Source organism: Nonomuraea sp. NPDC048901 (assembly GCF_040649695.1).
Classification (GTDB): Bacteria; Actinomycetota; Actinomycetes; order Streptosporangiales; family Streptosporangiaceae; genus Nonomuraea.
Map to the genome: position 1 here is coordinate 797,875 of NZ_JBEZFW010000003.1, position 57,372 is coordinate 855,246.

Consider the following 57,372-nt stretch of genomic DNA (forward strand, 5'->3'; position numbering starts at 1 on the left):
AGGTCGCCGCGGACCGAGGTGCCGTCGGCGAACCTCGCCAGCACCCCGTCGCCGGTGCTCTCGGCGTCGACGAGCCGCTTGCCGTACTCGATGTGTACGCCGGACCGGACGACCCGTTCGCGGAAGGCGCGGTAGAGGTCGGCCCGCTTGACGGTCCGGCTGACCATGCCGTCCAGCAGGGTGGTGCCGTACGGCAGCTCGCCGAGCCGCCTTCCGGAGCCGTTGGTGAACACGATGAGCGGCGTGTCGAAGCCGACGTCGCCGAGGTCGAAGTCGAGGGCGCGCAAGGCGTCGAGCGCGTTCACCGCGAGCGTCAGGAAGGCGCCTGTGTGGTCCGCGGTCCGGTCGTACGCCTCATAGACGACCGGCGTGATCCCCACCTTGCGCAGGGCGACCGCGCATAACGAGCCCGCTATCCCACCGCCGATGATCAATGCTGTGTATGTCATACACTGAGTGTATGGCATACACTTGGCGGGAGCGCAAGCGTGCGGCCCAGCTCGTCGGCGTCGGCGTCGGTGCCGGACGGACGTCGCGAAAGGCGAGGGCGATGCGCGAAGGTGAGGACCATGAACGACAAGCTGCCGCCGGGGCTCGACCTGCTCTGGGGAAGACTCGACGAGCCGGCGCCTGAACCCAGGCAGGGGCTCAGCCCGCCGCGCATCGCCCGCGCGGCGGTCGAGCTGGCCGACGCCGGCGGCCTTGACGCCGTGTCGATGGCCAGGGTCGCCGAGCGGCTGGGCTTCACCACGATGTCGCTCTACCGGCACGTCAAGAGCAAGAATGAGCTGCTGCTGCTGATGCTGGACACGGTCGCGGCCGTGCCCGCCGAGCTCGACGAGCCCTGCGACGACTGGCGGGTCGGCCTGGAGCGCTGGTGCGCGGCGCAGTGGGTGATGCTGCGCGCCCATACCTGGATCGTGGATCTGCCCGTCACAGGACCGCCGATCACGCCCAACCAGCTGGCGTGGACCGATCGCGCCCTGAGCGCGCTGCGCGACACCGGGCTCCCCGAAAGCGACAAAGCGGGCGTGGTCCTGCTGATCGCCAACTACATGCTCACCACCGCGCGGATGAGCGCGCATCTCGGCCCCGCCGCCTCGGGGGAGTCGATCGCCGCCTACAGCGCGCTGCTCGGCGACCTCGTCGACGCGCGGCGCTTTCCGGCCCTGCGTACGGCGGTCGACGCGGGCGCCTTCGACTATCCGGCGGACACCGCCGAGCCGGAGCGGCGCTTCGACTACTCCTTCGGCCTCGCCCGGATCCTGGACGGCATGGACACGCTCATCCGGCAGCGCGGCGGCGCCGGGGCGAGCTAGAGCGTGGCGGCCCCGAGGCGAGCCAGAGCGTCGGCGGCCCTGGGGCGAGCCAGGGTGCGGTGGTCCTTGGGGCGGGCTAGAGCGCGATGGCCGAGCGGAGGGCCAGGCCCGCGCCCAGCAGCATCACCATGCCGGCCGTGCCCAGCGGTGCCAGGGTGGACAGCCGGGCGGCGAGGCCCCGCCCCCGTGAGGCGCGCCGTTCGAGGCGGTCGACGAGCTTGACCAGCAGCAGGCCCGTCACGGTGAGCGTCGCCGCCATGCCGAGGCCGTACGCCGTGACCAGGGCCACCCCGAACCAGGTACGACCCAGCGCGATCGCCCCCAGCAGCACGATGAGCGCCGACGGGCTCGGCACCAGGCCGCCCGCCACCCCCATCCCCAGCAGCCCGGCCCGCGTCGAGCCCTCGTGCCCATGCCCATGCCCATGCCCATGCCCATGGCCGTGCTCGTGCGCATGGCCGTGACCGTGACCGTGCCCATGGCCGTGCCCGTGACCAGTGGCACGGCGGGTGGACAGGAGCAGGCGCAGGCCGATGAAGGCGATCAGCACGCCGCTGGCCACCCCCAGCCACCCCAGCACCGCCTCCCCGGCCAGCGCCGTGAACGCGCTCAGCAGCAGGCCCACCACCAGCACCCCGACCGTGTGCGTGGCCGTCACCGTGGCCCCCACGACCAGTGCGTCACGCGGTCGTCCGCGCCGCCCGGCCAGGTACGCGGCCATGATCGTCTTGCCGTGTCCGGGGATCAGCGCGTGCCCGGCCCCGAGGAGCATCGCCAGCGCCACGGCCAGCAGCCCGAGCGGCACGGTGAGCGAGTCGGCGCCGACCAGGCCGGTGAACGTCCGGTCCAGCGCCGCCAGCGCGTCCCCGATCGGTCCACCGACGCTGATCGTGCCGAGCCCGGAAGGCGTACCGCCGGAGCCGGGGGAGCCGCCGCCGGACAGGGCGGAGGCGGCGCCGCCGACGGTGACGGCGGCGGTGCGCTGGTCGAGCGGGTCGGTCAGCAGGTCCTCCGGGTATTTGCGCAGCTCGTTACTCACGCTGACCGCCGGCACGGACGACTGGGTCAGCCGTACCCCATCGCCGACGGCGGTGATCTCGCGCCAGCCGATCCGTTCCTGCTCGAACGCGTCGGTGAAGGACACCGCGCCCGACACCCGGGCCTCGGCGACCAGCCCGCAGGTCAGGCGGCTGGTCTGCAGACCGCCCTGCCCCGGCGCGTAGGCGAACGCCGAACGCGACACTCGCCACGGCACCGCCGTACCCCGGACGGTGAGTCGCTGGGCGGCGGCCAGCGTGGCGCAGGTCCTGGCCGCGTACGAGCCGTCCACGCCCGGTTTCGCCTGGAGTGTCGGCAGTTCCGCCGCGTCCACGACCGCCTCGTTCTCCACCCGGTCGGGCCGCAGGCGCAGCCCGTTGTAGTGGTTGACGGTGAAGTTCCCGAGCGGATGCCGGGCCACCGTCTCCGCCCGCGCCGCCGCCACGAACAGCGCCGAGGCGCACGTCGACAACACCAGGCCCGCGACGACGGACAGCAGGCCGAGCCGGAGCACCCTCATGAGAACCTCGCCAGTGCGGGCAGGGACGGATCGAAGCCCGGAGGCACGCGCGCGGGCTTGCCGAGCGCGCGCTCGATCCGGGCGCGGTGGTAGCCGAGCAGCGGGTTGCGCCAGCCGGTCGAGGTGGCCTTCTTCGCGTACGGCAGGGCCTCGCGCGGCTTGCCCGCCTTGAACAGGGCCCAGCCGAGCGCGTCGGCGGCGACGAGGTTGGGATTGCGCGCGTACTCGGTCCTGGCATGCCGTACGGCCAGCGCCGGGTCGCCGTGATCGGCCTCGAACTCGGCCCAGGTGAGGTCGTCCCGCACCCCCGCGGCCCGCAACAGCTTCCGCTGGGCCTCCAGCAGGGTCCAGTCCGGTTTCAGGCCCGCCTTGATCCGGGTCTCGCCCTGCTCGATCAGGTACTGCGACAGCGGCAGCCGCTCGACCACCCGCTGGTAGAGATCGAGGGCCTCGGCCGTCCGCCCGCCGAGCGCCGCGACCCTGGCCTGTCCGGCGAGCGCGGGGGTGTAGGCGGGGTAAGCCTGGAGCGCCTTCGCGTACCAGCCGCCGGCCGCGGCCAGGTCGCCCGAATGCAGGGCCAGTTCGCCCAGGTAGTAACGGGTGTAGGCGACGTCCGCCGGGGCGTAGGCGTCGTTCTGGGCGTACTCCAGGAACTTGCGCGCCCCCGTCCGGTCGCCCCGCAGCTCGGCCGCGTAGGAGGCGCGGGCGAACGACGCCACGCCGGGACGCAGCCCCATCATCCTGTCCACGGCCTTCGAGGCCCCGTTCAGGTCGCCGAGCTGCGTCTTCGCGTCGGCCAGCACCCCGTGCGCCACCGCGCTGTAGGGGTTGACGCCGATGGCCCGCTGCGCCAGACGTACCGCGTCGGAGAACTCGTGGCGGCCGGCGGCGAGCGCCGCCTGGCCGGTCAGGACCGCGTCATCGGCCGGGTTCAGCCGGGCGGCGGTGGCCAGGGCGCCTTGGGCCTTGGTGTAGTACGACGGATCGCCGGTGACCCTGGCCTGGTCGACGTACTCCAGGCCGAGCTGGGCCCAGCCGCGGTAGTCGCCGGGCAGGCGCTTCAGGCGGGCCTGCAGCGTCTCCGTGAAGGTCACGGCCTGCGTGGTTCCAGTAGAGGTCGCCGGCGGGGCGTAGACGGCGTAGGCCGTGACGGCCAGCGCGCCGGCCACGACGAGGCCACCGGCAAGGGCGAGGGATCGCATCCAAGGCTCCGGAGATCGGAAGGGGTCGGCGCGGACGGGTCGAGGGCCGGCCGGCCCTGACGGGGGACAAGGCCGGCCGGCCGGGGGCGCGGCGGGAGTTTGGGAGACGGGCCCGCCGCGGAGGGACCGGCCGGCCCGGAGAGGAGGCCGACCGGTCGGGGCTCACCGCTGGTTCACCGCCACGTTGCTGGGCAGCGGGATGTACGGGAACGAGTCCAGGATGGGCTTGTCGTTCTTGTCGACCTTGTCCGTCAGACCCGGGACGAGCTTGCCGGACAGCGCGGCGCCCGCCACGGCCTGCAGCGAGATGTCCACGACGTCGTCGGACAGGCGGCGGCCGTTCGGGAAGCCCGCCAGGTCACCGGCCAGCACGCCGAGCCGGTTGGGGTCCTTGGACGGCGGGACCGCCATGTTGAGCCGCAGCATCTCGGCGGGCCGCAGCCGGCCGGCGTCCTTGTTGAGGGTCTGCGAGTTCAGGTCGGCCTTGATCGGCCCGTTGCCCTTGGCGATGCCGGTCAGGAAGATCTCGACCAGGTCGCCACGCGGGGTCGCCGGCGCCTTGATGCCGTAGATGCCCTCCAGCAGCCTGGCCACCTCGGGGTCGGTGACGCGCTTGACCACGGCCGGGATTCCGGCGTCCTTGACCGGGGGCAGCGAGTTGAACGCGTCCTTCAGACCGGCCGGCATCACGACCTCGTTGACCAGCGGGTTGCCCAGGCGGGAGACCTGGACGTAGCCGTTCGGGCGCCACTTGTCCGTGGTGGACCAGATGCCGACCACCGGGTTGCGCCGGGCGTCGCCCCGGAGAGCCAGGTCGTGGGCGGGCACCTGGACGGCCAGGGTGCTCACGTTGTAGCCCTTGGTGGTGTCCTGGCCGACCTCGGACAGGTTGCCGCCGTAGAGCAGGTCGAAGACGCGCAGGTCCAGGAAGAACGCCTCGTCGGACTGGCCGGCGTAGGCCTTGCCGCCGTTCGGGAGGCTCTTCAGTGACTGGGCGCGCAGCGTGCCGTAGTCGGGCATCGAGGCGGGGCCGACGTTGCTCGGCGCGACGATGCCGTCCGAGATGAGCGTCCTGGTGCCGCCCTCGGTGATCCGCCTGAGCGTGTAGTGCTGGCGGAAGAGCAGGTTCTCGTCGTGGAGCGAGGTGACGGGCCCGTTGTTGTACAGGAACGTGGCGTTGCCGCGCCGGTCCTCATCGCGGAAGGTCCACTGGTAGACGATGTCGGGCTTGGCGTCGCCGTCGTTGTCGATCTTGATGTTGTAGCGGGACTTGGTGTCGAACGTGTAGAAGTTCGGGCCGCCCTGCGGCTCCTGGAACGGGATCCAGTTGGCCAGCAGCGTCACCGTGTCGGCCTTGTCGGGGCTGACGAACGCGTACACGTCGGTGTTGTCGTTACGCGGGTCCCCCGCGATCATCGGCGCCTCGCGGTGCGAGGAAGCATCGCCGGAGTCGGTACGGAGCAGGGCGAACGAGGAGGCGGTCAACGCCGCCGCGACGCCCAGTCCGACTAGAGCGCGCCGGTTGATCCGGAGCTCCATGTTCGGTCCTTTCGAGAGTGCTGATCGAGATCGAGAGGTTCCGGCCGGGTTCCTCGACGGCGTATTCGTCGCAACTCCGCGAACGGATGTGTCTTCTCCTCCTCGAGAATGAGACGTCAACGAAGGTTGACATACTTTGGTCGTCAATTTAGGTTGACGGGTGCGGATCGCGATCCGCCGTTCGTTGGGTTTTCGGGATATGTCGCGAGAGGAGACACGGTGATCAGAGAGCTGCTCGCCTACATGCGCCCGCACAGGAAGATCCTGGTGCTCGGGGGGTTACTCGGCCTGGTCGGCTCGGTGGCGGGCCTGGCGATGCCGTTGCTGGCCAAGTACGTGGTGGACGCCTTCGGCCAGGACCGGTCGATGGCCGGGCCGTTGCTCGGGCTGACCGTGGCGGTGCTGGTCGGAGCGGTGGTGTCGGCTCTGGGCACGTACCTGATGGAGCGCACCGGCGAGGGCATCGTGCTGGGCGCGCGGCGCCGGCTCATCGACCGGATGTTCCGGCTCAAGGTCGCCGACGTGGACCGGCTCAAGCCCGGCGACCTGCTGTCGCGGGTGACCGGTGACACGACGCTGTTGCGGGCCGTACTGACCAACGGGGTCGTGAACTCGATCGGCGCGGTGTTCATGCTGGCCGGCGCGATCATCATGATGGCGACCATGGACGGCGTGCTGCTGCTGGTCACTCTGCTTGTGGTGGTGGTGATCGGCGGGCTGACCGGGCTGGTGATGCCCAGGATCCAGCGGGCGCAGAAGCAGGCCCAGGAGGCCGTCGGCGAGATGGGCGCCGTGCTCGACCGGGCGCTGCAGGCGTACCGGACGGTCAAGGCCAGCGGCGCGGAGGAGCGCGAGATCGCGGTCGTCGGCGGCGCCGCCACGCGCGCTCGCGACCGGGGGCTGCAGGTGGCCGGGTGGACCTCGCTGGCCGGCGTGGCGACCTGGATGACGGTGCAGATCGCCTTCCTGTGCGTGCTGGCCGTCGGCGGGGCGCGGGTCGCCTCGGGCGTGCTGGAGGTCTCGTCGCTGATCGCGTTCCTGCTCTACCTGTTCTACCTGGTCGCGCCGATCGGGCAGATCGTCGAGGGCATGGTGCAGCTGCAGCAGGGCCTGGCGGCGATGAAGCGGATCAAGGAGATCGAGGACCTGCCCGCCGAGCCCGTCGGCGCCACGGTTCCGGCACTCCTCGCGGCGCGGCCGGCCGGGGTGCGGTTCGAGGACGTGGTGTTCCGGTACGGGGACGACCGGCCGATCGTGCACGACGGGGTCAGCTTCGAGGTGCCGCCCGGCGGGCTGACCGCGCTCGTCGGGCCGTCGGGCGCGGGCAAGTCGACGGTGTTCGCCCTGCTGGAGCGGTTCTACGAGCACCAGGACGGATTGATCACGGTCGACGGCCGGGACATCCGCGACTGGCCGCTCGCCGAGCTGCGGGCCACGCTGGGCTATGTCGAGCAGGACGCGCCCGTACTGGCGGGCACTCTCAAGGAGAACCTGCTCTTCGCCGCCCAGGACGCCACCGAGGAGGAGCTGCGACGCGCGATCAGTCGCACCCGCCTGGACGACCTGGTCGCCAGGCTGCCCGAGGGACTCGACACGGCCGTCGGACACCGGGGCGTGCTGCTGTCGGGCGGCGAGCGGCAGCGGGTGGCCATCGCCAGGGCGCTGCTGCGCAAGCCCAGGCTGCTCCTGCTCGACGAGGCCACCTCGCAGCTGGACGCGGTCAACGAGCTCCGGCTGCGCGAGGTCATCGCCGAGGTGGCCGCCGAGACGACCGTCCTCGTCATCGCGCACCGGCTGTCGACGGTGACCAACGCGGACCGCATCGTGGTCATGGAGGCGGGCGGGGTGCGCGCGGTGGGCACCCACGACGAGCTGGTGGGCCAGGACGACCTCTACCGCGAACTGGCCGCGACCCAGTTCCTGGTGAGCTAGTCCCGTCTTCCGAACGTGCCGTCCCTTGGCGGGCCCAGCCCTGTCTGGGTGAACCGGGCTAGTACTGCGAGTGACATAGGTGAATATGCTCATTCAGGGCTCGCGCCGGGCGAGCGCCGCAAGGCCCGACAACCGGGCCATCCTGGAGCTGTTCCCCGGCAACGAGCCGCCGGCCGGGTGGATCCACCTGGCGCGGGAGGGATGAGAAGTCGGACAGATAGTGTTGGAGCTGCTGTGACAGGTGGATACCACAGTGGTCTGGCCGGGCTTCTCGACGGGCGGCGACTTTCTCCGGTGCAGCGGCGGATCGCCCACTACCTGTCCGAGCATCTCGACGAGGCGATCTTCCTGTCCAGCGTCGAGCTGGCCGAGCGGTCAGGGGTGAGCCAACCGTCTGTGACGAGGTTCGCCATGGTGCTCGGCTTCGCCGGCTATCCGGAGCTGCGGCAGGCGCTGCGCCCGCTGGTGCTGGGCGGGCCGCCGGAGGAGAGCCTGCTCCAGGGCGCCATCGACAGTGAGATCCGTAACCTGGCCGCAGTCAGGGAGCGGCTGGCGGGCCTGCCCCTGAAGGAGCTGGGGGAGTCGCTGGCCGCCACTGAGCCGCTCCCGGTGCTGGGACTGCGGGTCTCCTGCGGGCTGGCCACCACCTTCGCCTACTACGCGCGGCGGATCCATCCGGAAGTGCGGCTGCTGACGCACGGCGGCTCCGAGCTGATCGAGGGGCTGCACGCCGCGCGGCGGGCGGGCGCCGAATGGCTGCTCGCCGTGGTGCTGCCGCGCTATCCGGCCGAGGTGATGCACGCCCTGGAGTACGCCGAGAAGCTGGGGCTGCGGATCGCCGTCATCTGCGACAAAGCCGACTTCCCCGCCGAGGTGGTGCTCGACGCGCCGGTGGGGGATCGGCTGGTGTTCGACTCCCACGCGGCGCCGCTCACGCTGGCCATGGCCCTGGTCGATGCCATGGCCGACGCCGCGCCGCTGCGTACCCAGGCCCGGCTGGAGGAGTACGAGCGGATGACCGACGAGACCGGCACATTCGTCACCGGCGATCTCCCCTGACCGGTTCCGGGCCGCCCGCCTCCGGTCTGACCGGTTCCGGTTCCGGCCCGACCGGCTTGGGGCTAACCGGCGATCCGGCGCAGTGAGCGCACCGACCAGGTCACGGTCAGCGCGGCCAGCACCAGCATGACCGCGAACGCGATCGGGATCGACACGTCGGTCAGATTCCCCGCGAACAGCGCCCGCCCCGCCACCACCGGGTGGTACATCGGATTGAACACGGCCACCTTCTGCATCCACTCCGGCGCCAGCGTCATCGGCAGCAAGGCCCCCGACAGCAGCATGACGGGCAGGGCGAAGAACTGCATGATCTGCGCCATGCCGTTCTCGTCCCGCAGCGACAGCGCCAGACCGTACGCGATGCCGGAGGAGAACAGGCCGGTCACCGCGATGAGCAGCACCATGACGACGAGCCCGGGCAGGCTGGCGCGCATGCCCATGACCAGCGCGATCACGATCACCACGACCGACTGGAGCATGAGCACGACCCCGTCGCGGAGTGTGCGGCCGAGCACGATCGACGGGCGCCAGGCGGGGCTGACCGCGATGCGCTCCAGGACGCCGCTGCGCAGCTCGTAGATCATGCCGTAGCCGACGCCGATCGCCCCGAACAGCGCGGTGATCACCAGCATGCCCGGCGCGAAGCTCGTGAGCTGCGCGGAGATGGGCTGCCCGGCGGCACCCGCCACCAGCGGGCCGAACAGCAGCAGGTACACCACCGGCTGGACGATGCCGAACAGCGGCCAGATCGGGTTCCTGAACGTGTTGCGCAGCTCGTACACCAGAAAAAGCAGCGTGTGGCGGATCATGCGGCGGCTCCGGTGTCGCGCAGGGATCGGCCGGTCTTGGCCAGGAAGACGTCGTCGAGGGTGGCGCGGTCGAGCGCGATCGAGGACAGGGCCAGGCGCTGCTCCTCCAGCGCCCGCAGCAGTGTGGGCAGGGCGTGCTCGCCGTCGTCAACGTACACGCGCAGCACGTCGTCGTCGACGCGCGTCTCGCGGGCGTACGGCTTGAGCGTCGCGGCGGCCCGCTCCGTCTCGTCCAGCCTGAGCGTGACGACGTCGTCGGCGACCTCGCGCTTGAGCTCGCCCGGTGTACCCTCGGCCACCACCAGGCCGTGGTCGACGATCACCAGCCGGTCGCACAGCGCGTCGGCCTCGTCGAGGTAGTGGGTGCTGAGCAGCACGCTGGTGCCGAGCTCGCGCAGCTGCCTGATGCGGTCCCAGAGATTGGCGCGGTTCTGGGGGTCGAGCCCGGTGGTGGGCTCGTCGAGGAAGAGCAGCGGCGGGCTGTGCACCAGCCCGAGCGCGATGGCCACGCGCCGTTTCTGGCCGCCGGAGAGTGTACGGCCGGGCCGGTCGGCGATCTCCGTCAGGTCGAACCTGGCGAGCACGTCGGCCGTGGCCCCGGCCGGGTCGGGCACACTGTGGATCTTCGCGGCCATGATGATCTGCGCTCGTGGCGTGGTGCTCTCCTCAACCCCGCCGGCCTGGCTGACGTAGCCCAGGTTGCGCCGGACGGCGCCGGGTGCCTTGAGCAGGTCGTGCCCGGCGACGGTGGCCGTGCCGGCGTCGGGCGTGATCAGCGTGGCGAGCATTCTGATCGTGGTCGTCTTGCCGGCGCCGTTCGGGCCGAGGACGCCGAAGATCTCGCCCTTGCCCACTTCGAGGTCGACACCACGGACCGCCTCCACGGTCTGGGTGCCCCTTCTGCCTCTGGTGATGAATGTCTTGCGTAAGCCGTGCGCCTCAATGATCATTTGCGGCTCCTTACGGTAGTTCGTCGTTCTCGACTCTGGTGACCGCCTTCTCCGCCCAGTCGAGGTGCGCGGCGAGCATGGCGACGGTCAGGCGGAGGTTCTCGTCGACGTGCCGGGGGGCGCCGTAGCGCTGCTTGACGCCGTAGATGCTCTCCATCGTCTCGATCGACATCCTGAGCTGCCGGATCCTGCCGTCGAGCGCGTCGAGGATCTCCTGCTTGGGCAGGCGGTCCATGAACGTGAGCGCCACCTGGAAGGGATCGATGATCGGCCTGATGTCGTACCAGGTCTCGAGCAGTTGCCGGTGGAAGTCCCTGCGGCCCGCCTCGGTGATCTCGTAGACCGTCTTGCCGCCCTTGCCGCTCTCGACCACCTCAAGCAGGCCCTCTTCGGCCATCTTGCTCAGCCCGTGATAGATCGAGCCGAACGCCACGTTGGCCCAGTGCTCCGCGCCCATCACCTCCAGATGCCGGCGGACCTGATATCCGTTGAGCGGCTTGTCGAGGAGGCAACCGAGGATGAGCACACGGGTTGAAGAAGACATGTACAAGTTTGTAGTCAAATTTGAACTCATGTCAAGGTCATAAACTGAGCCGCATGACTGAACGACCGATCGCGCTGGTCACCGGCGCCTCCCGTGGTGTCGGCGAAGCGATTGCCAGAGCGCTGGGGCCCACGCACCACGTCATCCTCGGCGGCCGCGACCGCGACACGCTGGCCGCCCTGGCGGCCGAACTGCCCGATGCCAGGGTGTGGCCGGTCGAGCTGACCGAGGTCACCGAGGCCGACGTGGCGGGCGTCGAGCGGCTCGACCTGCTGGTGCACAGCGCCGGGATCGGCCTGCTCGGCAAGGTCGCGGAACTGAAGACCGACGTGTGGCGCAGGACGATGGAGCTCAACGTGATCGCCGTCGCCGAGCTGACCCGGCTGCTGCTGCCCGCGCTCAGAGGGGCCGGCGGTCATGTGATCTGCGTCAACTCCGGCGCCGGGCTCCGGGCGAACCCCGGCTGGGGCGCCTACGCGGCGAGCAAGTTCGCGCTGCGGGCCTTCGCCGACGCGCTGCGCCAGGAGGAGACCGAGCTCAGGGTGACCACCATTTACCCGGGCCGGGTGGACACCGACATGCAGCGCGGCGTCCGTGAGCAAGAGGGCGGCGACTACGAGCCCGACAAATACCTCAAGCCCGAGTCCGTGGCCCGCGCGGTGCTGGCCATCGTCAACGCCGGGCCCGACGCGCACCTGACCGAGCTCACGCTGCGGCCCAGCGCGGGCCCGGTCAACTGAATGGATTCATTCACTACCGCGTCCTCGCCCCCGCCGGGGGTCGTACGCGATCCCACCGGCGTGTCCCAATCCCCGGACGAGCATGCCGAGCAGGCAGACTGCGAGGCGGGGGTCGTCGCTCTCGCGAACGTTCTGGAGGACCTGTGTCGGTGACCTACTGGTGCGAGCACGCCTGGCTGCCCGACGGCGTCCACGAAAGCGTGCTCATCAGGGTGGACGGGACCCGAATCGCCGACGTGACGCAGGGCGACCCTGACGGCGCCGAACGCCTGGTGGGCCTGACGATGCCCGGCCTGGCCAACGCCCACTCCCACGCCTTCCACCGGGCGCTGCGCGGCATCACGCAGGCGGGCGCGGGCGACTTCTGGACGTGGCGCGAGCGGATGTACGAGGTGGCCGCGGCGCTCGACCCGGACCGTTATCTCGCCCTGGCCAGGGCCGCGTACGCGGAGATGGCGCTGGCGGGGGTCACCTGCGTGGGCGAGTTCCACTACCTGCACCACGCGCCGGACGGCCGGCCGTACGACGACGCGAACGCGATGGGCCACGCGCTCATCCAGGCCGCCCGAGACGCGGGCCTGCGCATCGCGCTGCTCGACACCTGCTACCTGACGGGCGGCATCGGCACAGGCGCGGCGGCCGGTGGCGGCACGGGACTGGTGGGGGCGCAGGTGCGCTTCGGGGACGGGGACGCCGACCGGTGGGCGAGCCGGGCCGACGAGCTGGCCGCCGCCTACGAGGGGCAGCCCGACGTGGAGATCGGCGCGGCCGTCCACTCGGTGCGGGCGGTGCCGGCGGAGCAGATGCCGGTGGTCGCCGAGTTCTCCCGCCACCACGCGGCGCCGCTGCACGCGCACGTCTCCGAGCAGCGGGCCGAGAACGCCGCGTGCGTGGAGATGTACGCGGCCAGCCCGGTGCAGGTGCTGCACGAGCGGGGCGTGCTCGGACCGCGCTCCACCGCCGTCCACGCCACCCACCTGAGCGACGTCGACATCGAGCTGCTCGCCCAGTCGGGCACGCACATCTGCATGTGCCCCACCACCGAACGCGACCTGGCCGACGGCATCGGGCCCGCCAGGACGCTGTTCGACCGCGGCGCGCCCATCACGCTCGGCTCCGACAGCCATGCCGTCGTCGACCTGTTCGAGGAGGCCAGGGCGGTCGAGCTGGACGAACGGCTGGCCACCGGCGAGCGCGGCCACTGGCGCGCCGAGGAGCTCCTGACCGCCGCCACGGCCGCGGGCCACACCTCGCTGGGCTTCCCCGACGCCGGGCTGCTGGTGCCGGGCGCCTGGGCGGACCTGGTCTCCGTACGCCTCGACTCGGTCCGTACGGCGGGTGCCGGCGGGGTGGAGGCGCTGGTGTTCGCGGCGACGGCGGCCGACGTGCACTCGGTGATCTCAGGTGGCCGGCGCGTCGTGTCGGACGGGCGGCACACGCTGGGCGACGTGGGCGCCATGCTGACCGAGGCGATTGGATGGGTTCGATGACCTCTGTGCTGTTCGACGGGATCAAGCTGCTCTACACCGGGGATCCGGAGCGGGAGGAGATCGAGGACGCGGCGCTGGTCGCCGAGGACGGCCTGGTCACCTGGGTGGGCCCGGCGGAGCGGGCGCCGGACGCCGACGAGCGGGTGGACGCCGGGGGCCGGGCGGTCATCCCGGGGTTCGTGGACAGCCACGCGCACCTGGTGTTCGCCGGTGACCGGACGCACGAGTTCCAGGCGCGCATGTCCGGCGTGCCCTATACCGGGGGCGGCATCAGGACCACGGTCGCCGCCACGCGCGCGGCCTCCGACGCGGAGCTGGCGACGAGGGCCGCCGCCCTGGTCGGCGAGATGCGGGCGCAGGGCACCACGACTGTGGAGATCAAGAGCGGTTACGGGCTGACCGTCGAGGACGAACGGCGCTCGCTGGAGATCGCCACCGGGCTGACCGACGAGACCACCTACCTCGGGGCGCACGTGGTGCCGTCGGGCATCGCGGCCGACGACTACGTGCGGCTGGTCACCGGCGAGATGCTGCGGGCGTGCGCGCCGTACGCCAAGTGGGTGGACGCCTTCTGCGAGCGCGGCGCCTTCGACGGCGACCAGACCAGAGCGGTGCTGGAGGCCGGGATCAAGGCGGGGCTGCAGGCCAGGGTGCACGCCAACCAGCTCGGCGAGGGGCCCGGCGTGCGGATCGCCTGCGAGCTGGGCGCCGCCTCGGCCGACCACTGCACCCACCTGAGCGCCGCCGACGTCGACGCGCTGGCCGCCTGCGCCCCGAAGGACGCCCCTGGCACCGTGGCGACGCTGCTGCCCGGCGCCGAGTTCTCCACCCGCTCGCCCTACCCCGACGCCAGGAGGCTGCTCGACGCGGGGGCGGTCGTCGCGCTGGCCACCGACTGCAATCCCGGCTCCTCATACACCTCGTCGATGGCGTTCTGCGTGGCGCTGGCCGTGCGGGAGATGGGCATGACGCCGCTGGAGGCGATCAGGGCCGCGACCCGTGGCGGGGCCCGCGCGCTGCGGCGTACGGACGTAGGCTGGTTGCTACCGGGAGCCCGCGCGGACCTCGTCGTGCTCGACGCTCCGTCCTACGTCCATCTCGCCTATCGGCCGGGTGTTCCCCTCGTTCACCAGGTGTTTCTCGGTGGTCTCCTCCTTTAGGAGGACATCCAGAACCGTCCCCTGGTCGTAGCCCTTTAGGGAATCTTTGCATCTGGCCGGACGTTGGCCGGATAAGAACGTAGCTGCGGAACGAGGTGCCTGGGGATGGCAAGGCCTACGGGGAGTCGCACGCAGGAGCAGCACGTCGCTGATCGCGATCTGCTGGGGACCTACCTGGCGGAGATCGGGCGGGTCCCGCTGCTCACGGCGGAGGAAGAGGTGGAGCTCGCCAAGCGCATCGAGGCGGGCCTCTTCGCCGAGCAGCTGCTCGACAGCGGGGGTGCGGAGCCGCGCATCGGTGACGCGGCCGATGAGGAGCTGGAGCGCGTCGCGGTCTCCGGCCGGCGGGCGAAAGACGAGTTCATCCAGGCGAACCTTCGCCTGGTGGTGGCGGTGGCCCGCAAATACTCCGGCCGCGGGATGCCGCTGATCGACCTGGTCCAGGAGGGGAACCTGGGGCTGGTCCGGGCGGTGGAGAAGTTCGACTACAAGCGGGGTTACAAGTTCTCGACGTACGCCACGTGGTGGATCAGGCAGTCCGTGGGCCGGGCCATCCACGAGCAGGCGCGGCCGGTGCGGCTGCCCACCCACGCGGGTGAGCAGATGACCAGGCTGATGCGGGTGCGCCGGGACATGCTGGCGGAGTTCGACGTCGAGCCGACCGACGAGGACCTCGCCGGGATCCTGGAGCTGCCGATCGAGCGGGTCCGGGAGCTGCGCCGCTGGGCGTCGGACCCGGTGTCGCTGCAGCTCGGGGTGGGCGACGAGGACGAGACCGAGCTGGGCGACATGATCGCCGACGAGACCTGGGCCGATCCGGAGCAGCAGGCGATCGACATCCTGGAGCGCGAGCGGCTCGACCAGTGGCTCACCGATCTCGAGGGTGACACCCGCGACATGCTGCGCTGGCGCTATGGGCTGGTGGACGGTCGCGAGCACACCCTGACCGAGGTGGGCGAACGCTACGGCATCGGTCGCGACCGCGCCCGCCGCATCGAGCGCGACGCGCTGGCCCGGCTGCGGAAGATGGCCACCGCGGCGGCATAACAACCAATTTTCTTTTACGGCAGAGCACGGTGGGCCCCACCCGCCGTGCTCGGTTGCCGTCTGTCCAGGGGCACGCTCCTCCGGTGGCGCGGGCTGGGCGCCGTGACGTGCGCATTCTTGGCCCCGGTCCGTGGATCCCAGCCGTCTTCAGGGGTGGTGCAGGATGCGCCGGAGGAACTCCTCTACCGCCGCCTCCGCCGTTTCGCGCTCGCCGCCCCTGGCGACCAGCAGGGCGCTCTCGTTGATGGCGGCCAGCAGCATGTGGGCGTGCAGGTCCAGGAAGCCGTCGGGGATGGCGTCCGTGGCGCGTAGCGCGCCCTTCAGCATGCCGAAGGAGTAGCGCTCCTCCATCGCCCGCCACCGCTCCCACCCCAGCACCGACGGCGCGTCGATCAGCACGATGCGCTGGATCACCGGATCGCCCGCGAGCCTGATCCAGGCCAGAACGCCGGCCCGCAGCGCCTCGGCGGGGTCGGTGATGCCCGCGACCGCCTCGACGATCTTGACGCCGATCCCCGCCTCCGTCGCCTCCAGCACCGCCTCGAACAGCGCGTCCTTGCCCGCGTAGTGGTGGTAGAGGGCGCCTCGGCTCAGCCCCGACTCCTGGAGGACCGCCTCGATCGAGGTGCCCTCGTAGCCGTGCTCGGCGAACAGCCGCGTGGCGATCGCGAGGAGCTGGTCGCGGGTGGCCGCGCCGCGTTCCGCCTTGAGGTTCATGGAACCACTGTAGAAGCGGACCTCTGCCCGCAGGCCATAGACAAACCGACAGTCGGTCTGTAATTTCATATACCGACAGTCGGTTTGTAATCTAGGCATGAGGACACAAGACATGAACGACATCAGTTACGTGGACGTCGGCGACGGACCGGTCGCCCTGTTCGTGCACGGCGTAGGCACCAGCTCCTACCTCTGGCGCAACGTCATCGCCGAGCTGCGCGACGAGCGCCGGTGCGTGGCGATCGACCTGCCCCTGCACGGCGGCAGCGCGCCGCGCGACGACCTCTCCATCCCCGCGATGGCCGAGGCGGTGGAGGAGCTCTGCGCCGAGCTCGGGCTGGACCAGGTCGACCTGGTGGCCAACGACACGGGCGGCGCGGTGGCGCAGGTCTTCGCCGTACGCCACCCGGAGCGGCTGCGCTCACTCACGCTCACCAACTGCGACGTCCACACCAACACACCGCCGGAGACCTTCCAGCCCACGGTCGACCTGGCCGCCCGGGGCGAGCTCGCGCCGCTGACCGCCGCGCTGCTGGACCAGCCGGAGCTGCTGGCCCGGACGGCGCTCGGCGACGGCTATGAGCGCATCGACGATCCGGCGGACCTGGTCGACCACTACCTGCGGCCGATCTTCGACAAGCCCGACGGCGGGCGGGCCTTCGAGCGGCTGCTGACCTCGATCGACGCCAAGGACATGATCGCGATCGAGCCGCTGCTCACCGTGCTGGCCGTGCCGACCCTGGTGGTGTGGGGGACCGGCGACGTCTTCTTCGACGTGAGCTGGGCCCGCTGGCTGCGCGACACGATCCCGGGCGTGAAGGAGATCGTGGAGATCGAGGGCGGGCGGCTGTTCTTCCCCGACGAGCGGGCCGGCGAGCTGGTGCCGCACCTGCGCCGGTTCTGGGGCTGATCAGGCGAGCGGGGCCAGGTACTTGTCCAGGTCGTCGAGGATCCCGCCGGCGGCCGTGACGCCGATGCCGAGCATCCAGACCTCGTCGTCCACGTTGTGGGCGTTGCCCGACTTGACCGCCCCGAGGTTCTTCCAGAGCGGGCCGCCGGTCACCGACGCCTGGCTCTTGGCCGCCGCCTGGCCGTAGGCGGTGTAGAAGACGGCGTCGGCGTCGGCCTGGGCGATGTTCTCCTGGCTCAGCTTGCCGAAGCGCTTGTCCTGCTGCGTGGCCAGCATCTGCGTCTCCGGGCGGGGGATGCCGGCGTCGCCGACGACGATGCCGCTGAAGGACTCGGGGCCGTACATCCGGATCTCCGTCGGCATGAAGCGGACGATGCTCACCTTCAGCTTCGCGTACTTGGCGCCGACCTGCTTGGCCCGCGTCTCGTAGGCCGACAGCAGCCCGGCCGCCTGGTCCTTCTTGCCCAGGGCCTCGGCGTCGAGCAGGAAGTTCTGCTTCCAGGTGACGCCGACCTTCTCCGTGAACACGGTCGGGGCGATCTTGCTGAGCTTGTCGTAGAAGGCCGCCTGCCGGAACTTGGTGCCGAGGATGAGGTCCGGCTTGAGCGCCATGATGGCCTCGATGTTCGGCTGCTGGAGGGTGCCGACCGCCTTGGTCGCCGACAGCGCCGAGCCGAGGTACTTCGGCCACGCCTGGCTCTCGGTGGCCTGGGCCGCGCCCACGGGGGCCAGGCCCAGCGAGACCATCGTGTCGAGTTTGTCGGTGTCGAGAACCACGACCCGCTTCGGCTCCATCGGCACCTTCGTCTGGCCCATGGCGTGGGTGACCGTCCTGGTCGGCCCCGCCTGCTGGGCGGTGGTGGAGGTGCCGCAGGCGGCGAGCACGAGAAGGGGCAGCAGGAACGCCAGACGCATTGGGGGATCCCTTGATCGATTAGGTTAGGCAAGCCTAAGTCTATGCCCGAATATTCGGAACGCGCGGTCCGAAACATGGACGAAACACCAGTGGGACGAGATTCACGAATGTGAAACACACCCGGTCGAGCCACGAAACTCCGGGCGAACACGCTGTGGCCACACGTCACATGTAAGGAGGGTCGCGTCGTGAAGATCGACAGCGGCACGACGGCCTGGATGCTAGCGGCCACCGCGCTGGTGCTGCTCATGACACCAGGGCTCGCGTTTTTCTACGGGGGCATGACCAGGGCCAAGAGTGTCCTGAACATGATGATGATGTCGTTCGTCAGCATCATCACCGTCACCATCGCCTGGGTGCTCTACGGACACTCGCTGGCGTTCACCGACAACAGCATGTCGTGGCTGAACAACTTCGTCGGTGGTCTCGACGCCCTCGGGCTGCAGAGCCTGGTCGAGACGGCCACCAAGCCCGACGGCACCGGCATGCCCAGCCTGGTCTTCTCGGCCTTCCAGCTGACGTTCGCCATCATCACCGTCGCCCTGATCAGCGGCGCCATCGCCGACCGGGCCAAGTTCGGCGCCTGGGTGCTGTTCAGCTTCATCTGGGCGAGCATCGTCTACTTCCCCATCGCCCACTGGGTGTGGGGCACCGGCTGGCTGAACGCCCTGGGCATCGAGGACTTCGCCGGCGGCACGGTGGTCCACATCAACGCCGGTGCCGCGGCGCTGGCGCTGGCCCTGGTGCTGGGCAAGCGCAAGGGCTGGCGCAAGGAGCCGATGCGGCCGCACAACCTGACCCTGGTGCTGCTCGGTGTGGGCCTCCTGTGGTTCGGCTGGTTCGGTTTCAACGCGGGCTCCGAGCTGGCGGTCGACGGCACGGCCGGCCTGGCGTTCATGAACACCCAGATCGCCACCGCCGTCGCGGCCGGCGCCTGGATCGTGGTGGAGAAGCTGCGCGACGGCCACGCCACCAGCCTCGGCGTCGCCTCCGGCGCGGTCGCCGGTCTGGTCGCCATCACCCCCGCCTGTGGGTTCATCGACCCCTGGGCCGCGATGCTGCTCGGCCTGATCGCCGGCGCGGTGTGCGCCTACGCGGTCGGCCTGAAGTACCGCTTCAACTTCGACGACTCGCTCGACGTGGTCGGCGTGCACCTGGTCGGCGGCGTGATCGGCGCCGTCTCGCTCGGCTTCCTGGCCGTGTACCCCTTCCTGGACCAGCAGAACAAGGGCCTCTTCTACGGCGGCGGCTTCACCCAGCTCGGTCTCCAGGTGCTCGGCCCGATCGCGGTCGGCGGTTACTCCTTCATCGTGACCTGGGTCATCGGTAAGATCATCGACAAGACGATGGGCTTCCGCATCCCGGTCGAGGACGAGGTCACCGGTATCGACGTCACCACCCACGCCGAGACGGGATACGACCTCGGCACGGTCCACGCCTCGGGCGTGAGCTCCCCGAACGGCCCTCTGGCCCCGGTAACCAAGAAGGTGGAAGCATGAGGCTCATCACCGCCGTCATCAAGCCGTTCAAGCTGGACGACGTGAAGGCCGCCCTCGAACAGTTCGGCGTCAAGGGCATGACGGTCAGCGAGGCCAGCGGCTACGGCCGCCAGCGCGGCCACACCGAGGTCTACCGCGGCGCCGAATACCAGGTGGACCTGGTCCCCAAGGTGCGCCTCGAGGTGCTGACCGAGGAGGAGGACGCCGAGGACGTGATCGACGTCATCGTCAAGGCGGCTCAGACAGGCAAGATCGGTGACGGCAAGGTGTGGTCCGTCCCGGTCGACACGGTGATCCGGGTCCGCACCGGAGAACGGGGTCCAGAGGCCCTGTGAGGGGTGAGGCTCGTACCTACGCCGCGGCCCGCAAGGAGCGGGCCGCGGACACTGACCGCTGGCTCAAAGACCTCTTCCGTACGGCGAGTGACGGCGAGCACGTCGCACTGGTCGCCGTAGGGAGCCTGGGGCGCGGCGAACTGGCCCCCGGCAGCGACCTCGACCTCGTCCTCCTGCACAACGGCAGGGACGACGTGGCGCGGATCGCCGACCGCGTCTGGTATCCGATCTGGGACTCCGCCGTCGGCCTCGACCACTCGGTGCGAACCGTGGACGAGGCCGTGGCGGTCGCCCGCGACGATCTCAAAGCCGTGCTTGGCCTCATCCAGGCCAGGCACATAGCGGGCGATCCCGAGCTGACGAAGAAGGCCAGGGAGTCCGTGCTCGCCGAGTGGCGCGCCGACTCCCGCCGCCGGCTCGGCGAGCTGCGTGAGGCGGCGGACCGGCGCGCACAGGCCAGCGGCGAGCTGGCCTTCCTTCTCGAACCCGACCTCAAGGACGGCCGCGGCGGCCTTCGCGACGTCCAAGCCATGCAGGCCGTGGCAGCGGCCTGGGTCGCCTCCGCGCCCGGTCCCCGGGCGCGTGAGGCCTATGAGTTCATCCTCGACGTACGCCACGCCCTGCACACCGTCACCGCGCGAGGCACCGACAGACTGGTGCTCCAGGAGCAGGAAGCCGTCGCCGGGCTGCTCGGCTTGCTCGACGCCGAGGCCCTGATGCGCAGGCTCGCCGAGGCGGGCCGGACGATCTCCCACGCCTTCGACGCCACCTGGCGCACGGTTGACAGGCTGGTGTCGGGACCGGCTCCACGGGGCCGCCGGCCGCTGGCCGACGGCGTGGTCGAGCACGGTGGTGAAGTGGTCCTCGCGCGTGGCGTCGACCCGCGCAAGGACCCGGTCCTGGTGCTGCGCGCCGCCGCCGCGGCGGCCGACTCGGGGCTGCCGCTCGCCCCCGCCACCATGTCCGTCCTGGCTGCTCAGTCGCCCCCCATGCCCGTGCCGTGGCCCGAGGAGGCCCGTGACGCGCTGGTGTCCATCCTGGGCGCGGGCCGTGCCGCCGTGCCCGTCTGGGAGGAGCTTGACCAAGCGGGCATTCTTGTCAGGCTGCTTCCTGACTGGGAGCGCGTACGACACCGCCCGCAGCGCAACCCGATCCACCGGTTCACCGTCGACCGGCACCTGATCGAGGCCGCCGCCAACGCCGCCAGCCACACCCGCGAGGTCTCCCGCCCCGACCTGCTGCTGATCTCGGCGCTGCTGCACGACATCGGCAAGGGCTGGCCCGGTGACCACTCGGCGACCGGCGAGGTCGTGGTCCGCGACATCGGGACCCGCATCGGCCTGCCCGCCGCTGACGTCGAGACGCTGGCCACCGTCGTACGCCACCATCTGCTGCTGCCCGAGACCGCCACCCGCAGGGACCTCGACGACCCCGTCACGATCGAGAAGGTCGCCGGCACGGTCGGCTCGCGCGAGGTGCTGGACCTGCTCGCCGCGCTGGCCGTCTCCGACGGGCACGCCACCGGCCCGGCCGCCTGGAACGCCTGGAAGGCCGGGCTCGTCGCCGACCTCGTGCGCCGCGTCCGCTCCGTGCTGTCCGGCGCGCCGCCGCCCAAGGCGCCCAGCCTGTCGGCCGAGCAGGCCGCGCTTGCCCGTCACGGCGGCGCCGCCATCCGCGTTCATGGGGGAGCCGTCACGGTCGTCGCCCCCGACCGGGCCGGGCTTCTGTGGAGCGCCGCCGGCGTGCTGGCCGCGCATCGCTTGATCGTCCGCTCCGCCTCGTCCGCCGCCGCCGGCTCCACCGCGGTGATCGAGTTCTCCGTCATCCCCGAATACGGCACCCCGCCGGACCCCGCCACGCTGGAGGCCGATCTCCGTCTGGTCCTTGCTGGGCGCCTTGACATCGAGCAGCGTCTTGCCCGCCGTACCAGGTCTATGAGACCCCCTCGTGTTCCTGTCGCTCCACCCCGTGTCACCTTGGTAGACGACGCCTCGGCGACCGCTACCGTCGTTGAAGTCAGGGCCCATGACAGACCGGGACTCCTGTGGCGCATTGGACGGGCTTTCGGCGAATGTGGTCTTGACGTGAGGGCCGCTCGCGTGGAGACTCTCGGCGCGGAGGCGGTGGACGTCTTCTACGTGGTCGATCGTGCCGGACGGCCCCTCAGCGACGGCGCCCAGCGGACCCTGGTCCGCGATCAGGTGCTTGCGGCACTTCGATAACCAACAGCACACACGAGTTACGGGTATGTTTTGCAGCGACGTGCCCGTTTTGCCGGGAAAGTCGGGTGCTTTACCTAGTGGACGGGCTCAACCCGCCGACGGAACGGGATGATTGAGGGGTAGCGGAAGCAGTGACTACGGGGAACTCCGAAGGCGGCCAAACCGCCAGGCAGGCCCGCGGAAAGCGGCTGCTGCCCCGGCTGGGGCTGCGTAACTGGCGCGTGAGATGGCGTCTCACCGCGCTGGTCCTCGTTCCCACCATGGCGGGAGTCGTGCTCGGGGGAGCGCGCGTGGTGGGCTCGGTCCAGAGCATCGGCGACTACGACCGCACGGCACTCGCCGCGGAGCAGGCAGGTCACATCCGCGACCTGGTACAAGCGCTCGGGCTGGAGCGTGACACCGGCGGCTGGCTGGCCGCCTCCAGCAGGGTGCGCAAGAAGCTCACCGAGCCGTACAAAGAGCGCAAGGCGAAGGTCGACGCGCTGGTCAGGACCGTGCAGGCCGACATGGCGGTCATGGACGAGTCCTACGGCGACCGCGTGCTCAACGCGGTCAAGCGGGCCCGCTACGACTTCAACGTCCTGAACAGGACCCGCAGCGAGGGCCAGAAGGACACCACCCGCTACGACTCGCTGCTCGACACGCTGCTCAAGCTGCACGACGAGCTGAGCCTGCTCAGCGACGACTCGCAGATCATCGGCCAGTTCCGCGCCCTGAGCGCGCTGGCGCGCGCGAAGGAGGAGGTGTCCAAGCAGCGCGTCCAGCTGCTCAAGGGCTACTACAACTCCGCGAGCGTGGACGCCAAGGAGGTCGAGCGGTTCATCGCCTCCAACGCCAGGCAGCGCGCGGAGATCGCCTCCGTCGGCCAGGAGGCCGGACCGGTCGTCGGCCTCGCGCTGTCGAAGGCGCTGACGGCGCCCGAGTACTACAACACCGAGCTGACCAAGGCCCGCGCCATCACGCTCGCCGCCGGCAAGGCGCCGGGCGTCAGGATCAGGGACGACCTGCTCGCCCAGACCGACCTCAAGAAGTCGGCACCGGACCAGTGGTTCGACGACAACGCCACCGCCATCGACATCCTGCACTCCGTCGAGGGCGACCTGAGCCAGAAGGTGGCGCTGCGCAGCCAGGAGCTACGCGACTCCGAGACCCGCAACGCGATCATCGCCGGTGTGCTCATCGTGGCGCTGCTGCTGCTCGTCCTGCTGTTCACCGTCGCGATCGCCCGCTCGATGGTCACGCCGCTGCGCCGCCTGCGCACCGAGGCCCTGGAGATCGCCGGATTCCGGCTGCCCGACGTGGTGCGCAAGCTCCGCGTCACCGGTGACGCCCCCGCCGACGTCCGCCCGATCGAGATCGAGGGCGACGACGAGATCGGCGACGTGGCCAGGGCCTTCGACCAGGTGCACCGCCAGGCCGTACGGCTGGCGGGCGAGGAGGCCGACCTCCGCAGCAACATCAGCTCGATGTTCGTCAACCTCTCGCGCCGCACCCAGACGCTGGTCGAGCGGCAGATCTCACTGATCGACGGCCTGGAGAAGGGCGAGCAGGACGGCGCCCGCCTGGCCGACCTGTTCAAGCTCGACCACCTGGCCACCCGCATGCGGCGCAACTCGGAGAACCTCCTGGTCCTGGCCGGGCACGAGGCCACTCGGAGGCGCAGTCAGCCGGCCAAGCTGGTCGACGTGGTCCGCGCGGCGCTGTCGGAGGTCGAGGGCTACGAGCGCGTCCAGGTCAAGGTGCACCGAGCCACCTCGGTGCTCGGCAGCGCGGCCAACGACCTCGTCCACCTGGTGGCCGAACTGGTCGAGAACGCCATCCAGTTCTCCCCGAACAACTCCAACGTCGTGGTGTCGAGCAGCCTCATCGAAGGCGGCGGCGCGCTGCTGTCGGTGAACGACGTCGGCATCAGCATGACCGACGACGAGCTCGCCGAGGCCAACCGGCGCCTGGCCGAGCCGCCGGTCGTGGACGTGTCGGTGTCGCGGCGGATGGGCCTGTTCGTGGTCGGCCGGCTGGCGCTGCGCCACGGCATCCGGGTCCAGCTGCGCAAGGGCGAAGGCACCGGGCTGATCGCCATGGTGCTGCTGCCGCCGTCGCTGATCCCCGACGGCTCCCGGCCGCCGCTGCCCCAGCGGCCCGGGTTCGGCGCCGGTACACCTCCGAACGGCATGCCCGCGAACGGCGTGCCGTCGGCCACACCGTCCAACGGCGTGCCCGCGCCCAACGGCACGTTCCGGTCGTTCGCCAGCTTCGACTCCTTCGACACCGGCTCGGGGCCGTCGCGTCCCTTCACCGCCGACACGGACGGCGGGGCGCACCGGCCGTCCTTCGACTCGGGCGGCTTCCCGTCGTACCCGAGCCAGTCGCCGTCGTACCCCAGCCCGAGCCAGCCGCAGTCGTATCCCACACCGGACCAGGGGTCGCGGTCGCCCGGCCGCGCGTATCCGGTGCAGCCGCCGGCCGCCGGGCCGCAGTATCCGGCCCAGCCCCCGTCGTACCCCAGCCAGGAACGTACCGGTTCCTTCCCCTCCTACCCTGGTCCCGGCTCTGATGGCGCGTTCCAGACGCCCTACAGCACCGGTGAGCCGCGTAGGCAGGACGCGCCGCCGTCGGTGGACGTCTCGCCCATGGAGCCCGGTCAGGAGGAGTTCCTGCCGATCTTCGCCGCCGTGGAATCCGCCTGGTTCCGCCGGCCGTCGGAAGAGCGGGCACCGGATTCGCCGGGCCGGGATGAGTCGACCCCCGCACAAGCCATACTCTCTGTGGAGGATTCGTGGCGAAACCCCGCTGACGCCGGTTGGCAGGCGGCGGCCGCCGCGAGCGATCCCAGCCTTGGGGGCACCACGTCCTCGGGGCTACCCAAGCGCACTCCGAAGGCGAACCTGGTTCCTGGTACGGCCGGCCAACCGCAGCAGTCGCAGCGGCAGGTCCCGATGCCACCAGTCTCCGCCGAGCGGTCGCGCAGCAGGTTGGCGAGCTTCCAGCAGGGAGTACGCCGGGGTCGTGCGGAAGTACGTGGACAGGAGGAACAACAGTGATGGAGCGTCCTGCCGGGGAGGGCGAGTGACCACCCTTAGCCATGAGGCCCACAGGTTCGACTGGCTGATCACCGACTTCGTGCGGAACACGCCCGGAGTCGCGCATGCCGTCGTCGTCTCGGCCGACGGCCTCTGCCTGGCCAGCTCCGAGGGCTTCCCGCCGGACCGCGCCGACCAGCTCGCCGCGGTGTCCGCGGGCCTGCTGAGCCTGACCGTGGGCGCGTCCCGGGTGTTCGAGGGCGGCTCCGTGTCGCAGACCGTCGTCGAGATGCAGCGCGGGCTGCTCGTCGTGATGGCGATCAGCGACGGCTCCGTCCTCACTGTGCTGGCGGGGATCGACTGCGACATGGGACTGGTGGCGTACCAGATGACGCTGCTCGTCGACAGGGCGGGCCAGGCGCTGACGCCGGCCCTGCGGGCGGAGCTTCAGGCGGCCAGGACGCGGTGATGCAATGGAACTGATGGGGGAGGGCCGTGTACGGCATTGACGGAACCGGGGACGATGAGCCCCTGTTCCGTCCGTACGCGGTGACCGGCGGCCGCTCAGAGCCGCGCTACCACCTGGCGATGGAGACGCTGATCTCGTCGATGTCCATACCGGATGACGAGATGTCCATGCTCACTCCCGAGCAGGAGGCCATTATGCAGCTCTGCCGCTCGTTCCGGTCGGTCGCCGAGATCTCGGCCCTGCTCCGCGTCCCGCTGGGCGTGGCTCGAGTGCTCGTGGCGGACATGTCCGACGAAGGACTTGTCCGCCTGCACCAGCCACGTCTCAGCGAGGGACAGCCAGACCTCAACATGCTCGAAAGGGTGCTCAGTGGACTTCGCAGGCTCTAGCCCCGGCCTCACGTCGACGAAGATCGTCGTCGCGGGCGGGTTCGGCGTCGGCAAGACGACGTTCGTGGGGGCGGTGTCCGAGATCCTGCCGCTCACCACGGAAGCGGTGATGACCGACGCGTCCGCGGGCATCGACGACCTCGGCATGACGCCGAACAAGCAGACGACGACCGTCGCCATGGACTTCGGGCGCGTGTCGCTGGACCGTGACCTGATCCTTTACCTGTTCGGCACACCGGGACAGCACCGGTTCTGGTTCATGTGGGACGACCTCGTGCGCGGCGCGATCGGCGCCGTGGTGCTGCTCGACACGCGGCGCCTGGCCGACAGCTTCCCGGCGATCGACTACTTCGAAGAGGCCAAGCTGCCGTTCGTGGTCGGCGTCAACGGCTGGGAGGGTCAGTTCCCGCACTCGGAGGAAGAGGTGCGCGAGGCGCTGGCGCTGTCGTCGAACGTGCCGATCGTGCGTACGGACGCGCGGCACCGCGAGTCGGTGAAGGGGACGCTGATCTCCCTCGTCGAGCACGTCGTTCGCCTGCGCGCGGCGCCCGTCTCCTAGCGGGCATCATGTGGATCGCGCTCGCGGCCGCCGCCGCCGTGGTGCTCGGCGTGGCCGTCTGGTGGTCCCGCCGTGTCGCCGTATCGGGATCATCCGGCGCGCCTGAGGCTGGGCCCAGGGCGGGGTGGGAGACGCGGCTGGACGAAGAGGCCGCGACCGCGCTGCTGGAAGGTCTGAGGGCCTACGCCGACGCGGGGAACGCGGTGGACATCGGCGGGGAGTGCGGTGTCCTGACGGTGTTCGAGCCGCCGCGGCTCATCTCGCTCGACCTGCTCGCCTGTCGCTTCGCCGCGCGGGGGCAGGAGGCCATGCACGACCCGCAGACCACGGTCGGCGCGCTGCTGAGCGGCTTCCTGGTCACCGAGGAGCCGGGGGTGCTGCACCTGCGCCCAGGCTGGACGGATGGCGACGGCTTTGCCGCCAGGGTGCGCGCGATCATCCGCTCTGAGGCCGCCGTACCTGGTTGGAGCGCTCTGGGCGTGCTGGGAGTCGCCGTACCGGGTGGGGACGGCCTTAGCCCGCAGGGGGTCGCCGTGCCGGATGACGACGGGCGGCCCGGCACCACGCTGCTGCTCGACCTGGCCCGAATCCGTGACCAGTATGACGAGTCGCGGGCCCGGCAGCCGGGGGCACCCGACGAGGTGGTGCTCCGGAGCGTGCTGACGAGCGCGATCGCCAACGGCGGACCCGGCCTGACCTGGACCGTACCGCCTACGGACCGGCAACTCGGCAACGCGCTCGCCACCGCGGGCCTGCCTGATCGCCGCCCCGCACCCACCGTCAAGCAGGCGGCCGACCACTAGCGGAACCGGCGGAACGGGGATCGCCAGGCCGATCCGACCCGCTGGGTGACCCTTCCGGGCTAGGCCGATCCGGCGCGCCGGGTGATCAGGGCGTCGATGCCGTCGAGGACGCGTTCGAGGCCGAACTCGAAGGCGTGTTCCGCGCTGTAGGCGCCGCCCAGGGCCTCCGCCGCGGCCTGTCCGACGCGGGAGGCCGTGGGCCAGCGCGCCGGGTCGGTGATTCGGCTGAGGAACGGGGCGTGCGCCGCCCACCACTGCTCGTCCGTCAGCCCGGTCTGGCTCTCCGCCTGCGCGGCCTCCACCGCCCCCCGGGCCGTGCCGTGCACGAACCCGGTCACCAAGGTGATCACCGAGTCCATCTCCACGTCCGTCAGCCCGATGCCGTCGACGGCGCGCAGCTCGTAGTCGTATTTGGCCGTGGTGTTCGGTCCCAGCACCGGCCGGTTGGTCGCCACCTGCAGGAGCCAGGGGTGGCGCTGGTAGAGCGCCCAGTTCTCCTTGGCGATGAGCGTCAGCCTGGCTCGCCAGTCGCTGCCGGGCGATTCCTCCGGCCTGGCAGTCTCGCCGTACACGGTGTCGAGCATGACGTCGAGTAGTTCCGGCTTGCCCGGCACGTACGTGTACAGCGACATCGTCCCGACGCCCAGCCGCTCGGCGACGCGGCGCATCGACAGCGCCTGGAGGCCCTCGGCGTCGGCCACCTCGATGGCTGCGCGGACGATCCGGTCGACGCTCAGGTCGGGCTTGCCCTTGCGGCTGGTCCGCTCGCTGGTGCGCCAGAGCAGGGCCAGGCTGCGTGCCGGGTCGCCCTTGCCGGAGTACTCGATGGTCACCTTCGTACGGTACACCGTACGGTTGCCGGGCTGGATCGTATGTTGTACGGTACGGCGTACGGAATTCAAGGAGGCGTTATGGCGGCGGTGCTCGCACAGGGCCTGCACAAGGCGTACGGCAAGAAGACGGCCCTTGACGGCTTCGACCTGGAGGTGGCCGAGGGCACGGTCTGCGGGCTGCTCGGCCCGAACGGCGCGGGCAAGACCACGGCCGTCAGGATCCTCACCACGCTCCTGCGCCCGGACGGCGGCCGCGCGGAGGTGGCCGGGTTCGACGTGGCGGCCCGTCCCCAGCTGGTACGGCGGAGCATCGGCCTCGTCGGCCAGCACGCGGCGGTGGACGAGGTGCTGACCGGCAGGCAGAACCTGGAGCTGTTCGGCCGCCTCTACCACCTGGACGCCGGTGCGGCCAGGAGGCGGGCCGCCGAGCTGCTGGACGCGTTCGGCCTGGACCATCCGGGCCCCGTCAAGGAGTATTCCGGCGGTATGCGGCGCCGGCTCGACCTGGCGGCCGGCATGATCCTCTCCCCGCCCGTGCTCTTCCTCGACGAGCCCACCACGGGGCTCGATCCGCGCAGCCGCGGCGAGGTGTGGAAGGCGGTGCGCGCCCTCGTCGCCACCGGCACCACGGTGCTGCTCACCACCCAATACCTGGAGGAGGCCGACCAGCTCGCGGACCGCGTCTCGGTCATCGACACCGGAGGGGTCGTCGCCGAGGGCACGCCGGGCGAGCTCAAGTCCAAGCTCGGCGGCGACCGGCTCGACGTGGTCGTCAGGGACGCGGCGCGGCTGGCCGAGGCCGCCGGCATCGTCGGCCGGGTGGCCGCCGGGGCCGCCGAGATCGACGAGGACACCCGTCACGTGAGCGCCCCGGTAAGCGAGCGGGTTCAGGCGCTCACGGCGGTCCTGGCGGCGTTCTCGGCCGCGGGCATCGAGGCCGAGGACGTCGCGCTGCGCAGGCCGACACTCGACGAGGTCTTCCTGAGCCTCACCGCCGCCTGAAAGCCCTCCTGTTGCGAGACCCCCACAGACCGCAGCGCCGAGTGAACTCCTCGGACCTCAACCGACCTTAGGAGCTCCGACATGACCGCAGTAGCTTCCGACCTGACCGCGACCGCCGTGGACGGGCCGCTCACCCGGCTGCGCTGGGCGCTGGCCGACGGGTGGTCGGTCGCGCGGCGTGACCTGATCCACTGGATCGCCCAGCCCATGACGATCGTGTTCGGGGTCGCGTTCCCCGTGGTGATCACCCTCGCGTTCGGCTACCTGTTCGGCGGCGCGGTGGACGTGCCGGAGGGAGCCGACTACTTCGCCTTCCTCATGCCCGGCATGTACGGCATGACGATGCTGTTCGGACTCGGTGCCACCATGGTCGCGATCACCACGGACCTCTCCCGTGGCGTGACCGACCGGTTCCGGTCCATGCCGATGGCCCCCTCGGCCGTCCTCATCGGCCGGGCCGTCGCCGACCTGCTCAACTCGGTGCTGGTCCTGGCGGGCCTGCTGGCCTGCGGCTTCGCGGTGGGCTGGCGCCCGGCGAGCCTCGGCGGGGCGCTCGGGGCCGTGGGACTGCTCCTGCTGTTGCGCTTCGCCCTGCTGTGGGTGGGGATGTACCTCGGTCTGGTGACCAAGGACCCGGGGGCGGTGACGGTCATCCAGACGCTGGAGTTTCCGATCGGGTTTCTCTCGAACGCCTTCGTCGCCCCGGCCACCATGCCGGGCTGGCTGGGCGCCGTCTCCGAGTGGAACCCGCTGTCGTCGACCGTCGCGGCGGCCAGGGAACTGTTCGGCAATCCCGGCTGGGGCGGCGACTCGTGGGTCGCCCAGCACGCGGTGACGATGGCGATCGTCTGGCCGCTGGCGATCACCGCCGTCTTCTTCGTCCTGTCGGTCCGCCTCTACCAGCGCCTGGACCGGTAGCGCGGTAGCCACCATGGTTTCCCGGGTGTTTCGTCACGCGGGTGACGGTCCGTCGGGGCGGGGGTCCCTTCGGGGGGATCACGGAGTGTGGCGGTAGAACTCGACGGGTTCGGGTGGCAGGGGGGTGTTGCCGAGCACGAGGTCGGCCGCCTTCTCGGCCAGCATCATCACCGGCGCGTAGATGTTGCCGTTCGTGACGTACGGCATGGCCGAGGCGTCCACCACCCGCAGCCCGTCCAGGCCGTGGACGCGCATGGTCGCGGGGTCCACGACGGCCAGCTCGCCGGTGCCCATCGTGCAGGTGCACGACGGGTGCAGCGCGGTCTCGCCGTCCCTGGCCACCCAGTCCAGGATCTCCTCGTCAGTCTGTACGGCGGGCCCCGGCGAGAGCTCACCGGCGTCCAGACCGGCCCAGGCGGGCTGGGACAGGATGGCGCGGGCATGCCTGATGGCCTCCACCCACTCGCGCCGGTCCTGGTCGGTGGACAGGTAGTTGAACCGCAGCGCGGGCTTCCGCCGGGGATCGGCCGACCTGATCCGCACCGAGCCGCGGGCGTCGGAGTACATCGGCCCGATGTGCACCTGGTAGCCGTGGCCGCCCGCCGGGGCCGAGCCGTCGTAGCGGATCGCGATCGGCAGGAAGTGGAACATCAGGTTCGGGTAGCGGACCTGGTCGTTGGAGCGGATGAAGCCGCCGGCCTCGAAATGGTTGGTGGCGCCGGGGCCGCCGCGCAGGAAGAGCCAGTTCGCGCCGATGAAGGGCCGGCGCCACATGGCCAGCGACGGCTGCTGCGACACCGGCTCGGCGCAGGCGTGCTGGACGTACACCTCCAGGTGGTCCTGCAGGTTCTCGCCCACGCCCGGCAGGTCGTGGACCACGTCGATGCCCAGCGGTTCGAGCAGCGCCCGGGGGCCGACGCCCGACAGCTGCAGCAGCTGCGGGGAGTTGATGGCGCCGCCGCACAGGATGACCTCGCCCGCCGGGATGCGGCGGCCGTCGCAGATCACGCCGACCGCCCGGGTGCCCTCGAAGACCACCTTCTCCACGAAGGCCCGCGTCCTGACCGTGAGGTTGCGGCGATGCCGTACGGGATGCAGGTACGCGCGGGCGGCGCTCAGCCGGCGGCCCCGGAAGACATTGCGGTCGAAGGCGGCGAAGCCCTCCTGCCGGAAGCCGTTCACGTCGTCGGTGAGCGGGTGCCCGGCCTGCTGGACGGCCTCGAAGAACGCATCGAAGAGCGGCCCCTTCGCGGGACCGCGCTCCAGCATCAGCGGCCCGTCGTCGCCGCGGAACTCCGAGCCGGGGTCGGCCAGGCAGTGCTCCATCCGCTTGAAGTACGGCAGGCAGTGCGCGTAGTCCCAGCTCTCCATGCCCGGATCGGCGGCCCAGCGCTCGTAGTCCAGCGGGTTACCGCGCTGGAAGATCATGCCGTTGATGCTGCTGGAGCCACCGAGCACCTTGCCGCGCGCGTGGTAGACGCGCCGGTCGTTCATGTACGGCTCGGGCTCCGACTCGTACTTCCAGTCGTAGAACCGGCTGCCGATGGGGAACATCAGCGCGGCCGGCATGTGGATGAACACATCCCAGGAGTAGTCGGGCCGGCCCGCCTCCAGCACCAGCACCGACACAGAGGGATCGGCGCTGAGCCGGTTGGCCAGGGCGCACCCCGCCGACCCGCCGCCCACGATGACGTAGTCGAACCTCAACGGGGGATCCAGTCCTTCCACACGATCTTGTTCTCGTCGACCCACTTCTTGGCCGCCTCGTCGGCGGTCATCTTGCCGTTGATCATGTCACTGGCGACCGCGTTCTGGTTGTCGTTGCTCCAGGTGAAATTGCGGACCAGCTCGTACGCCGGGCCGCCGGTCTCGGCGAACTTCTTGCTCACGATCTTGTCGAGCAGGTACGGCGGATAGTCGCAGGCGACCTTGGTGGCGGCGGCGTCGCAGCCTATGGAGTAGGCGGGCAGGTTGATCTTGACGAGTTTGACCTTGGTGAACAGCCACTGGGGTTCGTAGAAATACATCAGCACCGGCGTACGATTCTTGGTCGCCACCTGTGCCGCCTTGATCAGAGCGTCCTCACTGCCGGAGTAGACGACCCGGTAATCGAGGCCGAGGTTCTTCACGAGCGCCTCGTCATTGGTGACGAACGACTGATCGCCGTCGAGCACCTGACCGAAATTTCCGGATTTAGCGGTCCGAAATAGGCTCGAATACTTGTTCAGGCTCCGCCAGTTCGTGATGTCCGGATATTTCTTGACCATCCACTCGGGGACGTACCATCCGATCACGCCTTTGTTTCCGGTGAGACCAGCGGAGAGTGCGACCTTCTTGTCCTCGATGTACTCCTTCTTGAGATTGTTATGCCCCCAGTTCTCGACGATCACGTCGACCTGGCCGGTCTCGAAGCCCTTCCAGGAGTCCTCCTCCTTCATCTTGCGCTTCTGGACCTTGTACCCCAGCTCGTGTTCGAGCAGGTAGGTCAGTACGGCGGCCTGGGCCTCGTAGCCCACCCAGCCGTGCACGTCGATGTGCACCGTGCCCTTCGCCGCGGCGGCGGGCGACGGCGCCCCGCTGGAACAGGCCGTCAGCAGCAGGGCCGCCACCAGCGGCCCGGCGATCGTCTTGCCTTGCGTGAGAGAAATGAGAGGCATGAGAGGCTCCACGACCGCGGCCCGCCGGGGGCCGCGGTCAAGAGGGGTTAAGACGGTTACTTGGGGATCCACGCCTGCCATTTGGCGGTGTTGGCCTCGACCCACTTCTTGGCGGCCTGCTCGCCGGTCATGCCCGCGTTGGTCATGTCGTTGGCGACGGCGTTCTGGTCCTCGTTGGTCCAGTTGAAGTTCTTGACCAGGTCGTAGGCCTTGCCACCGGTGTCGGCGAACTTCTTGCTCACGATCTTGTCGAGGTCCAGCTCCGCGTAGTCGCAGGCGACCTTCTTGGCGTCGGCGTCGCAGCCCTGGGTGTAGGCGGGCAGGTTGACGCGGACGAGATCGACCTTGTCGAAGAGCCAGTGCGGCGTCCAGAAGTAGAACAGCAGCGCCTTCTTCTGCTCCTGCGCCTGGGTCGCCGACTTGAGCAGGGCCGCCTCGCTGCCGCCCGTGACCACCTTGAAGTCCAGTTTGAGGTTCTTGACCAGGGCCTCGTCATTGGTGACGTAGCTGGGGTCGCCGTCGAGGAGCTGGCCTTTGCCGCCGGACTCCGACGTCTTGAACAGGCTGGCGTACTTGTTCAGGTTCTTCCAGTCGGTGATGTCCGGGTACTTGTCGGCCATCCACTTGGGCACGTACCAGCCGATGACGCCCTTGTTGCCGGTCGAACCGGCCGACAGGGCGACCTTCTTCTCCTCGATGAACTTCTGCGCCAGGTCCGGGTGACCCCAGTTCTCGATGATGACGTCCACGTCGCCGGTCTCGAAGCCCTCCCAGGCGAGCTGCTCCTTGATCTCCGGGAGCTGGACGTCGTAGTGGAGCTCGTTCTTCAGCAGGTACGCCACCACGTTGGCGCTGGCCTCGTAGCCCACCCACGGGTTGATCGCTATCTTGACGGTTCCGGCGCTCGAGGCGCTGCCCTGGGCCTTGGGCGCGGCGGAGCTGGACGGCTCTTCGACCTTGGCGCCGCCGCATCCCGCAGCCGCGAGCCCGAGCGCGAGAAGGCCTGCGAGCAGGCGAATCTTCATGTGGTTTTCCTTCTTTGGGGGGAAGGGCGCCTGTCGGCACCCTGCGTGATGCGGTCGAGCATGACCCCGAGCAGGACCGTCGCGATGCCGGCGACGAACCCCATCCCGAAGTCGGTCCGCTGGGAGAAGCCCACGACCACGTCGTAGCCGAGGGCGCCGGCCCCGACCAGGCCGCCCACGACGACCATGGCCAGCGTCATCACGATGCCCTGGTTGGCGGCCAGCAGGATCGCCCGGCGGGCCATCGGCAGCTGCACCTTCCACAGGAGCTGGCCCGAGGTGGACCCGGCGGCCGTGGCCGCCTCCACCACGGTCGCGGGCACCGCCCTGATGCCGTCCTCGACCAGGCGGACGACCGGGGGCACCGCGTAGATGACCGAGGCGAAGATCGCGGTGAACCTGGTCGTCTCGAACAGGGCGAGCGCGGGCAGCAGGTAGACGAAGGCCGGCATGGTCTGCGCGGCGTCGAGTATCGGGCGCTGCACGGCCGAGTATCGGGCCGACCGCGCGGCGGCCACGCCCAGCAGCAGGCCGATGACCAGGGTGACGAGCACCGCGACCGCGACGGTGGTGAGCGTCTGCATGGCGTGCTCCCAGATGCCGAGCAGCGCGATCGCCAGCAGGCAGCCGAGTGCCGTGAGTGCCGGTCGTACCCCGCTCACCCGCCAGGCCAGGAGCAGCGCGGCGGCGGCGATCAGCCACCACGGCGCCGAGGTGAGCAGGTCCTCCAGCGGGTTGAGCAGGAGATCGGTGGTGACGTCCTTGACGAACGTCGTGACGCCGTACCAGCTGGTCTCGGCCCAGTGCACCGCGTCGTTGACCTGGACGACGAAGTTGACCGTCCAGTCCTCGGGCCACTCGGCGGGCAGCAGCGGCGTCAGGGCCAGCCCGCCGGCGGCCAGCGCGGCGGCGACGATCAGCCGCACCCGGCCGATTCGGCTGTGTGGGTCTTTTCTGGCGAGTGCGACCAGCATGCGGTCCAGCACCACCGCCATGATGACGATGGCGATCCCGGCCGGGAGCATGATGCCGACCTGGGCGCGCGACAGGCCCCGGATGATGTCGCCGCCCAGGCCCGGCGCCGAGATGAGGTTCGCGATGACGACCATCGACAGCGCCATCATGATGGTCTGGTTGACCGCCAGCGCCATCGTCGACCTGGCCAGCGGCAGGTAGACCTTGAACAGCGTCTGGCGGCCCGTGGCGCCCAGCGAGGACGACGCCTCGACGGCGGTGGGGGAGACCTGCTCGATGGCCAGCGCGGTGATGCGGATGGCCGGCGGGATCGAGTAGATCATCGTCGCGATGGCGCCGGCGGGCGCGCCGATGTGGAAGAACAGCACCAGCGGCGCCAGGTAGGCGAACGTCGGCATGATCTGCATGACGTCGAGGACCGGAGTGATCGCCTGGCGCACCCGTGGCGAGAGTCCCGCCCAGACGCCCAGCGGGATCCCGATCGCCAGCGACAGCAGCACCGAGGCCGCGACCAGGGCCAGCGTGTCGACGCTGGACTGCCAGAGCCCGAGCACGCCGAACGAGCCGACTCCGGCGACCGCCGGCAGCGCGATCCGCCAGCCGCCCGCGAGCCAGGCCAGCGCGCCCATCACGCCGATGAGTCCGGGCCAGCCGAGCGCGTACAGCCCGGACTGGAAGGCCGTGTACACCGAGCCGACGAAGATCCGGATGTAGTTCAGGAAGTACAGGAACAGCGGGTTGGAGTTGCGGTGGTCGTCGATCCACTCGCGCAGGTCGGTGAGCGCGAGGAACTGCGGCGCCGACTTGTCGTGCGGGAGCGTTCCCGTGCCGCGGAAGAGGAGGTAGGCGACGGCGAACAGCACCGCGATCCCCGCCGGCAGCGCCCACCTGGGCACGCGCAGCCTGGAGGGAGTCGTGACGGCCGTGGTGCTCATGCGTTCGCCTGTACGGCGGTCGCCGGGTCCTGCCCCGCGAGGAAGGTGAGCATGTCCACCCGGTCCACGACTCCGGCCAGCTCGTCACCGTCGACGACCCGGATGGGCCGGGAGGAGGATGACATGGCGCCGATCGCGTCCTTGATGACCGTGTGCGCGGGCAGGACCGGGCCGTCGAGGGGCTCGCCGGGCTCGGGCGGGCGGCAGATCCAGCGAAGCGTGAGCACGTGGCTCCTGGGGATGTCGCGCACGAAGTCGGCCACGTAGTCGTCGGCCGGCGCGCCCACCAGCTCCTCCGGCGTGCCGAGCTGCACGATCGACCCGGCCCGCATGATCGCGATGCGTTCGCCCAGCTTCAGCGCCTCGGACAGGTCGTGGGTGATGAACACCATCGTCTTGCCGACCTCGCGGTGCAGGCGGATCACCTCGGCCTGCATGTCTCGGCGGATCAGCGGGTCGAGCGCGCTGAACGGCTCGTCGAAGAGCATCACCCGGGGGTCGACGGCGAGCGCGCGGGCCAGGCCGACCCGCTGCTGCATGCCGCCGGAGAGCTGGTCGGGGTAGGCGTCGGCGTGCCCGTCGAGGCCGACGAGGGAGAGGATCTCCCCGGCCCGCGCGTGCCGGGCGGCCTTGGCCAGGCCCTGGACCTCCAGGCCGTAGGCGACGTTGTCGATCACCCGCCGGTGGGGGAGCAGGCCGAAGTGCTGGAACACCATGCTGACCCGGTGGCGGCGGATCTCGCGTAAGCGGGCGGGGGCGGCGCGGCCGATGTCCTCGCCGTCGATCCTCACCTCGCCCGCGCTCGGCTCGATGAGCCTGGTGAGGCAGCGGACCAGGGTGGATTTACCGCTTCCTGAAAGGCCCATGACGACGAACACCTCGCCGGGCCGTACCTCGAAACTGACGTCTCTGACTGCGGCGGTGCAACCTGTCTTCTCTCTCAGTACGGCGGGTTCGAGATACCTGTCATCGCACTCCAGGACCCTTTCCGCCTTTGGGCCGAAGATCTTCCACAGCCCGTCGACTTCGATGGCCGCACTGTCGGGAGAAACCGCCACACTCGCCTCCTCGCTTTGACGGGCCTCAACCTATGTCGTGGATAACGCAAATCTCAACGCTGTGACCTTTAGGAGACATCTGCGCTTCTCCGGCGTTACAGCCCTGGAACGGTACAAACGCCCACAAGCGGACACTTGTTCAGTTATTGGAATATTTCTCGGCCAATGGTCGGCATAAATGGGGCTCCAGGTTCTCGCCTCATGTGCCACACAACTCAACTTTTGTGGCCTTATGTTCGCTTGGCCGAGCTGGTAGGTATGTGTTCCAATTACCGGCACTTGCTGATTTTCCCCAGGGGCCTCAGGCGCCCTTCATATACGCCGATTCGGGCGAGAGGTTGCGTTCGGTGAGTACTCAGTTGGGTGAACGGCAGGCGGACGAGGCAAACTGGCGTCTGCGCAACTGGCGTGTCCGGGCGCGGCTGGTCGCCCTCATCGTCATCCCGACCGCCGCCGCCGTCCTGCTCGGCGGTTTCCAGGTGTTCGCCTCGATAGGCGCCGCCGGTGACTACACCCGTACCAACCGGCTGGCGCAGCTGTCCCAGCAGGTCGGCGCGCTCACCCACCTGGTCGCCGGCGAGCGCGCCAGGACCTCGTGGTTCATCGCCAGGGGCCGGCCCGTGACGGGGCTGGCCGCCGTGCGCAACCAGATGGACCAGGTGGACGAGTCCACCAAGGAGGTACGGGCCAGCGCCGAGCAGTTGGTGGGCGACGTCACCGGCCGTACCGCCGACCAGATCGAGAACATGCTGAGCCGCCTGAACGACCTGGCCGGCCTGCGCGAGCAGGCGCTCGAAGCCGAGCTGCTGCCCGGTGCCTGCGTCGAGCTCTACACCACGGTGATCAATGAGCTGCTGTCGGTGCACAACGAGCTGATCAAGGGCAGCCAGGACGACGAGCTGTTCCGGCAGACCCGCATGCTCGACGCGCTGGCCCAGGCCAAGGAGAGCGTCTCGCTCCAGCAGGCGCTGGTCACCACCGGCCTGGTGGAGGGAAGTCTCGACCAGGAACAGCTCAAGCGCTTCCTCGGCGAGCTGTCGCGCGAGCGCAACGAGCGCAAGAGCTTCGGCGACGAGGCCACCGCCGAGGAGCGCCGCTTCTTCGACGAGACCGTCAACGGCAGGCCCGCCGACCGGATGCTGTTCCTGCGCGAGCTGGTGCTGATCCGGGCCACGGCCGGGCTGCCGCTGCGCGGGCTCGACCAGGCCAGCCGCGGCGACGACGCCAAGGAGTGGTACGACGCGGGCAACGTCGTCGTCGACTCCTTCCGCAAGGTCGAGCAGCGCCAGGCGGCCGGCATCCTGACCCGCAGCGAGGCGCTGGGCGCGGACGAGCGGCAGCGCGCCCTCGTCATCGCGGGCGCCGTGCTCGCGCTGCTCATCGCCGTCCTGCTGATCACCACCGGGGTGGCCAGATCGCTGGTCCGCCCGCTGCGCCGGCTGCGCGGCGAGGCGCTGGAGATCGCCGGCCGGCGGCTGCCGGAGTTCGTCCAGCACCTGCGCGAGTCGCGCGACGGCGCGCTCAACGCCGAGGTGCCGCCGATCGGCATCTTCTCCAAGGACGAGGTGGGCGAGGTCGCGCGGGCCTTCGACGAGGTGCACCGCGAGGCCGTACGACTGGCCGGCGACGAGGCACGGCTGCGCTCGAACGTCAACGCGATGTTCGTCAACCTGTCGCGGCGCAGCCAGACCCTGGTCGAGCGGCAGCTCACGCTGATCGAGCGGCTGGAGCGGGGCGAGCGCGACGACACCCGGCTCGGCGACCTGTTCCTGCTCGACCACCTGGCCACCCGCATGCGCCGCAACAGCGAGAACCTGCTGGTCCTGGCCGGCCAGGAGGCGGCGCGCAAGTGGAGCGAGGCCGTCGAGCTGATGGACGTCGTACGCGCGTCGCTCGGCGAGGTCGAGAGCTACGACCGGGTCAGCGTCCAGGTGCAGTCGGCGGCCGCCATCGCCGGCCAGGCGGTCAGTGACGTCGTGCATCTGCTCGCCGAGCTGGTCGAGAACGCGGTCTCGTTCTCCCCGCGCGACACCAAGGTCATCATCTCCAGCAGCCACATCGACGGCGGCGGGCTGATGGTCTCGGTCACCGACCACGGCATCGGCATGGGGCCGGAGGAGCTGGCCCAGGCCAACTGGCGGCTGGCCAACCCGCCGGTGGTCGACGTCTCGGTCTCCCGGCGGATGGGCCTGTTCGTGGTCGGCCGGCTCGCGCTGCGGCACAGCATCAGGGTGCAGCTGCGCCCCCAGGACACCGGCGGCCTGACCGCCATGGTGCTGATCCCCGAGATGCTGCTCACCGCGCTCCCCGGGCCCGTGGCGCCCCCGGAGCCGCCGCCGTTCGTCCAGGTGCCGATGCAGGCCACACCGGCGATGCCCGGCCTCGGCCACCCGTCGTACGACCCCGCGTTCGACCAGCCGCTCGATTCGGCGTCGTGGTTCAGCTCACAGCACACGCATTCGGTGGAGGTGCCGATGCCCGACCTGGCCGCCCCACCGGCGCGGGCTGACAACGAGTTCTACGACACCTTCGAGTCGAGCTGGTTCACCAAGGCGACACCGACGCCGGACCAGCGCGACCCCGCCTGGACCTCGCCGGCCGACACCGGATGGCAGGCGGCGGGAGCGATCGGCGAACCCGCCCAGAGCGGGACGACAACATCCGGACTGCCCAAGCGGACGCCGAAGGCCAACCTCGTGCCCGGCTCCGCCGCGCCCCCGCCGACGCCCGCGCAGGCGCCGCCGGTCTCGCCCGATCGGTTGCGCAGCAGGCTCGCCGGCTATCAGCAGGGCGTGCGCAAGGGCCGCGCAGAGTTAGAGGAGGACTCATGATGAAGAACCTGAGCCAGGCGGCCAGGGACCTGAACTGGCTGGTCAGCGGCTTCGTGGAGCAGGTGCCCGGCGTCGCGCACACGGTGGTGGTCTCCGCCGACGGGCTGCCGGTGGCCATCTCGCGGGGATTCCCCCAGGATCGCGCCGATCAGCTCGCGGCCATCGCGGCGGGGCTGATCAGCCTCACGCAGGGCGCCGCGCGCGTCTTCGAAGGCGGCGGAGTCACCCAGACCCTCATCGAGATGGACCGCGGGCTGCTCCTGGCCATGTCCATCAGTGACGGTTCGTGCCTGGCGGTGCTGGCCGCACCCGACTGTGACATGGGCCTGGTGGCCTACCAGATGACGATTCTGGTCGAGCGCGCGGGGCAAGTGCTCACGCCCGCCGTCCGCGCGGAACTCTCGGCCGCGCGTACCTGGTGATGGGAGCGGACTGTTGGCAGCGTGGGACGACCGCGGACCGGAGCCCGAGCGCAGCTCGTTGGTCCGGATGTACGCCGTCACGGGCGGCCGGACCGCCCCACGCGGTGGCCTGGCCATGGAGGCGCTCATCTCCTCGTCGACCTCGATGCGGCTCGGTATGGCCTACACCCGGGAGTACCGGGCGATCAGCGAGCTGTGCCGACAGGTCCGCTCGGTGGCCGAGGTGTCGGCTATGCTGCGGATCCCGCTCGGAGTGGCGCGGGTGCTGATCGCCGACATGGAGTCGGAAGGGCTGGTACGCGTCTACCAGCCGCAGCTCGAGGCGGGCATCCCTGACAAGGGCCTGCTCGAAAGGGTACTAAGTGGACTTCGCAGGCTCTAGCGGGCTCACCTCGACGAAGATCGTCGTCGCGGGTGGGTTCGGTGTGGGCAAGACCACCTTCGTCGGCGCGGTGTCGGAGATCATGCCGCTGACGACGGAGGCGGTGATGACGGACGCCTCGGCGGGCATCGACGACCTCGCGCACACACCGGGCAAGACGACCACCACCGTGGCCATGGACTTCGGGCGTGTGTCGCTCGACCGTGATCTGATCCTCTACCTGTTCGGTACGCCAGGACAGCACCGGTTCTGGTTCATGTGGGACGACCTCGTGCGGGGGGCGATCGGGGCCGTGGTCCTGGTGGACTCCCGGCGGCTGGCCGACAGCTTCCCCGCGATCGACTACTTCGAGAACGCCGGGTTGCCCTTCATCGTCGGGCTCAACGGGTGGGACGGGCGGTTCCCGCACGTGGAGAGCGAGGTCAGGGAGGCACTCACGCTCTCCCCGCACATCCCGATCGTGCGCACCGACGCGCGGGCCCGCGAGCCGGTCAAGAACACGCTCATCGCGCTGGTCGAGCACGCGCTGAACGCCAGCGCCGCGTCCGGCGCCCGCTGACGGCTTGTCTTAGGACGCTCTTTCAGGACGCCGCCCACCTCCCAGGACGCCGCCTTTAGGACACGGCCGACCACCAGTGGGCGGCCACCAGCTCCGCCACCAGCGTCTCCGTGAGCAGTGCCACGTCCGCGTCGCCGTCGTGCGCGTAGCGGATGGCGGCCGTGGCGTCCTTGAGATCCCCGCCGAGCAGATCGCCGCCGATGAGGTCGCCGCCGACCGTGACGACCGTCGAGCCGCGCTGCCGCACCCAGTCCATGGCCTGGTCCTCGTAGCCGGAGCCGCGGAAGAGCAGGGCGCGGTAGTCGAGGGTCTTGGTGAGGTAGACGTCCACATGGGCCCAGTCGCCCGTCTCGCAGGCGTCGGCCGGCCGGCGCGGACCCTCGCGGAACATCAGCGCCGACTGCTCCGCCGACGACAGGCGCTCCACGGGCGCGATGGTGTAGACGCCGTCCGGGCCGTCCAGCAGCTCCAGCGTCAGGGGCAGCCACTCCTCCCTGCGGTCGAGGAGGTCGGCCGACGCCTCGGCGCTGCGTCGTACGAGGTCGGCCAGGTCGCGCCCGTCGCCCGTGAGGTGCGCCTCCAGCGCGAGCAGGAGGGCGAGCGTGTGCTGGAACGTACGGCAGGACACGCCGCCCCGCTCCTCGCCCGCGTGCATGGGCACGACCAGGTCGGCCGCCTCGGCGAGGGCCGAGCCGGGATGGTTGGTGAGCGCCGCCACGAACGACGGGCCGCCCGCGTAGCGGGCCACCGCGTCGAGCGTCTCGCGGCTGGTACCCGTCGCCGAGATGGGCACCACGAGCGTCTCCGGGCTCGCGGGGTATGACGCGGCGGCCGAGGCGTAGTCGGCGTAGGCGTCGATGCCCGCGGCGCGCAGGCGGAGCGCGGCCACTCCGGCGGCGTAGCGGGAGCTGCCCATGCCGAGGAACAGCACCCGCCGGACACCGGCAGGCAGCCCCTCGTACAGGCCGCCGGCCGCCAGCTCGTCCGCGAGGGTGGCCAGGGCCGCGGGCTTGGCCTCCAGGTCGGCCAGGTAGAGCTCGGAATTCACGGGGTCTCCTCAGAAGTGTCTGCCTGGCACGGCTCGGGGTTCACGGGGTCTTCTCGGGATAGCGGGCGTGCAGCACACCCATCGGGGCGTAGCGCCAGCGGGGCAGGTGGCGGGCGGCGTAGACCAGCTCCCGGCACTCCTGCTCGATCTCGAACGGGCGCAGCAGCGACTCGTCCAGGAGGTCCGGCCGCCCGCGCTCGGCCAGGCGGCTCCGGTAGGCGGCCAGCAGGAGCTCGCGAGCCTCGCCGGCCCAGTCGAGCGCCTGACTCGGCGGGGTGCCGCGGCGCTTGATCACCACCTGGGCGACGTGCTCCAGGCTCGTGGCGAGCTGGGCGAGGTCCCTGGCCGCCGGCTGGTACGGCGCGGCCTCCATGACGGTGGGGTTGCCGTCGAAGTCGATCACGGCGTAACCGTCGCGCCACCGCAGGATCTGGCCGACGTGCAGATCGCCGTGGATGCGGATCAGCGGCGTGCTGATCGGCCTGGTCAGCGGGGCCAGCTCGGCTCTGAGGGCGTCGGCCCGGCCGGCCAGCCACGCGCCGTCCTCGCCGTCCGTCAGGGCAAGAGCCTCGGCCAGCGCCTGCTCGGCCCTTTCCGCCAGACGGGAAACAGCCAGACGGGAAACAGCCAGACCGGAAATGGGTGTAACGGTTGGCGGAGTGGTGACGATGGAAGGGGGTGGGAAAGTGGAGAGCGCCAGGTGGAGGTCGGCGGCCAGGCGGCCGAGGGCTTCCGCGAAGGCGGTGCGGCCGGCAGCGGCCTCGTCGGCGCACCACTCCCAACCGTCCCTGGCCTCCGGCAGGTAGCCCGTGACCAGCGCGAGCAGTGTCTCTCCCGCCCCGTCCACCCGGGTCAGAGCGGCGTACGGCGGAGCCGTGTCCCGGAACCCGGCCCCGGCCAGGTGGGCGAGCAGATCGGGAGCGGGATGCGGCAGCGCCGCCGGCGGCGTCAGCCACTTGACGACCACCCGATCGGCCACGACCACGGAATAGTTCGTCTGGTCGACATGCGCGCCGAAATCCCGTTCGACCGGCACCCCAGTGTCGAGATCCCCAGCCTCGTACGAGAGGCTGGGCAGCGCGGAGAAGCGGCGGACCGCGAACGGCGGCGGCACGTCATCCCCTCCCCCCAGCGCCGTCACGAGCGCGGCCGAGACGCCGCGGTCCCGTGATGTGAGGGGCTTCTCACCGAGAGAGAGCAACCGCCTCCAAATTGAATCCATGTTCAACAGGAATACCAAACATCCAGGTAACAGTGTCCGCAAAAGTCTTGCTCATGTTGATTTCTGCTGCAACACTCCTCGTCTGGTCTGCCGTGCCCGGTTGGTCGCGCGACCCCTCATCCACCGGAACCCTGAAGGAGTAGCGGCCGTGTTCCGTACCCGGTTCACCCGTCGTCTTCCGGCCGCCGTAGCGGTGGCCGGCCTCGCGCTCGCCGCCGCGGCGTGCGGCGGTGAGTCGACCAACGCAGGCGCGGCGCCGGCGGCGACTGCCGACCAGCTCAACCCGAACGCCGACCTGTCGAAGCAGTCGGTCAACGTGACGGTCTGGGACGGGTACACGCCCAAGGAGCTGCCGCAGAAGGTCAAGGACAAGCTCAAGTTCCCGCTGAAGATCGCGATCCACGACACCAACGAGACCGCGATGACCAAGCTGACCGCCGGTGGCGACAGCGGCATCGACGTGGCGTTCGTGTCCGGACAGTACGCCCAGGCGCTCAACGAGCAGGGCCTGCTGGAGCCGATCCACCCCGAGCTGATCCCGAACCTGTCGAACCTCTACCCCGAGGCGACCCAGCTGTCCTACGACAAGGGCAACAAGTACTCGGTGCCCTACACCTGGGGCACGACCGGCATCTGCTACCGCAGCGACCTGGTGAAGACGCCGCCGACGAGCTGGAAGGACCTCCTGCAGCCCCCGTCGTGGGCCGACAAGAAGGTCACCATGATGACCACCGAGCGCTGGCTGGCCCTGCCCGCCCTCAAGGCGCTCGGCTACTCGGTCAACACCGACAAGGACGCCGAGATCGCCAAGGCCAAGGAGCTCCTTGTCGCGGCCAAGCCGCACCTGCTCGGCTACGACGACACGACCTTCGGCGACAAGCTCAAGTCCGGCGAGGCGGTCATGGTCGAGGCGTGGGACGGCTGGTGCCCGACCACGGACGAGAAGCAGAACATCAAGTTCGTGGTGCCGAAGGAGGGCAGCGACCTCTGGGTGGACACCATGGTGATCATGAAGTCCTCCAAGAACAAGGAGGCGGCGCACGCCCTGATCAACTACATCCTCGACCCCGAGATCCACAGCTGGGCCGCCGTGAACATCAACTACAAGGTGCCCAACAAGGCCGCCATGGACAAGGTGGAGATCGCCAAGGGCTCCCTGCTGGACATCAAGCCGGCCGAGCTGCTCAACGGTGAGTCACTCATCGACCTGGGCCAGGCGGGCGTCAAGTACACGCGCCTGGCGACCGAGATCAAGGCGCAGTCGTAGTCGCGGGATGAAGTCAGAACACGAATGAAGTCAGAAGCTCAAGCCCGGCCGGTGTCTCCTTCCAGAGGACGCCGGCTGGGTGCGTTCGTTTTCCTGTCACCCGGCCTGACGTACCTGGTGGTGCTCCTGCTGGTGCCGCTGGTGCTCGTGCTGAGCTACACGCTCTTCCAGCGCGGCCGGTTCGGCGGTGTCGTCTACGAGGTCACCGGCGAGAACTTCAGCCGCCTGATCGACCCGCTCTACCTCAGCGTGGTGGGCGCCTCCCTGAAGATCGCGGGGCTCACGACGCTGCTCGCGCTGCTGCTCGGCTACCCCACGGCGTACTTGATCGCGCAGCTGCCGCGCAAGTGGAAGACGGTCGCGCTGGTCGCCGTCGTGCTGCCGTTCTGGACGAACTTCATCATCCGCGTCTACGCCTGGATCATCCTGCTCAACGGTCCCGGCCTGCTGAACTCGGGATTGAAGGCGCTCGGCCTGGGGCCGTACGAACTGCTCTACAACCAGGGCGCCATCGTCCTCGGGCTGCTCTACTCCTACCTGCCGCTGATGGTGCTGCCGCTCTACGCGGCGATCGAGCGGCTCGACCCGCAGTTGCGCGAGGCGTCGGCGAACCTGGGCGCGTCGGCGTTCAGCACCTTCCGCAAGGTGACGCTGCCGCTGACGGTGCCGGGCGTGCTGACCGGGTGCCTGTTCGTGTTCGTGCCCAGCTTCGGCAACTTCGTCATCCCCGAGATGCTCGGCGGCGGCAAGTCGGTCATGGTGGGCAACCTGATCCGCACCGAGTTCCTGCAGGCGCGCGACTGGCCCTTCGGCTCCGCGCTGACGCTGGCCCTCGTGGCGGTCCTGGTGGTGCTGCTGATCGCGCAGTCGTGGGTGGCCCGTCGTGCGTAGGTCGAAGTGGCTGCATGTCCCGTTCTGGGCGACGTACGTCTTCCTGTACGCGCCGATCATCGTGCTCGTCGTGATGTCGTTCAACTCCGGCAGGTCGGCCTACACCTACGAGGGCTTCAGCCTCAAGTGGTACGGCGAACTGGCCCAGGACGAGCGCATCAGGGACGGCGTGGTCAACACGCTCATCGTGGCCGCGGGCTCGACCGTCGTCGCGACCGTGCTCGGCACGCTGCTGGCCGTCGGCCTGGCCAGGTACACCCGGTCGAAGACGCTCGACGCGCTCGCCCTGATGCCGGCCGTCCTACCCGACCTGGTGCTGGCCATCGGGCTGCTGGTCTTCTACGGGATGATCCAGCTCACCCTGGGGCTCTACTCGGTGATCCTCGCGCACGGCGTCTTCTCGATGGCGTTCGTCGCCGCGGTGGTGCGTACCAGGCTGTCGAACGCCGACACCTCGCTGGAGGAGGCCTCGCGCGACCTCGGGGCGGGTCCGGTCGTCACGTTCATGAAGGTGACGCTGCCGCAGCTCACACCCGGCATCATCGCGGGCGCGCTGCTGGCCTTCACACTGTCGCTGGACGAGTTCGTCATCGCCTTCTTCACGATCGGCAACAACGAGCAGACGCTGCCGATCGTCATCTATTCGATGATCCGTTTCGGGGTGACCCCGAAGATCAACGCGCTGGCCGCGATCCTGCTCCTGGTGAGCTTCACCGCGGTGATCGTGGGCCAGCGGATGACCAAGATCGGGGAGAGGGAGCCGAACCGGACACCTGGAGGACCACGTGCGGACCTCAGGGTGCAAGGTGAGGCGGACTCGACCATGAGGAGTGTGTCACGTGCTGAAGATTGACGGGATCACCCGGCGGTTCGGTGACGTCACCGCGCTCGACGGGGTCTCCCTGGAGATCCGCCAGGGAGAGTTCTTCGCCCTGCTGGGCCCCTCGGGATGCGGCAAGACCACGCTGCTGCGCATCCTGGCCGGGTTCGAGACGCCCGACAGCGGCACGGTGACGCTGGACGGCGAGGACCTGCTCGGCAAGCAGCCGAACCGGCGGCCGATCAGCCTGATGTTCCAGTCGTACGCGCTGTTCCCGCACATGACCGTGGCCAAGAACGTGGCCTACGGCCTGGAGCGCGAGAAGCTGCCGCGCCAGGAGATCAAGCAGCGCGTCGGCGAGGTGCTGGAGACCGTCGGCCTGTCGGACCTCGGCGGTCGCAAGCCCGCCCAGCTGTCCGGCGGTCAGCGCCAGCGCGTCGCGCTCGCCCGCTCCATCGTCAAGCGCCCGCGCCTGCTCCTGCTCGACGAGCCGCTGTCCGCGCTGGACAAGAAGGTCCGCGCCGACATGCAGCTGGAGCTCAAGCGGCTGCAGCACGAGGTCGGCATCACCTTCGTGGTCGTCACCCACGACCAGGAGGAGGCCATGTCGCTCGCCGACCGCATCGCGGTCTTCGAGCGCGGTGGCGTGCGCCAGGTGGACCAGCCCGTCGAGCTCTACGAGCGGCCCCGCACCCCCTTCGTCGCCGACTTCGTCGGCGCCAACAACCTGTTCGAGGGTACGGCCGGCGGCGCCGAGGCCCTGCGGACCGACGACTTCGGCCTGCTGCCCGGCACCCCGCTGGAGGAGCTGGAGACCGGCGCCAAGGCACTCCTGGGCGTCCGCCCCGAGAAGATCGAGCTGCGCGAGGAGACGGCCGCGCACGGCCTCAAGGGGACCGTGCTCGACGTCAGCTTCTACGGCGGCGTCTCCCACGTCTCGGTCGACCTGCCCGGCCGCGTCAAGCCGGTCCTGGTGGCCGTGCAGGGCGCCAGCGCCGTGGAGCAGGGCGCCAAGGTCAAGCTGCACTGGCGGCACGACGAGGCCGTCATCATCCCGGCGGACCAGGGAACGGCTCAATGAGCGGCGGGCCGGCGAACGGCTCAGTGAGCGAGGCCGTGGCCCGTCGCCGTGCGCGCGTAGGAGAGGATCAGCTCGGCCGCCTCCTGCGGGCCTATCACCGGGTGCCGGGCGGTGATCCGGTAGCCGTAGGCGTCCTCCAGGGCCACCAGGTTGCGCGAGATCGTCAGCGAGTCGGAGCTCAGCGTGAAGACGCCCAGCGCGGCCCCCGTGTCCAGGATCGACTGGTACATCGACACCTGCCGGTCATAGAGGGACGTGAGCAGCACCCCGTAGACCCGGCTGCGCCCCGCCGCCCCGCCCAGCTCGTTGAGCAGCCGGACATCGGGGTCGAGCGGACCGGTCGGCAGCCCCGACCTGATCGTCATGACCAGCTTCTCCGCCGGGTCGGTGAGGGCCGCGAGCTGCCGCATCCGCTGCTCGTAGAATCGCTCCATCCCGGCGTGCTGCGCCTCGACCAGCAGCTCGCTGAGGTCGGGATAGTGATAGAGCACGGCGCCCGAGGTAAGCCCCGCCTCCTCGGCCACATGCGAGAGCTGGACGCGGTCGATGCCGTGACGGATGATGGCCCGCCGGGCCGCCTCGATCAGGTCGATGCGCCGGTCGCTGCGGCTCTTTCGCTGGGTCACACTCACCGCCTTGTTCGTCTGCCGTTCAGGAAGCCGTGACCATAGTGCCTTGAAGTTGACCGGCCCGCTAGATGAGTATTTGAATTCCCCTTCAAATTGATGCCACCTCGGAGCGCGTGATGTCCCTCACCATCCTGTTCATGCCGGAAAGCGCCTACGGGCCCACGAACAACAGCATCGGCATCGGCGACATTCTCCGTCGCCGCGGTCACCGCGTCGTCTTCGCCGCCGAGGCCTCGTGGAAGGGCAAGCTCGAAGCGCTCGGCTTCGAGGAGGACCTCGTCGACCTGGCGCCGCCCGCCGAGGGGGACGAGGAGCAGGATGCGGGACAGTTCTGGAAGGACTTCATCCGCGAGACCGCCCCGGAATACCGCAAGAGCACGCTGGAGCAGCTCGAAACGGTGACCAAGCCCATCTGGGACTCGCTCATCGACGGCGCCAAGTACTGCGAGCCGCAGCTCAAGGCGATCATCGAGCGGGTCCAGCCGGACGTCATCGTCGAGGACAACGTCATCACCTTCCCCGCGCTGCTCACGGCCGGCAAGAAGTTCGTCCGCATCGTGTCCTGCAACCCGCTGGAGGTGCGCGGGGACGACGTCGCGCCGGTGTTCTCGGGTCTGCCCGCCGACCACCGCGCGGAGTGGGACGCCTTCCGCGCCGAGTACGACCGTACGCACCGGGAGATCTGGAACGCCTTCAACGAGTGGTGCGTCGAGCAGGGCACCGAGCCGCTGCCCGACCTCGACTTCATCCACGAGGGCGACCTGAACCTCTACGTGTTCCCGGAGATCCTCGACTACACCGACGCCCGCCCGCTCGGCCCCACCTGGCACCGCCTCGACTCCTCGGTGCGTGAGACCGACGAGGACTTCCAGCTGCCCTTCCAGCGCACCGGCGGCGCGCTGGTCTACTTCTCGCTCGGCTCGCTCGGCTCCTCCGACGTGGAGCTGATGCAGCGGGTGATCGACGTGCTGGCCACCACCCCGCACCAGTTCATCGTCTCCAAGGGCCCGCTACACGAGGAGATCAAGCTGGCCGACAACATGTGGGGCGCCGAGTTCCTGCCGCAGACGAAGATCATCCCGCTCTGCGACCTGGTCATCACGCACGGCGGCAACAACACCACCACCGAGGCGCTGCACTTCGGCAAGCCGATGATCCTGCTGCCGCTGTTCTGGGACCAGTACGACAACGCCCAGCGCGTGGACGAGCTCGGCTACGGCGTGCGGCTGTCGACCTACGCCTTCACCGACGAGGAGCTGACGGGCGCCCTCGACCGCCTGCTCGGCGACGAGCAGCTGCGCGCCCGGCTGGCCGCCGAGGGTGAGCGGATCCGCGGCCTGGACGGGCTGCGCAAGGCCGCGGACCTCATCGAGGAGCTGGGGCAGCGGTCCGATGCGTGAGCTGATCAACCCCGCGACGGGGCTCGTCTTCGACAAGATCCCCGACACCCCCGTCGAGGACGTGACGCGGGCCGTGGGGACGGCGCGCGCCGCCTTCGAGGAGTGGTCGCAGGCCACCCCCGCCGAGCGGGCCCGGGTGCTGCTGCGGCTGGCCGACCTGGTCGAGGCCGACGCCGAGGAGCTGACCCGGCTGGAGGTCGAGGAGACGGGCAAGCCCGCGGCGGTCTTCAGGGACGGCGAGCTGCCGTTCGCGGCCGACAACCTGCGCTTCTTCGCCGGGGCCGCGCGCTCGCTCGAAGGGTCGGGCGCTGGGGTGTTCAGCCGCGGCTACACCTCGGTCATGCTGCGCCGCCCGGTCGGCGTGGTGGGCTCGATCGCGCCGTGGAACTTCCCCTTCGTGATGGCCGTGTGGAAGCTCGGCCCGGCCGTCGCCGCGGGCAACGCGGTGGTCATCAAGCCCGCCCCGCAGACGCCCCGCACCACGCTGCGCCTGGCCGAGCTGTTCGCCCAGGCGGGCGCGCCGGCCGGTCTGGTGCGGGTGGTCACCGGCGACGCCGAGGTGGGGGAGGCGCTGGTCACCGATCCGGGCGTGGACATGGTCAGCGTCACCGGCTCGACGGAGACCGGCCGAGCCGTCATGAGCGGCGCCGCCAAGACGCTCAAGCGGGTGCACCTGGAGCTCGGTGGCAAGGCGCCCGCGCTGGTCTTCGAGGACGCCGACCTCGAGGAGACGGCCCGCGGGGTGGCCATGGGCGCCACCTACAACACCGGCCAGGACTGCACCGCCGCCACCCGCGTCTACGTGGCCCGGCCGGTCTACGACGAGGCGGTGGAGGCCATCAGGCAGACGCTCGCCGGGATCACCGTGGGCGACCCGTGGGACCCCGCCACCGACGTCGGCCCGCTGATCTCGGCGGCCCACCGCGACCGGGTGCACGGCTTCGTCTCCGGCTCCGGCGGGCGCGTCGTGCACGGTGGCGCGCCGGTCGACGGACCCGGCTTCTACTACCTTCCGACACTTGTTAACGAAGTGTCACAGAACAGCGATATCGTCCAGGGAGAGCTATTCGGTCCCGTCCTCGTGGTCCTGCCGTTCGACACCGAGGACGAGGCGGTCACGCTGGCCAACGACACGCGTTACGGTCTGGCCTCGTCCGTGTGGTCACGAGACGTTGCCAGGGCGATGCGGGTCTCGCACCGCCTCGATGTGGGTGTGACCTGGATCAACGACCACCTGCCGATAGCCAGCGAGGCCCCGCACGGCGGGGTCAAGGGCAGTGGTTTCGGCAAGGACATGAGCCAGGAGGCGGTGCAGGAGTATTCGGTGACCCGTCACCTGATGGTCAAGCACGCGGTGCCGGTGGAGCGAGACTCCTTTCGGCCCGCCTGAAAACGCGCGCGGCGAAATGCGACCTTGTGGGCACGTTTGGTCGTATTTGATGGGATATGTACGGTTGGCCGTCTGGTACGGGTTGTGTTCCAATTACCCAGCCCGCAGAAATCCCATGCGCCCCAAGCGTGTCAGATTTTCGAGCACGTAACGGCGAGAGGTTGCGAGAGTCAGTGAGGACGGATAACCCCAGGCACACCAGGTCAGGGGAGTACACAGGCGGACGGTTCCGGCTGGCGAACTGGCGCGTGCGCTCCAGGCTGGTGGCGCTGATCCTCATCCCCACGATCGTGGGTGTGCTCCTCGCCGGCGTCCAGCTCGCGAACGCCATCGGCACCAGCGCCGAGTACCGCCGGCTGACCCAGGTCGCCGAGCTGGTCCAGCGCGCCTCCGCGCTGTCGCACGAGCTCGCCAAGGAACGCACGCTCACCGCGTGGTACATGGCCGACCGCCGGCGTCCCATCCGCCTGAGCCAGCTCAAGACCCAGCGCGAGGCGTCCGACGCGGCCAAGCAGCGCGTGCTCGCCGCCACCACGTCCATCGACGCCACCCACACCACCCGCGTCCAGCAGGAGGTCGTGGAGATCCGCCGGTGGCTGACCGGACTCGACGGCCTGCGCAGGTCGATCGCGGGTGAGGCGAGCGTGCCGCCCCGAGCCGCCATCCGCACCTATTCCTCCCTGATCGAGGTCCTCGAGCGCCTCCAGAACGACCTGGGCGACGGCATCAGCGACGACGCCCTCCAGGGCGACGTGGCCGCGCTGGCCGCCCTCGACCAGACCAGAGAACAGGTGCTGCGCCAGCAGGGCATCCTCGTCGTGGCGCTGATCGAGCGGCGGCTGGACTATGACGACCTGTCCGACTTCCTCGGCTCCTGGAACAGTCAGCAGCTGCAGCTGGCCGCCTTCGAGCAGGAAGCCACCCGTGCGGACCTCCAGGCGTACAAGAAGGGCGTGCGCGGCCCGCAGATCGACCGCGCGGACGCGATGCGCCAGCGGGCCCTGGCCCAGCTGCGCGAGTTCAAGACCATCAGGGACCTGGACATCACGACTCGCCGTGACCTCCAGCTCTGGTACGAGAGCACCTCGCTGTCCGCCAACGCCATGCGCAAGGTCGAGGACGGCCTGACCACCAGGATCGTGGCCACCACCCGGGACCTGAGCGACACCGAGCAGCGCAACGCCATCATCTCCGGCGCGACCATCCTGGTCCTGCTGCTGCTCGTCCTGGTGATCACCACCCGGGTGGCCGGTTCGCTGGTCCGCCCGCTGCGCCGGCTGCGCGCCGAGGCGCTCCAGGTGGCCACCACCCGGCTGCCCGAGACCGTCCGCCTGCTGCGCGAGTCCGGGGACAGCGCCGAGGTGCCCGACGTGCCCTCCGTCGGCGTCAACACCCGCGACGAGATCGGGGAAGTGGCCCGGGCCTTCGACGAGGTCCACCGCGAGGCGATCAGGCTGGCCGGCGACGAGGCCAAGCTGCGCGCCAACGTCAACTCGATGTTCGTCAACCTCTCCCGGCGCAGCCAGACGCTCGTCGAGCGGCAGCTGCAGCTCATCGAGGGCCTGGAGCAGGGTGAGGAGGACGAGAACCGGCTGGCGAACCTGTTCCGGCTGGACCACCTCGCCACCCGCATGCGCCGCAACAGCGAGAACCTCCTGGTCCTCGCCGGCCAGGAGGCCGCCCGCAAGTGGAGCGAGCCGGTGCCGCTGGTCGACATCGCCCGCGCCTCGCTGTCCGAGGTCGAGAACTACGAACGGGTCCAGATCCAGATCCCGTCCGGCATCGAGGTCGCCGGCCCGGCCGTCACCGACGCCGTGCACCTGCTCGCCGAGCTGATCGAGAACGCCATCTCCTTCTCCCCGCGCGAGAGCAAGGTCCAGGTCACCAGCTCGCCCATCGAGGGCGGCATCCAGGTGACGATCACCGACCTGGGCATCGGCATGTCGGCCGACGAGCTGGCCGAGGCCAACTGGCGGCTGGCCAACCCGCCGGTGGTGGACGTGGCCGTCTCGCGCCGCATGGGCCTGTTCGTGGTCGGCCGCCTGGCGCTGCGCCACGGCATCAGGGTCCAGCTCGGGATGCGAGAGGCGGGCGGCCTGGCCGCGCTCGTCATGCTGCCCGACATGCTCCTCGGCGGTGGCACCGCCGCCGGCGCGGTGCCCCAGCAGCGCGGCCAGTACGAAGCCTTCACCACCTTCGACCCGAGCCAGCTGGGGCCGTCCTCGACGAACGGCTCGGGCGTTTACGCCGCGCCGCAGGGCACGATCGACACCCCCGACATCCGTGACGACGCGCCGGTCGACACGCAGTGGCCGGGCACGCTGCCCGTGCCGGGCGGTGGCGGCAACTGGCCGCCGTTCGGCGAGGAGCAGCCGCCGAGGCAGCAGCCTGACGAGCAGCGCTGGCCGTCGTTCGCCGAGGAGCCGCCCGCGGCCGCCGCTCCGGGCGAGCAGCGCTGGCCGTCGTTCGCCGAGGAGGCGCCGCGGCAGGACGAGCAGCGCTGGCCCTCCTTCGCCACCGAGCCGCCGCCTCCGGCGCAGGACGAGCAGCGCTGGCCGTCCTTCGCCACGGAGCCGCCCCCGCCCTCGTCCTCGGAGGAGACGCGCTGGCCGTCCTTCGGCTCGGCCGAGGATCTGCCGCCCAGGTCGCCGTTCGTCGCGACGCCCAAGCCCTTCGACGCCGAGCCGCGGCCGGCGTACGGGTTCGAGGAGCAGCGCTGGCCGTCGTTCGCCGACTCGCCGATCCCGCCCGTCGAGCCCTTCACGCACAACGGTCGTGGCGCGTTCAACCCGTTCGGTCCCGGCGAGTACTCCTCCAAGGACCTGACCGGCCCGCTCCCGGCGGTGCGCAACAACTCGCCGCTGGAGCAGAGCGACGACTTCCTGCCGATCTTCTCCTCGGTCGGCTCCGACTGGTTCCGCAGGCCGGAGCCGGAGCCCGAGCCGGCCAAGCCGGATCAGGAGCAGCACTCCGAGATCTCCGCGCAGGAGGAGACGCAGATCGGGGGGATACCGGCCGTGCCGCCGATCGGCCAGTTCCCGCAGCAGCCCGCCGGGCAGCCCTACGCCCAGCCTTACGCTCAGCTCCCCGTGCCTCCCGCGGCCACGCCCGCCGCGCCCCCGCCGGTCGCCGCGTCCGCCGCCTCCGCCGGGACGTCGGACAAGCCCTCGCTGCCGCAACGCGTGCCGGGCAAGTCCGGCGCGGGCTCGACGTGGTCCTCGCCCGCCGACACCGGCTGGCAGGCCGCGCAGGCCGCCGCCGAGCCGGCCATGGGCGGCACGACGGCCTCTGGCCTGCCGCGGCGCGTGCCAAAGGCCAACCTGGTTCCCGGTACGGCCAGCCTGGCCGAGCCGCAGGCGACGTCACCGGCGCCACAGATCTCTCCCGATCGATTGCGGAGCCGGCTGTCCAGCTTCCAGCAGGGGGTACGGCAAGGCCGCGCGTTCACCCGCGGAGAAGACAATGAGGAGGAGCAATGAGAGAACTGAGCCAGGGAGCGCGTGGCATCAGCTGGCTGATCACCGATTTCGTCAATAACGTGCCTGGAGTCGCGCACACCGTGGTGGTGTCGTCCGACGGCTTGCCGCTGGCTTTCTCCGAGGGTTTTCCCAAGGACCGGGCCGACCAGCTGGCCGCGGTCGCCTCAGGTGTGATCAGCCTGACGCAGGGCGCGGCTCGTGTGTTCGAAGGCGGTATGGTCACCCAGACCGTCATCGAGATGCAGCGCGGACTCCTGATGATCATGTCCATCAGCGATGGCTCCTGCCTCGCTGTGCTCGCCGCGCCCGATTGTGACATGGGCCTGGTCGCGTACCAGATGACGCTGCTCGTGGAACGGGCGGGCCAGGTGCTCACCCCGGCCGTGCGCGCCGAGCTGCAGGCGTCCCGCCCGCGTTAGTGGGACGGTGACAGGAGAAGAACATGATGTCAGGTCAGGGTTGGGCTGGTGATAGCACTCCGCCGCATCCGTCGGCTCCGCGTCCGCAGAAGCCGAGCTCCCTTGTCCGGCCATATGCCGTGACAGGGGGCCGCACGGCCCCACGGATGAAGTTCGCCATGGAGGCCCTCGTGTCCTCCGTGACCTCGGAATATAAAGACATTTCACTATTGAGTCCGGAGTATCAGGCGATCATTCAGCTAACCCGGAACGTCAGGTCGGTTGCCGAGATCTCCGCCCTTTTACGGCAGCCTCTTGGGGTGGTCCGGGTGCTGATCGCCGACATGGCGTCGGAGGGCCTGATCCGCGTGCACCAGCCTGCGCTGGACGCGGGAAAGCCGGACCTCAACTTGCTCGAAAGGGTGCTCAGTGGACTTCGCAGGCTCTAGCCCCGGCCTAACCTCGACGAAGATCGTCGTGGCCGGCGGCTTCGGCGTGGGCAAGACGACGTTCGTGGGTGCGGTCTCGGAGATTCTGCCGCTCACCACGGAGGCGGTGATGACGGACGCGTCGGCGGGTGTCGACGACGTCTCTCTCACGCCCAACAAGACGACCACGACCGTGGCGATGGACTTCGGCCGGGTCTCGCTCGACCGTGACCTGATCCTCTATCTGTTCGGTACGCCCGGACAGCACCGGTTCTGGTTCATGTGGGATGACCTGGTGCGTGGTGCGATCGGCGCGGTGGTGCTGGTGGACACGCGGCGGCTGGCCGACAGCTTCCCCGCGATCGACTACTTCGAAGAGGCCAAACTCCCCTTCGTCATCGGCATCAACGGCTGGGACGGGAACTTCCAGCACCAGCAGGAGGAGATCCGGGAGGCGTTGTCACTCAACCCGCACATCCCGATAGTCCGCCTGGACGCCCGAGTCAGGGACTCGGTGAAGGGCACGCTGATCACGCTGGTCGAACACGCCCTGACCCGCCACTCCCACACTCCGGCCTGACTTCCTCTGCACCAGTGCCGCCGGGCTGGACGCCCGGCGGCACTGGTGGTTCGGCCTGTGCTTCAGTTGTGGGGACGTGCGGGTATGGGGACGTGCTCAGACTGAGGCCACGCCGCGCACCAGACGCCCCACCTCGGCGCGCAGGTGGACGAAGTCCGGGTGCTCGCGAGAGCTGATCTGGTCGCGGGGGCTGGGCAGCTCCACCTTCAGGTCGCCCACGACGTGCGCGGGCGCCTTGGACAGCACGACGACCCGGTCACCCACGTACACGCTCTCGTCGATGTCGTGCGTGATGAGCACGATCGTCATCTGGTGGTGCCCGCGTACCTTCAGCACGAGGTCTTCGAGGTCCTCACGCGTCTGCGCGTCGACCGAGCCGAACGGCTCGTCCATGAGCATCAGCGCCGGCCGGTAGGCCAGCGCGCGGGCGATCGACACGCGCTGCTGCATGCCGCCCGACAGCTGGAACGGGTACTTGCGACCGGCCTCCGCCAGCCCCACCGACTCCAGCGCCTCGTGCGCCGCCTCGCGGCGCTGCTGCTTGGTCATGTCCTTGCGACGCAGCGGCAGCGCGACGTTGTCGGCCACCGACATCCACGGGAACAGCGACCGGCTGTAGTCCTGGAAGACGACGGCCAGGTTGGCGGGCGTCTGGCGGACCAGCTCGCCCTGGACCTTGATGGCGCCGCCCGTGGGCTTGATCAGGCCCGCGATGGAGCGCAGGAGCGTCGACTTGCCGCACCCGGAGGGCCCGACGATGCACAGCAGCTCGCCCTCGGCGACGCTCAGGTTCAGGCCGTCGATGGCGTGGTGCCGCGTCGGGCCCTCGCCATAGACGTGCGTGAGGTTGTCTATCTCAAGCAAGGGGTTTCCTTTCAGCCCAGCGGCCGGGAGATGTACTGGCCCACCGGACGACCCACGATCTTGCCCGCGTCGAGGACGTGGTTGCCCCTGACGAACGTGTCGGTGACCTTCGCGCTCAGCTCGAAGCCCTCGAACGGGGTGTACTCCTGCGTCGACTCCGACTCGGCGGCGCGGACGGTCCACGTGCTGCCGGTGTCGACCAGGCAGAAGTCGGCGTCGAAGCCGGGCGCGATGGTGCCCTTGCTCCGCAGGCCGTACCTGCGGGCGGGGTTCCAGGAGGTGAGGGCGGCGATGCGCCCGTAGGACAGGCCGCGGCGGCGGCCCTCGGTGATCAGGCCGGGCAGCAGGTATTCGGCGCCGCCGAACCCGGCCTTGGCCAGGAACACGTCGTCGGCCGGAGCACCGAACTTGAGCTCCTCCCGGCAGCAGGCGTGGTCGCTGACCACCCAGTCGACGGTGCCGTCGAGCACGTACTCCCACAGCGCCTCGACGTCCTCGCGCGGCCTGATGGGCGGGTTCACCTTCGCGCCGATCCCGTTGGCGGTCTCGATGTCGGCGAGAAGATGCCCGATCGTGACCTCGCGGCGGAAGTCGATGTGCGGGAAGGTCTTGGCCATCCGCACGGCCGCGTCGAGCGCCTTGCGCGAGGACAGGTGGAGCAGGTTGATGTTGGCCAGGCCGGTCTCGTGGGCGAGGTAGGAGGCGATGAAGACCGCCAGCCCCTCGGAGTGCGGCGGCCGGGAGGCGCTGTAGGCGGCCAGCCCGCTGAGGTCGCCGGCCTCCTCCACCAGCTTGGTGTAGGCGGTCATGATCTCGGCGGTCTCACAATGTAGCGACAGTGAGATCTCGTCGGCCAGGTGCGGGAAGCGTTCGCGGGCCTCCTGCACGCCACGCATGACGAACTCGAAATGCCCGTAGTCGTAGCGCTCGCCCTCGGGCAGCATCAGGAACTTGCTCTGGTCGGCCGAGCGCCCGTGCAGCCCGTGCCCGCCGTAGAACATGAAGATCTTGAACGACGAGACCCCGAACTTCTCCACCAGGTCGGGCAGCTCGCCGATGTGCGTGCTCGACATGGGCGCGAGGTGGAAGC

The 57,372-nt window shown here is 70.0% G+C and carries 52 protein-coding genes (2 of these 52 cut by a window edge); 32 read left to right on the plus strand and 20 right to left on the minus strand.

Features of this window, described 5'->3' with window-relative positions:
* Positions 1-449, minus strand: the start of a protein-coding gene (locus AB0C30_RS13205; RefSeq protein ID WP_357942841.1) for an FAD-dependent monooxygenase. It extends 766 nt beyond the left edge of the window; the window shows 449 of its 1,215 coding nt (coding positions 1-449); it begins with the start codon at positions 447-449; its stop codon lies beyond the left edge, outside the window.
* Positions 450-569: 120 nt separating this feature from the next.
* Here AB0C30_RS13205 and AB0C30_RS13210 point away from each other — a divergent pair, with 120 nt between their 5' ends.
* Positions 570-1,319, plus strand: coding sequence for a TetR/AcrR family transcriptional regulator (locus AB0C30_RS13210; RefSeq protein ID WP_357942843.1), 750 nt, complete (start codon positions 570-572; stop codon positions 1,317-1,319).
* Positions 1,320-1,395: 76 nt separating this feature from the next.
* Here AB0C30_RS13210 and AB0C30_RS13215 read toward each other — a convergent pair whose 3' ends face one another.
* The 3 genes from AB0C30_RS13215 to AB0C30_RS13225 form a co-directional block, all read right to left on the minus strand.
* Entirely contained in the window at positions 1,396-2,877 is a 1,482-nt protein-coding gene (locus tag AB0C30_RS13215; RefSeq protein ID WP_357942845.1) for a High-affinity nickel-transporter, read from the minus strand.
* A complete protein-coding gene (locus tag AB0C30_RS13220) occupies positions 2,874-4,079 on the minus strand; it encodes a hypothetical protein (RefSeq protein WP_357942847.1) in 1,206 nt (401 codons plus the stop codon). The genes AB0C30_RS13215 and AB0C30_RS13220 overlap by 4 nt, the downstream gene beginning before the upstream one ends.
* A gap of 162 nt (positions 4,080-4,241) precedes the next feature.
* On the minus strand, positions 4,242-5,618 hold the full coding sequence (locus tag AB0C30_RS13225) for a DUF4331 domain-containing protein (protein ID WP_357942849.1): 1,377 nt from the start codon (positions 5,616-5,618) through the stop codon (positions 4,242-4,244).
* 219 nt (positions 5,619-5,837) lie between these two features.
* On the opposite strand from AB0C30_RS13225, the gene AB0C30_RS13230 reads away from it, so the two are divergent.
* Together AB0C30_RS13230 and AB0C30_RS13235 are read left to right on the plus strand one after the other, a co-directional pair.
* Positions 5,838-7,550, plus strand: coding sequence for an ABC transporter ATP-binding protein (locus AB0C30_RS13230; RefSeq protein ID WP_357942850.1), 1,713 nt, complete (start codon positions 5,838-5,840; stop codon positions 7,548-7,550).
* Between the two features lie 234 nt (positions 7,551-7,784).
* Positions 7,785-8,609 (plus strand): MurR/RpiR family transcriptional regulator, encoded by an 825-nt coding sequence (locus AB0C30_RS13235; RefSeq protein WP_357942852.1) that lies wholly within the window; start codon positions 7,785-7,787, stop codon positions 8,607-8,609.
* A gap of 62 nt (positions 8,610-8,671) precedes the next feature.
* On the opposite strand, the gene AB0C30_RS13240 is transcribed toward AB0C30_RS13235, so the two are convergent.
* Genes AB0C30_RS13240 through AB0C30_RS13250 form a run of 3 tightly spaced genes read right to left on the minus strand, consistent with a single transcriptional unit; the run spans position 8,672 to position 10,912 of the window.
* Positions 8,672-9,418, minus strand: a complete 747-nt coding sequence (locus tag AB0C30_RS13240; protein WP_357942853.1) for an ABC transporter permease — start codon at positions 9,416-9,418, stop codon at positions 8,672-8,674.
* Positions 9,415-10,368 (minus strand): ATP-binding cassette domain-containing protein, encoded by a 954-nt coding sequence (locus AB0C30_RS13245; protein ID WP_357942855.1) that lies wholly within the window; start codon positions 10,366-10,368, stop codon positions 9,415-9,417. The genes AB0C30_RS13240 and AB0C30_RS13245 overlap by 4 nt, the downstream gene beginning before the upstream one ends.
* Positions 10,369-10,378: 10 nt before the next feature.
* On the minus strand, positions 10,379-10,912 hold the full coding sequence (locus AB0C30_RS13250) for a PadR family transcriptional regulator (protein ID WP_357942857.1): 534 nt from the start codon (positions 10,910-10,912) through the stop codon (positions 10,379-10,381).
* A gap of 53 nt (positions 10,913-10,965) precedes the next feature.
* Between AB0C30_RS13250 and AB0C30_RS13255 the strand changes: the two genes are divergently transcribed.
* From AB0C30_RS13255 to AB0C30_RS13270, 4 genes are all read left to right on the plus strand, one after another.
* Entirely contained in the window at positions 10,966-11,652 is a 687-nt protein-coding gene (locus tag AB0C30_RS13255) for an SDR family oxidoreductase (RefSeq protein ID WP_357942859.1), read from the plus strand.
* Positions 11,653-11,795: 143 nt separating this feature from the next.
* Positions 11,796-13,142, plus strand: coding sequence for a formimidoylglutamate deiminase (locus AB0C30_RS13260; RefSeq protein WP_357942861.1), 1,347 nt, complete (start codon positions 11,796-11,798; stop codon positions 13,140-13,142).
* A complete protein-coding gene (gene hutI, locus AB0C30_RS13265) occupies positions 13,139-14,302 on the plus strand; it encodes an imidazolonepropionase (protein WP_357942864.1) in 1,164 nt (387 codons plus the stop codon). Before AB0C30_RS13260 ends, hutI begins: the two co-directional genes overlap by 4 nt.
* A 105-nt stretch (positions 14,303-14,407) precedes the next feature.
* A complete protein-coding gene (locus AB0C30_RS13270; protein WP_357942866.1) occupies positions 14,408-15,349 on the plus strand; it encodes a sigma-70 family RNA polymerase sigma factor in 942 nt (313 codons plus the stop codon).
* Positions 15,350-15,496: 147 nt separating this feature from the next.
* Here AB0C30_RS13270 and AB0C30_RS13275 read toward each other — a convergent pair whose 3' ends face one another.
* Entirely contained in the window at positions 15,497-16,066 is a 570-nt protein-coding gene (locus AB0C30_RS13275; RefSeq protein WP_357942869.1) for a TetR/AcrR family transcriptional regulator, read from the minus strand.
* A gap of 112 nt (positions 16,067-16,178) precedes the next feature.
* On the opposite strand from AB0C30_RS13275, the gene AB0C30_RS13280 reads away from it, so the two are divergent.
* The gene (locus tag AB0C30_RS13280) at positions 16,179-16,976 is read left to right on the plus strand and encodes an alpha/beta hydrolase (RefSeq protein WP_357942871.1); all 798 of its coding nucleotides are present in this window, start codon (positions 16,179-16,181) and stop codon (positions 16,974-16,976) included.
* Here the strand turns inward: AB0C30_RS13280 and AB0C30_RS13285 are convergent, their stop codons facing one another.
* Positions 16,977-17,891: an iron-siderophore ABC transporter substrate-binding protein gene (locus AB0C30_RS13285; protein WP_357942873.1), complete on the minus strand. Its 915-nt coding sequence runs from the start codon at positions 17,889-17,891 to the stop codon at positions 16,977-16,979.
* A 189-nt stretch (positions 17,892-18,080) separates the two neighbouring features.
* Between AB0C30_RS13285 and AB0C30_RS13290 the strand changes: the two genes are divergently transcribed.
* The 8 genes from AB0C30_RS13290 to AB0C30_RS13325 all read left to right on the plus strand — a co-directional run bounded on the left by AB0C30_RS13290 (position 18,081) and on the right by AB0C30_RS13325 (position 27,188).
* The gene (locus tag AB0C30_RS13290) at positions 18,081-19,391 is read left to right on the plus strand and encodes an ammonium transporter (RefSeq protein WP_357942875.1); all 1,311 of its coding nucleotides are present in this window, start codon (positions 18,081-18,083) and stop codon (positions 19,389-19,391) included.
* Positions 19,388-19,726: a P-II family nitrogen regulator gene (locus AB0C30_RS13295; protein WP_184756141.1), complete on the plus strand. Its 339-nt coding sequence runs from the start codon at positions 19,388-19,390 to the stop codon at positions 19,724-19,726. Before AB0C30_RS13290 ends, AB0C30_RS13295 begins: the two co-directional genes overlap by 4 nt.
* On the plus strand, positions 19,723-21,948 hold the full coding sequence (locus tag AB0C30_RS13300; protein ID WP_357942877.1) for a [protein-PII] uridylyltransferase: 2,226 nt from the start codon (positions 19,723-19,725) through the stop codon (positions 21,946-21,948). The genes AB0C30_RS13295 and AB0C30_RS13300 overlap by 4 nt, the downstream gene beginning before the upstream one ends.
* Before the next feature lie 131 nt (positions 21,949-22,079).
* A complete protein-coding gene (locus AB0C30_RS13305) occupies positions 22,080-24,989 on the plus strand; it encodes a nitrate- and nitrite sensing domain-containing protein (protein WP_357942879.1) in 2,910 nt (969 codons plus the stop codon).
* Between the two features lie 25 nt (positions 24,990-25,014).
* Positions 25,015-25,437: a roadblock/LC7 domain-containing protein gene (locus tag AB0C30_RS13310; RefSeq protein ID WP_214641598.1), complete on the plus strand. Its 423-nt coding sequence runs from the start codon at positions 25,015-25,017 to the stop codon at positions 25,435-25,437.
* Positions 25,438-25,463: 26 nt separating this feature from the next.
* Complete coding sequence (locus tag AB0C30_RS13315; protein WP_357942881.1) at positions 25,464-25,826, plus strand: DUF742 domain-containing protein; 363 nt, start codon at positions 25,464-25,466, stop codon at positions 25,824-25,826.
* Complete coding sequence (locus AB0C30_RS13320) at positions 25,807-26,385, plus strand: ATP/GTP-binding protein (RefSeq protein WP_225290471.1); 579 nt, start codon at positions 25,807-25,809, stop codon at positions 26,383-26,385. The genes AB0C30_RS13315 and AB0C30_RS13320 overlap by 20 nt, the downstream gene beginning before the upstream one ends.
* A gap of 8 nt (positions 26,386-26,393) precedes the next feature.
* Positions 26,394-27,188 (plus strand): hypothetical protein, encoded by a 795-nt coding sequence (locus AB0C30_RS13325; protein WP_357942883.1) that lies wholly within the window; start codon positions 26,394-26,396, stop codon positions 27,186-27,188.
* Positions 27,189-27,247: 59 nt separating this feature from the next.
* Here the strand turns inward: AB0C30_RS13325 and AB0C30_RS13330 are convergent, their stop codons facing one another.
* Entirely contained in the window at positions 27,248-28,021 is a 774-nt protein-coding gene (locus AB0C30_RS13330; protein WP_357942885.1) for a TetR/AcrR family transcriptional regulator, read from the minus strand.
* 78 nt (positions 28,022-28,099) lie between these two features.
* On the opposite strand from AB0C30_RS13330, the gene AB0C30_RS13335 reads away from it, so the two are divergent.
* Positions 28,100-29,023, plus strand: coding sequence for an ATP-binding cassette domain-containing protein (locus AB0C30_RS13335; RefSeq protein ID WP_357942887.1), 924 nt, complete (start codon positions 28,100-28,102; stop codon positions 29,021-29,023).
* 81 nt (positions 29,024-29,104) lie between these two features.
* Positions 29,105-29,941, plus strand: coding sequence for an ABC transporter permease (locus AB0C30_RS13340; protein ID WP_357942889.1), 837 nt, complete (start codon positions 29,105-29,107; stop codon positions 29,939-29,941).
* Positions 29,942-30,019: 78 nt separating this feature from the next.
* Here the strand turns inward: AB0C30_RS13340 and betA are convergent, their stop codons facing one another.
* Genes betA through AB0C30_RS13365 form a run of 5 tightly spaced genes read right to left on the minus strand, consistent with a single transcriptional unit; the run spans position 30,020 to position 36,591 of the window.
* On the minus strand, positions 30,020-31,648 hold the full coding sequence (gene betA, locus AB0C30_RS13345) for a choline dehydrogenase (RefSeq protein WP_357942891.1): 1,629 nt from the start codon (positions 31,646-31,648) through the stop codon (positions 30,020-30,022).
* Positions 31,645-32,598 (minus strand): ABC transporter substrate-binding protein, encoded by a 954-nt coding sequence (locus AB0C30_RS13350; RefSeq protein ID WP_357942893.1) that lies wholly within the window; start codon positions 32,596-32,598, stop codon positions 31,645-31,647. Before AB0C30_RS13350 ends, betA begins: the two co-directional genes overlap by 4 nt.
* Before the next feature lie 56 nt (positions 32,599-32,654).
* The gene (locus AB0C30_RS13355; protein ID WP_357942895.1) at positions 32,655-33,623 is read right to left on the minus strand and encodes an ABC transporter substrate-binding protein; all 969 of its coding nucleotides are present in this window, start codon (positions 33,621-33,623) and stop codon (positions 32,655-32,657) included.
* The gene (locus AB0C30_RS13360; protein ID WP_357942897.1) at positions 33,620-35,533 is read right to left on the minus strand and encodes an ABC transporter permease subunit; all 1,914 of its coding nucleotides are present in this window, start codon (positions 35,531-35,533) and stop codon (positions 33,620-33,622) included. The genes AB0C30_RS13355 and AB0C30_RS13360 overlap by 4 nt, the downstream gene beginning before the upstream one ends.
* Positions 35,530-36,591, minus strand: coding sequence for a glycine betaine/L-proline ABC transporter ATP-binding protein (locus AB0C30_RS13365; RefSeq protein WP_357942899.1), 1,062 nt, complete (start codon positions 36,589-36,591; stop codon positions 35,530-35,532). Before AB0C30_RS13365 ends, AB0C30_RS13360 begins: the two co-directional genes overlap by 4 nt.
* A gap of 347 nt (positions 36,592-36,938) precedes the next feature.
* On the opposite strand from AB0C30_RS13365, the gene AB0C30_RS13370 reads away from it, so the two are divergent.
* From AB0C30_RS13370 to AB0C30_RS13385, 4 genes are all read left to right on the plus strand, one after another.
* Positions 36,939-39,422, plus strand: coding sequence for a nitrate- and nitrite sensing domain-containing protein (locus tag AB0C30_RS13370; RefSeq protein ID WP_357942901.1), 2,484 nt, complete (start codon positions 36,939-36,941; stop codon positions 39,420-39,422).
* A gap of 8 nt (positions 39,423-39,430) precedes the next feature.
* A complete protein-coding gene (locus AB0C30_RS13375; RefSeq protein ID WP_357943114.1) occupies positions 39,431-39,844 on the plus strand; it encodes a roadblock/LC7 domain-containing protein in 414 nt (137 codons plus the stop codon).
* A gap of 67 nt (positions 39,845-39,911) precedes the next feature.
* A complete protein-coding gene (locus tag AB0C30_RS13380) occupies positions 39,912-40,226 on the plus strand; it encodes a DUF742 domain-containing protein (RefSeq protein ID WP_357647311.1) in 315 nt (104 codons plus the stop codon).
* A complete protein-coding gene (locus AB0C30_RS13385; protein WP_357942903.1) occupies positions 40,207-40,785 on the plus strand; it encodes an ATP/GTP-binding protein in 579 nt (192 codons plus the stop codon). Before AB0C30_RS13380 ends, AB0C30_RS13385 begins: the two co-directional genes overlap by 20 nt.
* A 55-nt stretch (positions 40,786-40,840) precedes the next feature.
* Here AB0C30_RS13385 and AB0C30_RS13390 read toward each other — a convergent pair whose 3' ends face one another.
* Together AB0C30_RS13390 and AB0C30_RS13395 are read right to left on the minus strand one after the other, a co-directional pair.
* Positions 40,841-41,833 (minus strand): SIS domain-containing protein, encoded by a 993-nt coding sequence (locus AB0C30_RS13390; protein WP_357942905.1) that lies wholly within the window; start codon positions 41,831-41,833, stop codon positions 40,841-40,843.
* A 40-nt stretch (positions 41,834-41,873) separates the two neighbouring features.
* On the minus strand, positions 41,874-43,034 hold the full coding sequence (locus AB0C30_RS13395) for a hypothetical protein (RefSeq protein ID WP_357942907.1): 1,161 nt from the start codon (positions 43,032-43,034) through the stop codon (positions 41,874-41,876).
* A gap of 169 nt (positions 43,035-43,203) precedes the next feature.
* On the opposite strand from AB0C30_RS13395, the gene AB0C30_RS13400 reads away from it, so the two are divergent.
* From AB0C30_RS13400 to AB0C30_RS13415, 4 genes are read left to right on the plus strand one after another with little or no spacing between them, the layout of a single operon-like run.
* Positions 43,204-44,322 carry a spermidine/putrescine ABC transporter substrate-binding protein gene (locus AB0C30_RS13400; protein WP_357942909.1) on the plus strand — a complete coding sequence of 373 codons (1,119 nt, stop codon included), beginning with the start codon at positions 43,204-43,206 and terminating at the stop codon, positions 44,320-44,322.
* A 51-nt stretch (positions 44,323-44,373) separates the two neighbouring features.
* Positions 44,374-45,213, plus strand: coding sequence for an ABC transporter permease (locus AB0C30_RS13405; protein WP_357942911.1), 840 nt, complete (start codon positions 44,374-44,376; stop codon positions 45,211-45,213).
* Complete coding sequence (locus AB0C30_RS13410) at positions 45,206-46,066, plus strand: ABC transporter permease (protein WP_357942913.1); 861 nt, start codon at positions 45,206-45,208, stop codon at positions 46,064-46,066. The genes AB0C30_RS13405 and AB0C30_RS13410 overlap by 8 nt, the downstream gene beginning before the upstream one ends.
* Positions 46,053-47,114, plus strand: a complete 1,062-nt coding sequence (locus tag AB0C30_RS13415) for an ABC transporter ATP-binding protein (protein WP_357942915.1) — start codon at positions 46,053-46,055, stop codon at positions 47,112-47,114. Before AB0C30_RS13410 ends, AB0C30_RS13415 begins: the two co-directional genes overlap by 14 nt.
* A 20-nt stretch (positions 47,115-47,134) precedes the next feature.
* Here the strand turns inward: AB0C30_RS13415 and AB0C30_RS13420 are convergent, their stop codons facing one another.
* Positions 47,135-47,740, minus strand: a complete 606-nt coding sequence (locus AB0C30_RS13420) for a TetR/AcrR family transcriptional regulator (protein ID WP_225290491.1) — start codon at positions 47,738-47,740, stop codon at positions 47,135-47,137.
* A gap of 119 nt (positions 47,741-47,859) precedes the next feature.
* Between AB0C30_RS13420 and AB0C30_RS13425 the strand changes: the two genes are divergently transcribed.
* From AB0C30_RS13425 to AB0C30_RS13450, 6 genes are all read left to right on the plus strand, one after another.
* Complete coding sequence (locus AB0C30_RS13425) at positions 47,860-49,143, plus strand: glycosyltransferase (protein ID WP_357942918.1); 1,284 nt, start codon at positions 47,860-47,862, stop codon at positions 49,141-49,143.
* Positions 49,136-50,533 carry an aminobutyraldehyde dehydrogenase gene (locus AB0C30_RS13430; RefSeq protein WP_357942920.1) on the plus strand — a complete coding sequence of 466 codons (1,398 nt, stop codon included), beginning with the start codon at positions 49,136-49,138 and terminating at the stop codon, positions 50,531-50,533. Before AB0C30_RS13425 ends, AB0C30_RS13430 begins: the two co-directional genes overlap by 8 nt.
* A gap of 248 nt (positions 50,534-50,781) precedes the next feature.
* Complete coding sequence (locus AB0C30_RS13435) at positions 50,782-54,012, plus strand: nitrate- and nitrite sensing domain-containing protein (RefSeq protein ID WP_357942922.1); 3,231 nt, start codon at positions 50,782-50,784, stop codon at positions 54,010-54,012.
* A 5-nt stretch (positions 54,013-54,017) separates the two neighbouring features.
* Positions 54,018-54,431, plus strand: a complete 414-nt coding sequence (locus tag AB0C30_RS13440) for a roadblock/LC7 domain-containing protein (protein ID WP_214641718.1) — start codon at positions 54,018-54,020, stop codon at positions 54,429-54,431.
* A 26-nt stretch (positions 54,432-54,457) separates the two neighbouring features.
* The gene (locus AB0C30_RS13445) at positions 54,458-54,859 is read left to right on the plus strand and encodes a DUF742 domain-containing protein (RefSeq protein WP_225290601.1); all 402 of its coding nucleotides are present in this window, start codon (positions 54,458-54,460) and stop codon (positions 54,857-54,859) included.
* Positions 54,840-55,418 (plus strand): ATP/GTP-binding protein, encoded by a 579-nt coding sequence (locus AB0C30_RS13450; RefSeq protein ID WP_225290495.1) that lies wholly within the window; start codon positions 54,840-54,842, stop codon positions 55,416-55,418. The genes AB0C30_RS13445 and AB0C30_RS13450 overlap by 20 nt, the downstream gene beginning before the upstream one ends.
* Before the next feature lie 96 nt (positions 55,419-55,514).
* Here AB0C30_RS13450 and AB0C30_RS13455 read toward each other — a convergent pair whose 3' ends face one another.
* Together AB0C30_RS13455 and AB0C30_RS13460 are read right to left on the minus strand one after the other, a co-directional pair.
* Positions 55,515-56,282: an ABC transporter ATP-binding protein gene (locus tag AB0C30_RS13455; RefSeq protein ID WP_357942924.1), complete on the minus strand. Its 768-nt coding sequence runs from the start codon at positions 56,280-56,282 to the stop codon at positions 55,515-55,517.
* Between the two features lie 11 nt (positions 56,283-56,293).
* Positions 56,294-57,372, minus strand: the 3' portion of a protein-coding gene (locus tag AB0C30_RS13460) for a dihydroorotase family protein (protein WP_357942926.1). Its footprint extends 379 nt past the window's final position; only the last 1,079 of its 1,458 coding nucleotides appear in the window; its start codon lies off the right edge, out of view — the gene reads right to left on this strand; it ends in the stop codon at positions 56,294-56,296.

Bases quoted from the DNA above. Each gene is read 5' to 3' on its own strand.
- AB0C30_RS13210 (WP_357942843.1), top strand. From the start codon at position 570: ATGAACGACAAGCTGCCGCCGGGGCTCGACCTGCTCTGGGGAAGACTC.
- AB0C30_RS13215 (WP_357942845.1), bottom strand. From the start codon at position 2,877: ATGAGGGTGCTCCGGCTCGGCCTGCTGTCCGTCGTCGCGGGCCTGGTG.
- AB0C30_RS13220 (WP_357942847.1), bottom strand. From the start codon at position 4,079: ATGCGATCCCTCGCCCTTGCCGGTGGCCTCGTCGTGGCCGGCGCGCTG.
- AB0C30_RS13225 (WP_357942849.1), bottom strand. From the start codon at position 5,618: ATGGAGCTCCGGATCAACCGGCGCGCTCTAGTCGGACTGGGCGTCGCG.
- AB0C30_RS13240 (WP_357942853.1), bottom strand. From the start codon at position 9,418: ATGATCCGCCACACGCTGCTTTTTCTGGTGTACGAGCTGCGCAACACG.
- AB0C30_RS13245 (WP_357942855.1), bottom strand. From the start codon at position 10,368: ATGATCATTGAGGCGCACGGCTTACGCAAGACATTCATCACCAGAGGC.
- AB0C30_RS13250 (WP_357942857.1), bottom strand. From the start codon at position 10,912: ATGTCTTCTTCAACCCGTGTGCTCATCCTCGGTTGCCTCCTCGACAAG.
- AB0C30_RS13255 (WP_357942859.1), top strand. From the start codon at position 10,966: ATGACTGAACGACCGATCGCGCTGGTCACCGGCGCCTCCCGTGGTGTC.
- hutI (WP_357942864.1), top strand. From the start codon at position 13,139: ATGACCTCTGTGCTGTTCGACGGGATCAAGCTGCTCTACACCGGGGAT.
- AB0C30_RS13270 (WP_357942866.1), top strand. From the start codon at position 14,408: ATGGCAAGGCCTACGGGGAGTCGCACGCAGGAGCAGCACGTCGCTGAT.
- AB0C30_RS13275 (WP_357942869.1), bottom strand. From the start codon at position 16,066: ATGAACCTCAAGGCGGAACGCGGCGCGGCCACCCGCGACCAGCTCCTC.
- AB0C30_RS13280 (WP_357942871.1), top strand. From the start codon at position 16,179: ATGAACGACATCAGTTACGTGGACGTCGGCGACGGACCGGTCGCCCTG.
- AB0C30_RS13285 (WP_357942873.1), bottom strand. From the start codon at position 17,891: ATGCGTCTGGCGTTCCTGCTGCCCCTTCTCGTGCTCGCCGCCTGCGGC.
- AB0C30_RS13295 (WP_184756141.1), top strand. From the start codon at position 19,388: ATGAGGCTCATCACCGCCGTCATCAAGCCGTTCAAGCTGGACGACGTG.
- AB0C30_RS13325 (WP_357942883.1), top strand. From the start codon at position 26,394: ATGTGGATCGCGCTCGCGGCCGCCGCCGCCGTGGTGCTCGGCGTGGCC.
- AB0C30_RS13335 (WP_357942887.1), top strand. From the start codon at position 28,100: ATGGCGGCGGTGCTCGCACAGGGCCTGCACAAGGCGTACGGCAAGAAG.
- AB0C30_RS13340 (WP_357942889.1), top strand. From the start codon at position 29,105: ATGACCGCAGTAGCTTCCGACCTGACCGCGACCGCCGTGGACGGGCCG.
- AB0C30_RS13350 (WP_357942893.1), bottom strand. From the start codon at position 32,598: ATGCCTCTCATTTCTCTCACGCAAGGCAAGACGATCGCCGGGCCGCTG.
- AB0C30_RS13355 (WP_357942895.1), bottom strand. From the start codon at position 33,623: ATGAAGATTCGCCTGCTCGCAGGCCTTCTCGCGCTCGGGCTCGCGGCT.
- AB0C30_RS13360 (WP_357942897.1), bottom strand. From the start codon at position 35,533: ATGAGCACCACGGCCGTCACGACTCCCTCCAGGCTGCGCGTGCCCAGG.
- AB0C30_RS13380 (WP_357647311.1), top strand. From the start codon at position 39,912: ATGTACGCCGTCACGGGCGGCCGGACCGCCCCACGCGGTGGCCTGGCC.
- AB0C30_RS13425 (WP_357942918.1), top strand. From the start codon at position 47,860: ATGTCCCTCACCATCCTGTTCATGCCGGAAAGCGCCTACGGGCCCACG.
- AB0C30_RS13430 (WP_357942920.1), top strand. From the start codon at position 49,136: ATGCGTGAGCTGATCAACCCCGCGACGGGGCTCGTCTTCGACAAGATC.
- AB0C30_RS13445 (WP_225290601.1), top strand. From the start codon at position 54,458: ATGTCAGGTCAGGGTTGGGCTGGTGATAGCACTCCGCCGCATCCGTCG.